58 protein-coding genes (2 of these 58 only partly in view) are annotated in these 55,527 nt (G+C 59.3%); 47 read left to right on the forward strand and 11 right to left on the reverse strand.

The features are described from left to right. A protein-coding gene (locus ACR0CG_RS12305; RefSeq protein ID WP_170615308.1) for a peptide ABC transporter substrate-binding protein crosses the window boundary here: on the reverse strand, positions 1–1,407 show its 5' portion. 300 nt of this gene lie to the left of the window's left edge; 1,407 of the gene's 1,707 nt are visible here — the first part of the coding sequence; the start codon lies at positions 1,405–1,407; its stop codon lies beyond the left edge, outside the window. A 285-nt stretch (positions 1,408–1,692) separates the two neighbouring features. Between ACR0CG_RS12305 and ACR0CG_RS12310 the strand changes: the two genes are divergently transcribed. From ACR0CG_RS12310 to ACR0CG_RS12325, 4 genes are read left to right on the forward strand one after another with little or no spacing between them, the layout of a single operon-like run. Then, positions 1,693–3,513 carry an ABC transporter ATP-binding protein gene (locus ACR0CG_RS12310; RefSeq protein ID WP_170806571.1) on the forward strand — a complete coding sequence of 607 codons (1,821 nt, stop codon included), beginning with the start codon at positions 1,693–1,695 and terminating at the stop codon, positions 3,511–3,513. 5 nt (positions 3,514–3,518) lie between these two features. Further along, the gene (gene argE / locus ACR0CG_RS12315) at positions 3,519–4,685 is read left to right on the forward strand and encodes an acetylornithine deacetylase (protein WP_480525196.1); all 1,167 of its coding nucleotides are present in this window, start codon (positions 3,519–3,521) and stop codon (positions 4,683–4,685) included. A gap of 51 nt (positions 4,686–4,736) precedes the next feature. Next, positions 4,737–5,903 carry a M20 aminoacylase family protein gene (locus ACR0CG_RS12320; RefSeq protein ID WP_480525197.1) on the forward strand — a complete coding sequence of 389 codons (1,167 nt, stop codon included), beginning with the start codon at positions 4,737–4,739 and terminating at the stop codon, positions 5,901–5,903. Between the two features lie 18 nt (positions 5,904–5,921). Continuing rightward, positions 5,922–7,085, forward strand: a complete 1,164-nt coding sequence (locus ACR0CG_RS12325) for a M20 aminoacylase family protein (protein WP_480525199.1) — start codon at positions 5,922–5,924, stop codon at positions 7,083–7,085. Between the two features lie 94 nt (positions 7,086–7,179). Here ACR0CG_RS12325 and ACR0CG_RS12330 read toward each other — a convergent pair whose 3' ends face one another. Both ACR0CG_RS12330 and moaA read right to left on the reverse strand, forming a co-directional pair. Then, positions 7,180–8,475: a 3-deoxy-D-manno-octulosonic acid transferase gene (locus ACR0CG_RS12330; protein ID WP_480525200.1), complete on the reverse strand. Its 1,296-nt coding sequence runs from the start codon at positions 8,473–8,475 to the stop codon at positions 7,180–7,182. 1 nt (position 8,476) lies between these two features. Further along, positions 8,477–9,484 carry a GTP 3',8-cyclase MoaA gene (gene moaA / locus ACR0CG_RS12335; RefSeq protein WP_480525202.1) on the reverse strand — a complete coding sequence of 336 codons (1,008 nt, stop codon included), beginning with the start codon at positions 9,482–9,484 and terminating at the stop codon, positions 8,477–8,479. A gap of 90 nt (positions 9,485–9,574) precedes the next feature. Here moaA and ACR0CG_RS12340 point away from each other — a divergent pair, with 90 nt between their 5' ends. Then, complete coding sequence (locus ACR0CG_RS12340; RefSeq protein ID WP_480525204.1) at positions 9,575–9,991, forward strand: hypothetical protein; 417 nt, start codon at positions 9,575–9,577, stop codon at positions 9,989–9,991. Here the strand turns inward: ACR0CG_RS12340 and ACR0CG_RS12345 are convergent. The 4 genes from ACR0CG_RS12345 to glmU are packed head-to-tail and all read right to left on the reverse strand — an operon-like array spanning position 9,979 to position 14,398. Continuing rightward, positions 9,979–10,665, reverse strand: a complete 687-nt coding sequence (locus tag ACR0CG_RS12345; RefSeq protein ID WP_480525286.1) for a DNA alkylation repair protein — start codon at positions 10,663–10,665, stop codon at positions 9,979–9,981. The genes ACR0CG_RS12340 and ACR0CG_RS12345 overlap by 13 nt on opposite strands. Continuing rightward, on the reverse strand, positions 10,655–11,215 hold the full coding sequence (locus tag ACR0CG_RS12350; RefSeq protein WP_480525206.1) for a pyridoxamine 5'-phosphate oxidase family protein: 561 nt from the start codon (positions 11,213–11,215) through the stop codon (positions 10,655–10,657). The genes ACR0CG_RS12345 and ACR0CG_RS12350 overlap by 11 nt, the downstream gene beginning before the upstream one ends. 3 nt (positions 11,216–11,218) lie before the next feature. After that, positions 11,219–13,042, reverse strand: a complete 1,824-nt coding sequence (glmS, locus tag ACR0CG_RS12355; RefSeq protein ID WP_480525208.1) for a glutamine--fructose-6-phosphate transaminase (isomerizing) — start codon at positions 13,040–13,042, stop codon at positions 11,219–11,221. Positions 13,043–13,045: 3 nt separating this feature from the next. Next, positions 13,046–14,398 (reverse strand): bifunctional UDP-N-acetylglucosamine diphosphorylase/glucosamine-1-phosphate N-acetyltransferase GlmU, encoded by a 1,353-nt coding sequence (gene glmU, locus ACR0CG_RS12360; protein WP_480525210.1) that lies wholly within the window; start codon positions 14,396–14,398, stop codon positions 13,046–13,048. A 134-nt stretch (positions 14,399–14,532) separates the two neighbouring features. On the opposite strand from glmU, the gene ACR0CG_RS12365 reads away from it, so the two are divergent. The 3 genes from ACR0CG_RS12365 (at position 14,533) to ACR0CG_RS12375 (ending at position 17,773) form a co-directional block, all read left to right on the forward strand. Then, positions 14,533–15,204: an HAD-IA family hydrolase gene (locus ACR0CG_RS12365; protein WP_480525212.1), complete on the forward strand. Its 672-nt coding sequence runs from the start codon at positions 14,533–14,535 to the stop codon at positions 15,202–15,204. Between the two features lie 39 nt (positions 15,205–15,243). Further along, entirely contained in the window at positions 15,244–16,443 is a 1,200-nt protein-coding gene (locus tag ACR0CG_RS12370; protein ID WP_480525214.1) for a DegT/DnrJ/EryC1/StrS family aminotransferase, read from the forward strand. Between the two features lie 166 nt (positions 16,444–16,609). Next, positions 16,610–17,773, forward strand: coding sequence for an isovaleryl-CoA dehydrogenase (locus ACR0CG_RS12375; RefSeq protein WP_480525216.1), 1,164 nt, complete (start codon positions 16,610–16,612; stop codon positions 17,771–17,773). A gap of 51 nt (positions 17,774–17,824) precedes the next feature. On the opposite strand, the gene ACR0CG_RS12380 is transcribed toward ACR0CG_RS12375, so the two are convergent. Further along, a complete protein-coding gene (locus ACR0CG_RS12380) occupies positions 17,825–18,427 on the reverse strand; it encodes an OmpW/AlkL family protein (protein ID WP_480525218.1) in 603 nt (200 codons plus the stop codon). A gap of 136 nt (positions 18,428–18,563) precedes the next feature. On the opposite strand from ACR0CG_RS12380, the gene ACR0CG_RS12385 reads away from it, so the two are divergent. From ACR0CG_RS12385 to ACR0CG_RS12535, 31 genes are all read left to right on the forward strand, one after another. Further along, complete coding sequence (locus ACR0CG_RS12385; protein ID WP_480525220.1) at positions 18,564–20,090, forward strand: AMP-binding protein; 1,527 nt, start codon at positions 18,564–18,566, stop codon at positions 20,088–20,090. Positions 20,091–20,469: 379 nt separating this feature from the next. Further along, a complete protein-coding gene (locus ACR0CG_RS12390; RefSeq protein ID WP_480525222.1) occupies positions 20,470–22,074 on the forward strand; it encodes a carboxyl transferase domain-containing protein in 1,605 nt (534 codons plus the stop codon). 78 nt (positions 22,075–22,152) lie between these two features. Next, the gene (locus ACR0CG_RS12395; RefSeq protein WP_480525224.1) at positions 22,153–24,084 is read left to right on the forward strand and encodes an acetyl/propionyl/methylcrotonyl-CoA carboxylase subunit alpha; all 1,932 of its coding nucleotides are present in this window, start codon (positions 22,153–22,155) and stop codon (positions 24,082–24,084) included. 79 nt (positions 24,085–24,163) lie between these two features. Further along, on the forward strand, positions 24,164–25,018 hold the full coding sequence (locus ACR0CG_RS12400; RefSeq protein WP_480525226.1) for a hydroxymethylglutaryl-CoA lyase: 855 nt from the start codon (positions 24,164–24,166) through the stop codon (positions 25,016–25,018). Continuing rightward, positions 25,019–25,549, forward strand: coding sequence for a P-loop nucleotide/nucleoside kinase family protein (locus ACR0CG_RS12405; RefSeq protein WP_480525228.1), 531 nt, complete (start codon positions 25,019–25,021; stop codon positions 25,547–25,549). Beyond that, entirely contained in the window at positions 25,542–26,330 is a 789-nt protein-coding gene (locus ACR0CG_RS12410) for a crotonase/enoyl-CoA hydratase family protein (RefSeq protein WP_480525229.1), read from the forward strand. The genes ACR0CG_RS12405 and ACR0CG_RS12410 overlap by 8 nt, the downstream gene beginning before the upstream one ends. A gap of 186 nt (positions 26,331–26,516) precedes the next feature. Beyond that, positions 26,517–26,882 carry an NADH-quinone oxidoreductase subunit A gene (locus ACR0CG_RS12415; protein WP_170615352.1) on the forward strand — a complete coding sequence of 122 codons (366 nt, stop codon included), beginning with the start codon at positions 26,517–26,519 and terminating at the stop codon, positions 26,880–26,882. Beyond that, positions 26,873–27,406 (forward strand): NuoB/complex I 20 kDa subunit family protein, encoded by a 534-nt coding sequence (locus tag ACR0CG_RS12420; RefSeq protein WP_480525231.1) that lies wholly within the window; start codon positions 26,873–26,875, stop codon positions 27,404–27,406. Before ACR0CG_RS12415 ends, ACR0CG_RS12420 begins: the two co-directional genes overlap by 10 nt. Positions 27,407–27,417: 11 nt before the next feature. Next, positions 27,418–28,020 (forward strand): NADH-quinone oxidoreductase subunit C, encoded by a 603-nt coding sequence (locus tag ACR0CG_RS12425; RefSeq protein WP_480525233.1) that lies wholly within the window; start codon positions 27,418–27,420, stop codon positions 28,018–28,020. Between the two features lie 2 nt (positions 28,021–28,022). Further along, positions 28,023–28,196: a hypothetical protein gene (locus ACR0CG_RS12430; RefSeq protein WP_170615358.1), complete on the forward strand. Its 174-nt coding sequence runs from the start codon at positions 28,023–28,025 to the stop codon at positions 28,194–28,196. Position 28,197: 1 nt separating this feature from the next. Next, the gene (locus ACR0CG_RS12435; RefSeq protein WP_475159136.1) at positions 28,198–28,323 is read left to right on the forward strand and encodes a hypothetical protein; all 126 of its coding nucleotides are present in this window, start codon (positions 28,198–28,200) and stop codon (positions 28,321–28,323) included. Further along, positions 28,323–29,546, forward strand: coding sequence for an NADH-quinone oxidoreductase subunit D (locus ACR0CG_RS12440; protein WP_170806549.1), 1,224 nt, complete (start codon positions 28,323–28,325; stop codon positions 29,544–29,546). The genes ACR0CG_RS12435 and ACR0CG_RS12440 overlap by 1 nt, the downstream gene beginning before the upstream one ends. Beyond that, positions 29,543–30,154 (forward strand): hypothetical protein, encoded by a 612-nt coding sequence (locus ACR0CG_RS12445; protein WP_480525236.1) that lies wholly within the window; start codon positions 29,543–29,545, stop codon positions 30,152–30,154. The genes ACR0CG_RS12440 and ACR0CG_RS12445 overlap by 4 nt, the downstream gene beginning before the upstream one ends. Next, complete coding sequence (gene nuoE, locus ACR0CG_RS12450; RefSeq protein WP_480525237.1) at positions 30,154–31,251, forward strand: NADH-quinone oxidoreductase subunit NuoE; 1,098 nt, start codon at positions 30,154–30,156, stop codon at positions 31,249–31,251. The genes ACR0CG_RS12445 and nuoE overlap by 1 nt, the downstream gene beginning before the upstream one ends. 32 nt (positions 31,252–31,283) lie before the next feature. After that, entirely contained in the window at positions 31,284–31,505 is a 222-nt protein-coding gene (locus tag ACR0CG_RS12455) for a DUF5337 domain-containing protein (protein WP_170806546.1), read from the forward strand. A 12-nt stretch (positions 31,506–31,517) separates the two neighbouring features. Beyond that, on the forward strand, positions 31,518–32,816 hold the full coding sequence (nuoF, locus tag ACR0CG_RS12460; protein WP_321254057.1) for an NADH-quinone oxidoreductase subunit NuoF: 1,299 nt from the start codon (positions 31,518–31,520) through the stop codon (positions 32,814–32,816). Positions 32,817–32,821: 5 nt separating this feature from the next. Then, on the forward strand, positions 32,822–33,238 hold the full coding sequence (locus ACR0CG_RS12465; protein WP_170806545.1) for an MAPEG family protein: 417 nt from the start codon (positions 32,822–32,824) through the stop codon (positions 33,236–33,238). Then, positions 33,238–33,627 (forward strand): hypothetical protein, encoded by a 390-nt coding sequence (locus tag ACR0CG_RS12470; protein WP_480489563.1) that lies wholly within the window; start codon positions 33,238–33,240, stop codon positions 33,625–33,627. Before ACR0CG_RS12465 ends, ACR0CG_RS12470 begins: the two co-directional genes overlap by 1 nt. A 170-nt stretch (positions 33,628–33,797) precedes the next feature. Next, on the forward strand, positions 33,798–34,130 hold the full coding sequence (locus ACR0CG_RS12475; protein WP_480525239.1) for a DUF5333 domain-containing protein: 333 nt from the start codon (positions 33,798–33,800) through the stop codon (positions 34,128–34,130). Positions 34,131–34,133: 3 nt separating this feature from the next. Continuing rightward, positions 34,134–36,155 (forward strand): NADH-quinone oxidoreductase subunit NuoG, encoded by a 2,022-nt coding sequence (nuoG, locus tag ACR0CG_RS12480; RefSeq protein ID WP_480525241.1) that lies wholly within the window; start codon positions 34,134–34,136, stop codon positions 36,153–36,155. Positions 36,156–36,359: 204 nt separating this feature from the next. Further along, the gene (gene nuoH, locus ACR0CG_RS12485) at positions 36,360–37,397 is read left to right on the forward strand and encodes an NADH-quinone oxidoreductase subunit NuoH (RefSeq protein ID WP_480525243.1); all 1,038 of its coding nucleotides are present in this window, start codon (positions 36,360–36,362) and stop codon (positions 37,395–37,397) included. A 1-nt stretch (position 37,398) separates the two neighbouring features. Then, positions 37,399–37,893, forward strand: a complete 495-nt coding sequence (gene nuoI / locus ACR0CG_RS12490; protein ID WP_170615374.1) for an NADH-quinone oxidoreductase subunit NuoI — start codon at positions 37,399–37,401, stop codon at positions 37,891–37,893. Next, complete coding sequence (locus tag ACR0CG_RS12495) at positions 37,890–38,300, forward strand: carboxymuconolactone decarboxylase family protein (protein ID WP_010442761.1); 411 nt, start codon at positions 37,890–37,892, stop codon at positions 38,298–38,300. The genes nuoI and ACR0CG_RS12495 overlap by 4 nt, the downstream gene beginning before the upstream one ends. Further along, positions 38,297–38,899, forward strand: coding sequence for an NADH-quinone oxidoreductase subunit J (locus tag ACR0CG_RS12500; RefSeq protein WP_170558473.1), 603 nt, complete (start codon positions 38,297–38,299; stop codon positions 38,897–38,899). The genes ACR0CG_RS12495 and ACR0CG_RS12500 overlap by 4 nt, the downstream gene beginning before the upstream one ends. 4 nt (positions 38,900–38,903) lie before the next feature. Then, positions 38,904–39,209 (forward strand): NADH-quinone oxidoreductase subunit NuoK, encoded by a 306-nt coding sequence (gene nuoK / locus ACR0CG_RS12505; protein WP_005984024.1) that lies wholly within the window; start codon positions 38,904–38,906, stop codon positions 39,207–39,209. 6 nt (positions 39,210–39,215) lie between these two features. Further along, positions 39,216–41,405, forward strand: a complete 2,190-nt coding sequence (gene nuoL / locus ACR0CG_RS12510) for an NADH-quinone oxidoreductase subunit L (RefSeq protein ID WP_480525246.1) — start codon at positions 39,216–39,218, stop codon at positions 41,403–41,405. Beyond that, positions 41,405–42,949, forward strand: a complete 1,545-nt coding sequence (locus tag ACR0CG_RS12515) for an NADH-quinone oxidoreductase subunit M (RefSeq protein ID WP_170615380.1) — start codon at positions 41,405–41,407, stop codon at positions 42,947–42,949. The genes nuoL and ACR0CG_RS12515 overlap by 1 nt, the downstream gene beginning before the upstream one ends. 15 nt (positions 42,950–42,964) lie before the next feature. After that, on the forward strand, positions 42,965–44,407 hold the full coding sequence (nuoN, locus tag ACR0CG_RS12520; RefSeq protein ID WP_480525248.1) for an NADH-quinone oxidoreductase subunit NuoN: 1,443 nt from the start codon (positions 42,965–42,967) through the stop codon (positions 44,405–44,407). Positions 44,408–44,461: 54 nt separating this feature from the next. Continuing rightward, a complete protein-coding gene (locus tag ACR0CG_RS12525) occupies positions 44,462–45,211 on the forward strand; it encodes a biotin--[acetyl-CoA-carboxylase] ligase (RefSeq protein WP_480525250.1) in 750 nt (249 codons plus the stop codon). Between the two features lie 11 nt (positions 45,212–45,222). After that, complete coding sequence (locus tag ACR0CG_RS12530) at positions 45,223–46,002, forward strand: type III pantothenate kinase (protein ID WP_170615386.1); 780 nt, start codon at positions 45,223–45,225, stop codon at positions 46,000–46,002. Beyond that, positions 45,999–47,666, forward strand: a complete 1,668-nt coding sequence (locus ACR0CG_RS12535) for a ribonuclease J (RefSeq protein WP_480525251.1) — start codon at positions 45,999–46,001, stop codon at positions 47,664–47,666. Before ACR0CG_RS12530 ends, ACR0CG_RS12535 begins: the two co-directional genes overlap by 4 nt. 9 nt (positions 47,667–47,675) lie before the next feature. Here the strand turns inward: ACR0CG_RS12535 and ACR0CG_RS12540 are convergent, their stop codons facing one another. Then, on the reverse strand, positions 47,676–48,377 hold the full coding sequence (locus ACR0CG_RS12540) for an NUDIX hydrolase (protein ID WP_170615390.1): 702 nt from the start codon (positions 48,375–48,377) through the stop codon (positions 47,676–47,678). 9 nt (positions 48,378–48,386) lie between these two features. Then, on the reverse strand, positions 48,387–48,785 hold the full coding sequence (locus ACR0CG_RS12545; protein ID WP_170806534.1) for a DUF983 domain-containing protein: 399 nt from the start codon (positions 48,783–48,785) through the stop codon (positions 48,387–48,389). Positions 48,786–48,983: 198 nt separating this feature from the next. Between ACR0CG_RS12545 and ACR0CG_RS12550 the strand changes: the two genes are divergently transcribed. The 4 genes from ACR0CG_RS12550 to ACR0CG_RS12565 are packed head-to-tail and all read left to right on the forward strand — an operon-like array spanning position 48,984 to position 50,882. After that, on the forward strand, positions 48,984–49,451 hold the full coding sequence (locus tag ACR0CG_RS12550; protein WP_170806533.1) for an EF-hand domain-containing protein: 468 nt from the start codon (positions 48,984–48,986) through the stop codon (positions 49,449–49,451). Between the two features lie 6 nt (positions 49,452–49,457). Continuing rightward, positions 49,458–50,072, forward strand: a complete 615-nt coding sequence (locus tag ACR0CG_RS12555; protein ID WP_480525254.1) for an RNA polymerase sigma factor — start codon at positions 49,458–49,460, stop codon at positions 50,070–50,072. Beyond that, entirely contained in the window at positions 50,065–50,412 is a 348-nt protein-coding gene (locus ACR0CG_RS12560) for a hypothetical protein (protein ID WP_480525256.1), read from the forward strand. Before ACR0CG_RS12555 ends, ACR0CG_RS12560 begins: the two co-directional genes overlap by 8 nt. Continuing rightward, positions 50,409–50,882, forward strand: a complete 474-nt coding sequence (locus tag ACR0CG_RS12565; RefSeq protein WP_480525258.1) for a periplasmic heavy metal sensor — start codon at positions 50,409–50,411, stop codon at positions 50,880–50,882. The genes ACR0CG_RS12560 and ACR0CG_RS12565 overlap by 4 nt, the downstream gene beginning before the upstream one ends. 18 nt (positions 50,883–50,900) lie before the next feature. On the opposite strand, the gene ACR0CG_RS12570 is transcribed toward ACR0CG_RS12565, so the two are convergent. After that, positions 50,901–52,301: a diguanylate cyclase gene (locus ACR0CG_RS12570; protein ID WP_480525260.1), complete on the reverse strand. Its 1,401-nt coding sequence runs from the start codon at positions 52,299–52,301 to the stop codon at positions 50,901–50,903. 88 nt (positions 52,302–52,389) lie between these two features. On the opposite strand from ACR0CG_RS12570, the gene ACR0CG_RS12575 reads away from it, so the two are divergent. The 4 genes from ACR0CG_RS12575 to ACR0CG_RS12590 form a co-directional block, all read left to right on the forward strand. Further along, positions 52,390–52,674 (forward strand): DUF3572 domain-containing protein, encoded by a 285-nt coding sequence (locus ACR0CG_RS12575; RefSeq protein WP_170615403.1) that lies wholly within the window; start codon positions 52,390–52,392, stop codon positions 52,672–52,674. A 24-nt stretch (positions 52,675–52,698) separates the two neighbouring features. Further along, entirely contained in the window at positions 52,699–53,400 is a 702-nt protein-coding gene (locus ACR0CG_RS12580; protein WP_480525262.1) for an HAD family hydrolase, read from the forward strand. A gap of 105 nt (positions 53,401–53,505) precedes the next feature. Then, on the forward strand, positions 53,506–55,065 hold the full coding sequence (locus ACR0CG_RS12585) for a trimethylamine methyltransferase family protein (RefSeq protein WP_170677788.1): 1,560 nt from the start codon (positions 53,506–53,508) through the stop codon (positions 55,063–55,065). Positions 55,066–55,166: 101 nt separating this feature from the next. Beyond that, positions 55,167–55,527 carry the 5' portion of a heme NO-binding domain-containing protein gene (locus ACR0CG_RS12590; RefSeq protein WP_480525264.1) on the forward strand. Its footprint extends 227 nt past the window's final position, so only the first 361 of its 588 coding nucleotides appear in the window; its start codon is at positions 55,167–55,169; its stop codon lies beyond the right edge, outside the window.

The following is a 55,527-nucleotide window of genomic DNA, read 5'->3' on the forward strand; positions in this document are numbered from 1 at the left end:
GTTGCCCAGATAGGACTGCGGGTCGGTGCCGTTGAAGGTGTTGGCGTACATTTCAACGTCCGCATAGAACTTCTGGAAGGTGTCGGGCGAACCCGGGTCACCGCCGAAGAAGACCGACGCGTTGATGTTGCGCAGCTCGGTTTCGATACCGATCTGGCTCCACCATTCCTTGATCAGCGCCTGGAAGTCCTGACGGACGGCGTTGGTCGAGGTCTGGTAGACGATCTTCAGCGGAACGCCGTCTTTTTCACGCACGCCGTCGCCATCAGAGTCTACGATACCCGCGTCATCCAGCAGTTTCTTCGCACCTTCGATGTCCTGCGTGTCACAGGAAAAGGTGTCCGAATTCACGGCAGCCGGGGCCGGAACCCAGTTACAGGTGACCTGACCGGCCTGGCCATAGCCGATTTCCACCAGCAGCGGACGGTCGATTGCCAGAGACATCGCCTTGTAAACCGCAGGATCCTGCAGGAACGGGTGCGGATGCGCAGCAGTCGAACGCTCGCCTTCCGGCAGATCGGGCGACGGGTTGGTCTGGTTCAGCATGATGCGCTCGACCAGCGGGCCGAAGCCTGCGACCGGAGTGCCCTTGCCGCCTTCCTGCATCTGCTGGATCACCTCGGGTGCCAGCTGCAGGTTCCAGGCATAGTCAAACTCGCCGGTTTCCATCACCGCGCGGCCCGCCGCAGTTGCGTCACCGCCACCTTTGAAAGTCAGCGTCGCAAAGGCAGGTTTTGCCGGATCACGGTAGTTGTCGTTGGCCTTCATGGTGATCACGTCGTTCGGCTTGAACTCAGTGACGACAAACGGGCCGGTGCCGATCGGGTTAAAGTTCTGCTCGGTGCATTCGGGGGCTTTCGCGCCCAGGCAGTCGGCAAACTGTGCGGCCTGAATGATCGGGCTTTCGCCGCCGACAAACGGACCATAGGGGAACGGGGTCGGTGCATCGAACGTGACCTTTACGGTCAGGTCGTCCACTGCTTCGACCGATGTGACACCTTCGAATTTGGTCACCTGCGCGCAGCCACCTTCGGGGTGCATGCAGTAGTCAGCGGTGAATTTCACGTCGGCAGAAGTAAACGGACTACCATCCGACCAGGTGATTCCCGGTGCGATTTTCCAGGTGATCGAGGTCAGATCTTCGCTGACACCGCCGTTTTCAACGGTTGGAATTTCGGATGCCAGATAAGGCACCATGTTGCCGTCCTGGTCGTAGCGGGCGAGCGGTTCGATCACCAGCGATGCCGATTCCACATCCTTGGTACCACCCGAAAGGAACGGGTTCAGGATCGACGGTGCCTGCCAGTAAATGATGCTGACATTGCCGTCCGATCCGCGCTCGGCAAAGGCCATCGGGGCCATCGCCGTGCTTGCAATCGCACCAAGCAAAAGGGTTTTGATTTTCATCATACACTCCATGTTGGACACATTCGTGTCTCGATTATCTCCGCAAGGCCTGCGGGTTTGGCGTTGCCGTGTGGGATTGTAAGGCGCTGAAAAGAAACATGTATGCAAGCCACGCTTCGCGAATTCCGCCATCTCCCAAAAACGGTTACGCGGCGTATCGAAACAGAGTTTTGGAAAATTGCAAGCCTTGCCTTAAGGAAAACCTGCAATGGGTTTGACTTTTCCCTTCCTGCCGCCTTAGCGTTTGGCATTCAAAAATAACAAGCCGCCAAGGGGAGCGTGCGCGTGCTGGATCAGCCTATTGCCCAGATCAAGAATCTCAGGGTCGAATTTCAGACCAAGGATGGTCCGGTGGTCGGGGTCGAAGATGTCTCGTTTTCGGTCAATCCCGGCGAAACCGTATGTATCGTTGGTGAATCGGGTTCAGGGAAATCGGTATCGTCTTTGTCGCTGATGCGGCTGGTGGAATTCGGCGGCGGTGAGATCGCGGGTGGGCAACTGCTGTTTGACCGGCGCGACAAGACCGAAATGGACCTGTCTGGGGCCGATCAGAATCTGATGAAACAGATTCGCGGCAACGAGATCGGAATGATCTTTCAAGAGCCGATGACAGCGCTGAACCCCGTTTTTACCGTCGGCCGGCAGTTGACCGAAGGGTTGCGGATCCACAAGAACCTGTCCAAGTCGCAGGCCGAGGACCGCGCGCTGGAACTGCTGCGTCAGGTCCGCATTCCAGAACCCGAACGGCGACTGAAGCAATACCCGCACGAGTTGTCCGGCGGCATGCGCCAGCGGGTGGTGATCGCCATGGCCATGGCCTGCGAGCCGCGCCTGCTGATTGCGGATGAACCCACCACAGCGCTGGATGTGACCATTCAGGCCGAGATTCTTGCGCTGATGGACCGGCTCAAGCGGGAAACCGGCACGGCGGTGATGTTCATCACGCATGACATGGCGGTTGTGGCGCAGATGGCCGACCGCGTCGTGGTCATGTTCCGCGGCAACAAGGTCGAAGAGGGCACGGTCAAGGAGATCTTTGAGAATCCGCAGCACGACTACACCAAGGCGCTGCTGGCCGCTGTTCCGAAACTGGGCGAAATGCAGGGAAAATCGGCCCCGGAACCGATGAAGCTGCTGGGTGTCGAAGGGCAGAACATCGCGCCAATCCCTGGCACTGAAGAAGTTCTGCTGTCCGTCAAGAACCTGACCACCCGGTTCCCCGTCAAGGGTGGGCTGCTGCGCCGCACGATTTCCAATGTGCACGCGGTCGAAGACGTTTCGTTCACCCTGAACAAGGGCCAGACGCTGAGCCTTGTGGGCGAATCAGGGTGCGGCAAATCTTCGGCGGGTCGGTCGATCCTGCGGCTGGTCGAGCCGATGGCAGGTGAGGTCAATCTGGATGGCCTTGATATCATGAAACTGGATTCTGCGGGTCTGCGCAAAGCGCGGCTGGATATGCAGATGATCTTTCAGGACCCGTTCGCCTCGCTCAATCCGCAGATGCAGCTGATCGATCAGGTGGCCGAACCGATGCGCAACTACGGTGTCGCGTCAGGCTCGGAGTTGCAGGACCGTGTGGCGCAACTGTTCGACAAGGTACAGTTGCCGCGCAGCTTCATGCGTCGTTTCCCGCACGAGATGTCGGGTGGTCAGCGGCAGCGGATCGCGATTGCCCGAGCGCTGGCGCTGAACCCCAAACTGATCGTCGCGGACGAGGCGGTATCGGCGCTTGACGTATCGGTCCAGGCGCAGGTTCTGAACCTGATGATGGAGCTTCAGTCGGAACTTGGCCTCAGCTATCTGTTCATCAGCCACGATATGGCCGTGGTCGAGCGGGTCAGCCACCATGTCGGCGTCATGTATCTGGGCCGCATTGTCGAACTTGGCCCGCGTGCCCGGGTGTTCGAGAACCCGCAGCACGCCTATACTCAGGCGCTGATGAAGGCTGTTCCGATTGCCGATCCGAACCAGCGGAAATCGGAAAAGGATCTGAATTTCAAGCCGATCCCGTCGCCAATTCATCCAATCGGCTATAAACCCGAACCTTCGGAATACCGCGAGGTCGAGCCGGGTCACTTCGTCCTAACCACGGATAGCGGTTACTGATCCTCATGCCGCACCGCCTGACGCCGCTTGAGATCATGACGCACCTGATCTCGTTCCCGACGGTGAGCCGTGAGACCAACCTGCCTCTGGTGGACTGGGTCGAAGCCTACCTGGCCAGCCACGGCATCACGTCGCATCGCTGGCCCGATCCGAACCAGCCTCACAAAGCCGCCCTGCTGGCCCATGTTGGCCCCTGGCAGGAAGGGGCGGTTGTCCTGTCCGGCCATACCGATGTCGTGCCCGTTGACGGGCAGCCATGGGACAGCGACCCTTTCACTGTTTTTGAAAGAGACGGCAAATATTTCGGACGCGGAACCTGCGACATGAAGGGCTTTGACGCACTGGCCATCTGGGCATTGGTCGAGGCGCAATACGCGGATCTCAAACGACCTCTGCAACTGGCGCTGAGCTTTGATGAGGAGGTTGGCTGCACCGGAGCCCCGCCGATGATCGAAGCCATGCAGGAGGTTCTGCCCAAAGGATCCGCGGTGATCGTGGGCGAGCCGTCGATGATGCAGGCCGTCACGGGCCACAAGGGCAGCTTCGGGTATGATACACATGTTGTCGGGTTTGAGGTCCACAGCTCGATCATGCATACCGGGGTCAACGCGATCATGTCGGCGGCGCCGCTGATCGATTGGGCCAACGATCGTAATGCCGAGAATATGGCAGCCGAACCGAGTGATGTCGCCGCGATATTCGACCCGCCCTGGACCACCTGCCATGTCGGGATGATCGAAGGGGGCACGGCGCACAATATCACTGCCAAGGACTGCCGGTTCATGATGGATTTCCGAGTGGTGCCCGGTGAACAGGCATCGCACTGGAGAACGGACTATCTGAAGCAGGTGCGGCAGATCGAAGCCCGGATGCAGCAGGTCCACCCGGAAGCGCGCATCGACGTGGCCGAGGATTTTGCAGTACCGGCGCTGGTGCCCGAACCTGATGGAGAGGCCGAGGCCTTGGTGCGATCCCTGACGGGGGACAATGCCTCGCATGTTGTCAGCTACGGGACTGAAGCGGGACAGTTTCAGGAAGCGGGCTATTCAGCGGTTATTTGCGGCCCCGGCGATATTGCACAGGCCCATCAGCCGAACGAGTTCATAACGATTGCACAGTTCAATGAAGGTCACAGATTTATGGAGCGGCTGGTAAACAAGCTCGGGGCCTGAGATTTGTGGCCACTTGGTCGATATTGAAACTCTTGTCACAGGAGGATGAAAATGCCCGTCAAAAACAGGCTAGCCGAAATGCATGGCGAGATCACCAAATGGCGCCGCCACCTGCATGCCAACCCAGAATTGATGTATGACGTCCATGAAACGGCCGCCTTTGTAACAGAGCGCCTGAAAGCGTTTGGCGTGGATGAGATTACGCCCGGTATCGGTAAAACAGGCGTTGTTGGCGTGATCCGGGGGCGGACCGACACGAAGGGTCGTGTCGTGGGTCTGCGCGCCGATATGGATGCGCTGCCCATCGAAGAGGCAACCGGGCTCGACTATGCCTCGACCGTGCCGGGTAAGATGCATGCCTGCGGGCATGACGGCCATACCTCGATGCTGCTGGGGGCGGCACAGTATCTGGCTGAGACCCGGAATTTTGATGGCACCGTTGTTCTGATTTTCCAGCCCGCCGAAGAAGGCGGCGCGGGCGGATTGGCGATGTGTCAGGATGGCCTGATGGAACGATGGGGCATTCAGGAAGTATACGGCATGCACAATATGCCGGGTCTTCCGGTGGGAGAGTTCGCCATTCGACCTGGTGCCTTGCTGGCCTCGTCCGACGAGTTCGAGATTGTTGTGACGGGCAAGGGCGGGCACGCCGCCGCGCCGCATGATGCGGTGGATACAACACTTGTCGCATCTCATATTGTCGTGGCTTTGCAGTCGGTTGTGTCGCGCACCGTCGATCCGATCAAGCGTGTGGTGCTGACGGTCGGCACCTTCGTGACTGATAGCGTTGCGTCGAACGTGATCGCGCATACGGTGCGGTTGCAAGGCACGGTGCGAACGCTGGATCCCGAGTATCGCGCCATCGCGGAAGAGCGGGTGCGCCGGATCGCCGAGGACACGGCCTCGGCCTTTGGTGCAACGGCAAAAGTGATCTGGACGCCGGGGTACCCGGCGACTGTCAATACCGATGCGGAAACAGGCTATGCGGCCGAAGCTGCGGCAGCTGTTGCCGGCAAGGTGAATGATAGCGTCGATCCGATCATGCCGTCGGAAGATTTTGCCTACATGCTTGAAGAACGGCCGGGCGCCTACATCTTTGTTGGCAATGGGGACACCGCCATGTGCCACCATCCTGAATATAACTTTGATGACGAAGCCATACCCGCGGGCTGCAGTTGGTACGCGGAAGTGGTGGAACGACGAATGCCTGTCGCATGACACACAGGGGAGAATGACATGCCTATCAAGAACCGCCTTGCCGAGATGCAGGAAGAAATCACCGCTTGGCGACGGGATCTTCATGAAAATCCGGAAATACTGTTCGAAACGCATCGCACCAGCGCGGTGGTCGCCGACAAGCTGAAGGAATTCGGCTGTGACGAGATTGTAACCGGCATCGGGCGAACCGGCGTTGTCGGCGTAATCAAGGGCAAGTCGGATACCAAAGGCAAGGTCATCGGGCTGCGCGCGGATATGGATGCGCTGCCGATCCATGAGGCGACCGGTCTGGACTATGCATCGAAAACTCCGGGTGCCATGCATGCCTGTGGCCATGACGGGCATACGGCGATGTTGTTGGGGGCCGCAAAATATCTGGCTGAAACCCGCAATTTCGATGGAACGGTTGTGGTCATCTTCCAACCTGCCGAAGAAGGCGGCGGCGGCGGGCGCGAGATGTGCGAAGATGGCATTATGGATCGCTGGAATATTCAGGAAGTCTATGGAATGCACAACTGGCCGGGTAAGCCTGTAGGGTCGTTTGCGATCCGTCCGGGTGCGTTCTTTGCAGCTACTGACCAGTTCGACATCACGTTCGAAGGCCTTGGCGGCCATGCGGCCAAACCACATGAAACTGTTGATACGACCGTCCTGGCCGCCAATGCTGTTTTGGCGCTGCAGACCATCGCTTCGCGTAATGCCGATCCGGTCGATCAGATTGTGGTATCCGTAACCTCGTTCGAAACCTCTTCCAAGGCTTTCAACGTCATCCCTCAGACGGTTCAGATCAAGGGAACCGTGCGCACCATGAGCAATGCTATGCGGGATCTGGCTGAGCGCCGGATCAACGAAATCTGCAACGGCGTTGCCGCGACTTACGGTGGGACCGCTGATGTGACCTATATCCGGGGCTATCCGGTCATGGTGAACAGCGACGAGCAGACCGATTTTGCGGCAGACGTGGCGCGTTCAGTCTCAGGCGCTTGCGAGGAGGCGCCTCTGGTCATGGGCGGCGAGGATTTTGCGTTTATGCTGGAAGAACGTCCGGGTGCCTATATTCTGGTTGGCAACGGCGATACGGCGATGGTGCATCACCCGCAATACAACTTCAATGATGAGGCCATTCCGGCAGGATGCAGTTGGTGGGCCGAGATTGTCGAGCAAAGGATGCCGACCGCCTGACGGCAAAGGCGATGGGGGCTCCGCCCCCGTCGCGCCCATGGCGCGCCTCCCCCGGGATATTTTTAGCCAGATGAAGCGTGGACCCCACGGGCGATCACGTGAGAGAAAGATACTTGCAGAGTGTATCCGTGACGTCGTCCAGCGCCGATTTTTGAGTGTTCACGCAGGTTTTGACGGCGCTTTGGGCTTCCGCTAATGCCACTTTGTCGCTCAGCCAAGTGGTGACGGCGGTGGCAAGGTCTTGTGCTGTCCGCACCTCGATTGTGCCGCCACTTTCGATCAGAGGCGCAAATGTTTCGGCAAAGTTGAAATACCCCGGCCCGGTAATGACGGCCGCGCCGGCCTGTGCCGGTTCAAACGGATTGTGACCGCCGATTTCCTTAAGCGAGCCGCCCAAAAATACGATCGGACACAAGGCATACCATGTTCCGGTTTCGCCTAGGGTATCGGCGACGTAAACCTGCGTGTCTGCCGTGATCGGCATGTCGGCAGAGCGCAGCGACATGGAAAAGCCGGCCTGCTGGATCAATGCACCGACATCTTCGCGCCGTTCAGGATGGCGGGGGATCAGCAGGAGTAGCAGGTCGGGCCAGCTTTCCAGCAATTGCGCGTGGGCCGCCAGCACGATTTCCTCTTCCCCGGCGTGGGTGGAACTGGCGATCCAGACCGGCCGCCCGGCAATCTGGCTGCGGATGCTGGTCAGCGTTTCCTTGTTCACGGGCAGGGGGTCGGACATCGACTTGAGGTTGGTCCCGGGCTTGACCCGATCTGCCGGTGCCCCCATGGCCAGCAGGTTGGCCGCCGCCTTGTCGTTCTGGGTCAAAAACAAGCGAAACTGTTCAAGGATGAAGCGCGCTGTTTGCGGACGCTTTTTCCAGCCAGCGACTGATTTATCCGACAGTCGGGCATTGAGCAGGGCAAGCGGCGTTCCCAGGTGCGAGGCCTCGACAATCAGGTGCGGCCAGATTTCGCTTTCGACGAAGATCCCGGCATCGGGCTTCCAATGGGCGAGAAACTGTCCGACGGGGCCGCCGGTGTCCAGCGGCGGGTACTGGTGGCGCGTTCTGGGCGGAAGGCGCTTTTCGATAAGGGCCGCCGAGGTCGGAGTGCCGGATGTGATCAGGAAATGCGCATCTGGCAACTTTTCCGCAAGCCGATTGATCAGGCTGAGAACGGACAGGCTTTCCCCGACGCTGGCGGCATGAAACCAGATCAGGCGGCCATCTGGACGGGGCTGGCTTGCGTGGCCGAGGCGTTCCTGTTGCCGTGCCTGGGGAACCCCTGCGGCCTGCAGTTTGTTGCGCACGGTACGCCAGACAAGCGGTGCGGCAATTGAGGTCAGGCCGCAATACAATCGATAAAGCAGCGTCTGGCCATTCCGGCGCGGCATGTCAGCCGCCTGTGTGGCTCATGTGGCGGCTCATCTGGCCATCTACCGCCTGACGGGAATAGTCGAAATCATGCCCCTTGGGTTTGAGGTTGATCGCAGCGCGGATCGCGTCTTCGAGCGGTTGTTCCGTATCCGGATGATCCCGCAGCGGATCGCGCAGATCGGCCATGTCTTCCTGGCCCAGGCACATGTACAGCTCGCCCGTGCAGGTCAGCCGCACGCGGTTGCAACTTTCACAGAAATTGTGGCTGAGCGGCGTGATGAAGCCGATCTTCTGCCCCGTTTCCTCGAGCCGGACATAGCGCGCAGGGCCGCCGGTCCGCTCGGCCAGATCGGTGACCCGGTAGTGGTTTTCGTATTCGGCCCGTACATCCTTGAGTGACCAGTACTGATCCAGACGATCTTCGTTGCCGATGTCCCCCATCGGCATGACCTCGATCCAGGTCAGGTCCATGTCACGCTCGGCGCACCATTGGGTGATCAGCGGCAGTTCTTCCTCGTTGAAGCTTTTCAGAGCCACGGCGTTGATCTTGATCCGCAATCCGGCTTTTTGTGCGGCATCAATGCCGTTCAGCACCTGTTTCAGGCGTCCCCAACGGGTGATGCGGGCGAATTTGTCGTCATCCAGCGTGTCCAGCGACACGTTGATCCTGCGCACGCCCGCGGCATACAGGTCCTCGGAAAAACGGTTTAGCTGTGATCCGTTGGTTGTCAGCGTCAGCTCTTTCAGCGCGCCGCTGTCCAGATGCCGGGTCATGGCGTTGAAAAAGCTCATGATGTTACGGCGTACCAGTGGTTCCCCGCCGGTTATGCGCAGCTTTTCGACGCCCAGCCGGACAAATGTCGAACACATGCGATCCAGCTCCTCGAGAGTCAGCAGGTCCTTCTTGGGCAGGAACGTCATGTTTTCGGACATGCAATAGACGCAGCGGAAATCGCAGCGATCCGTGACGGAAACACGGAGGTAGGTGATGGCGCGCGCAAACGGGTCGATAAGTGGAGCTGTCATGCGACATAGGTAAAGCTGCGGCCTGCCCACGACAAGGGTGAAGTTTCCTTTGCGCTGGCATAGATGGGCACAGGTCGATAGGTTGTGGCCATGAGATATGCGGTTTTGGTGTTTTGCGCTTTGTTGGCGGGATGTGACGCGGTTCGGTCAACGACGGACCAGGTCTTTGGCGGTGGCGGTGGCGCTGCCGAACCGGATGCTGCGACTGCCGGGGAAGCGATCGAACCGGAACCTGTTGCCGCCACTGCGGCTGGTTGGATCGGCGCGAGAACGACCGTCGCCGCGCTGGGTGATCCCACGACGCCGGGACGCTGGATGGAAACCCCTTTGGTCGAGACCGAGTTCACGGGGCGCGTTCTGGTCCCAAGTACAGGGGCACAGGCCTATATTGCGCTGGTCCCGGCGCCGGGACCTGAAAGCGGGGGCAGCCGCCTGTCGCTGGATGCAATGCGGGCACTTTTGTTGCCGCTCGACGCTCTGGTCGAACTTGAAGTCTATTCCAACTGATCTTTCAGGTATTTGCCGGCCTCGCGGCGGGCAAAGGGCTTCATCTGGCTGCCATGCGCGGACAGAAACGCAATCACGCGGGACGGATCGTGTTTGGACAGTTCACGCAGCCACCAGGCGACAGATTTCTGAATGAACCAGTCACGATCGGGAACATAACCCGCAGCCCAACCCAGAATACGGTCGCGGCGCTGCAGATCGTCGGGTTTGGGGTGGTTTTGCTTGGTCCAGGGCAGGGTGGCGACCAGCGCAGCCCTGCGCGTCCACATGTGAACTGAGGTGGTCCAGAGTTCCACCTGATCCAGCCGTTCGGGATCTGCTGTAAGGCGCTTTTGCATTGCCATGCAGGCGTGATCGGCCACCGCCCAGGCGTCAAAATCCGGCAACCAGCTATGCAGCAGTTCCCAGACCGCCTGATCTGGCCGGATACGGGCCTGCGTCAGCAGTTTGGCAGCAGCCAGACGGGCCTCGTGAATGTTGCTCTGCCACAGAGCGTCCGCCACTTTTACGCGATCAGAAACATCCAGCTCTTGCCGCCACGACTTGGTGAGGTCGTTCAAAACCGGATTGGCGACCCCCAGATAAGGACGCTCGACCTTGTGATAGGCCGCCATTTGGTCTGCGCGCTCTGGGTCGGCATGAGCCTTGATCTGGTTGAGATAGCTACCCGGCATCGCCGCTCTGATCCAGGGCACGGGTGGGGTGGCCGTCAATCGTGGAGTGGTTCTTGTCGACCCAATAGGCACGGATGTCCTCGTCGGATTTTCCGTCGACCCACTTTTGCATCGTGTCGCGGTCCGATTGGAATTCCATGAACGGGACCGCGTAGCCACAGGACGTCTGCACCATGTCGAGGCTGAGGTCATAGATCTGCCGGGCGCTGCGATGAGTGGGGAACAGGGCGGCCAGTTGGTCCCAGCCATCGTCGCCGACGTGCAGGGTATGTGCAGTGCCATAGGTGCGCAGGATCAGAGGGCGCGTGGTGAAGGAGCACCACATCAGCGTCATGCGATTGGTCTGCAGCAAATGACCGGCGGTTTCGTTGCCACTGCCGGTTAGGTTCAACCAAACGATCCGGTTGGGCCCAAGAACACGCAATGAATCCATGCCCTTGGGCGAGATATTGACGCGACCTTCAGGCCCTGCGGTGCCAACGAAGAACATGTGCTGGTCTTCGATGAACTTGCGTTGGGCGTCGTCCAGTTCCGGGAATTGTTTGGACATGGTTCACTCCACCGTTACGGATTTGGCCAGGTTGCGCGGCTGATCCACATCCGTGCCCTTTGCGACAGCGGTGTGATAGGCCAGCAACTGGGCCGGCACCGAATACAGGATTGGCGCCAGGCTTGTATGGACATGCGGCATGCGGATCGTGTTCCAGACGCCGTCTTCCGCGTCGGTAATGCCGTCATCGTCCGAGATGAGAATGACCTTGCCCTTGCGTGCCATGACCTCCTGCATGTTCGAAACCGTCTTGTCGAAAACGGCGTCGCGCGGGGCCATGACAACCACCGGCATATGCTTGTCGATCAGGGCGATGGGCCCGTGTTTCAATTCACCCGAGGCATAACCTTCCGCATGGATATAGCTGATTTCCTTGAGCTTCAGCGCCCCCTCCATGGCCAGTGGATACATCAGCCCCCGGCCCAGAAACAACACGTCGCGCGCCTCGGACAGGCGCTGGGCGGATTTGCGGATGGCGTGGCTTTGATCCAGCGCCGCGTTCAGGATTGTGGGCAGACCGCGCAGAGCTGCGGCGTGATCGGCCAGTTCTTCGTCGCTAAGCGTGCCCCGGTCGGCGGCAGCCTTGAGCGCAAGCATCAGCAACACGCTCAACTGACACGTGAACGCCTTCGTCGATGCCACGCCGATTTCCACGCCGGCGTGGATCGGCAGGGCGATGTCACTTTCGCGGGCAATCGAGCTTTCGGGGACATTGACGACCGAAACGATCTTGTCCGCCTTGCCCTCGCAATAGCGCAGCGCGGCCAATGTGTCCGCCGTTTCGCCCGACTGACTGACGAACAGGGCCAGTGTGCGATCAGTGATCGGTGGCTCGCGGTAGCGGAACTCGCTGGCGATATCGACTTCGACCGGCATTTTGGCCAGTTGTTCGAACCAGTATTTTGCGGTCAGGCAGGCATAGAAGGCTGTGCCGCAGGCCACCATGGTCAACCGATCCAGTTTCGTGAAATCCAGATCCGCATCGGGCAACACGACCCGGTCGCCACCGGTCGGCAGATAGGACCGGATCGCCTCGGCCACCACGATCGGCTGTTCGGCGATTTCCTTGGCCATATAATGTTTGTGCCCGCCCTTGTCGGTTCGGGTGTGATCCAGTTTGATCCGGCGCGTTTCCCGGTTGGCTAGGTCACCCTTTTCATTGCGGATTTCCAGCGACGTGCGGGTCAGGACGGCGCGGTCGCCTTCCTCGAGATATGTGATCCTGTCTGTCAGCGGGGCCAGCGCAATGGCGTCCGAGCCAACGAACATCTCGCCATCGCCATGACCAATCGCCAGCGGAGAGCCTTTGCGGGCTGCAATGATCAGGTCATCCTCTCCGTCGAACAGGAATGCCAGGGCAAAGGCACCTTCCAGCCGGTCGATCGTTTTAAAGGCGGCTTGAACCGCGTTCAGACCGGTTTTCATGTAGTGTTCGGTCATCAGGGCGACGGTTTCAGTATCGGTTTCGGTCTGGAAATCGATCCCGTTTTCTGCCAGCTCAGCACGCAATTCGCGGTAGTTTTCGACGATGCCGTTATGGACAACGGCCACCGGGCCCGCCCTGTGCGGGTGGGCGTTGGTGACCGAAGGCGCGCCATGCGTGGCCCAGCGGGTGTGGCCGATACCCGATTTTCCGGGCAATGGGTCGTGCACCAGCAGATCGCTTAGGTTGACCAGCTTGCCCACGGCCCGCCGACGCCCCAGCGCGCCGTTGTTGACCGTTGCAATTCCCGCACTGTCATAACCGCGATATTCCAGCCGCTTCAGCGCCTCGACCAGAATCGGGGCGGCCTCGTGCTGTCCCAGTACGCCAACAATACCACACATATTTTAGGCTCCTTTGTCGCGGCGAGCCTTCTTCGCCTTTAACATTTCAAACAATTTACGCGCATAACCCGGTTTGTTTTCCTGGCGTGAACGAGCCACGGCCAGTGCGTCGGGATCGACATTCCTAGTGACCACCGTGCCGGTCGCCGTCATTGCGCCGTCGCCCAGCGTGACCGGTGCCACCAACATAGTGTTGGAGCCGATGAAGACATCGTCACCAATCGTTGTTCGGTGCTTCATGACGCCGTCATAGTTGCAGGTGATGGTTCCGGCGCCGATATTGGTTCTGGCCCCGACCGAGGCATCGCCGACATAGCTGAGGTGATTGACCTTGGCACCTTCACCGATTTCGGCATTCTTGATTTCGACGAAATTACCGATCCGCGCATCTTCGGCCAATTCGGTGCCCGGACGCAGGCGGGCATAGGGGCCGACGATGGCACCGCGGCTGACATGGCATCCTTCAAGATGCGAAAAGGCGCGGATCGTTGCGCCGCTTTCCACGGTAACGCCGGGGCCAAAAACCACATTTGGTTCAATCACGGTATCGCGCCCGATCACGGTGTCAGCAGCCAGGTACACGGTCTGCGGGTCCATCAGCGTGACGCCCAGATCCATCAGTTCTGCACGAGCGCGGGTTTGATAAACGGCATCTGCCGCCGCCAGATCGGCGCGGGAATTGACACCCAGTGTCTGGGCCTCATCACAGGCAACAGCGGTGACTTTCAGTCCGCGACTTCCCGCGATTTCAACAACATCGGTTAGGTAGTACTCGCCGGATGCATTGCCATTCCCGACCGCGTCGATCAGTGAGAACAGTGTCTGAGCATCGCAGGCCAAAAGGCCCGAATTGCAGAAGGTGATCGCGCGCTCCTCCTCGGAGGCGTCCTTGAATTCAACGATCCGTTCCAGTGTGTCGCCCTTCATGACTAGTCGGCCATAACGGGCGGGATCGGCCGCCTCGAACCCCAGAATGACAAGATCGTTCTCGGCCCGCGCGGCTACCATCCGTTCCAGAGTGTCCGGTTGCAGAAAGGGTGTGTCGCCATACAGAACCACGATATCGCCGGAAAACCCGTCCAACGCGCCGCGTGCCTGCGCGACCGCGTGGGCGGTGCCCAGTTGCTCCTCCTGCACGGCGATATGCACGTCTTCATCCTCGGCTCGCGCGGCTTTGGCGACCGCCTCGGACCCGTGCCCGGTGACGATGACAGTGCGTTCGGGGGACAGAATTGCGCCTGCGCGCATGGCGTGAACCAGCATCGGGGCCTGCGCGATGGGATGCAGAACTTTTGGTATCTCCGAATTCATCCTGGTGCCTTTTCCGGCGGCGAGGATGACAAGGGCAGTGGTCATGAAATCGTTTTCTCTTTGTGTTTTGTTGTCGTCCGTTTTATCCGCTGGTTTCAAAGGCGCAAGCGGTTCGCCCATCAAACTAGATTGCCGTTTGCAACATCTCATGGCGGGTTTCTGCCGAGCAAGGAGGCAAAATGCGTACGGTGATCTTCGATCTGGACGGCACTTTGGCGGATACTTCAGGCGATTTACTGGCGGCGGCAAATCATTGTTTTCGTGAAATGGGGCACGGCGATGTTCTGACGCGGGAACAGGACGCCGGTGTTGCCTTGCGTGGCGGACGCATGATGCTGAGCCACGGGCTGAAACGGGTCGGAGCGTATGACGAGGCAACAGTGCTGGCGTGTTATCCAATTCTGCTCGAGGCCTATTCGGAAGCCATTGACATCCACACCAAATTCTACCCCGGCGCGCTTGAGGCAGTCGATACGTTGAAAACCACAGGGTACGGTGTGGGTATCTGCACCAACAAACCCGAGGCTCTGGCCGATCTGCTTTTGACGCGTCTTGGGGTGCGGGATCGTTTCGCCTCGCTGGTTGGGGCCGATACGCTGGCGGTGCGAAAGCCCGATCCTGAACCCCTGCGCGAGGCCGCGCGCCGTGCTGGCGGGCACCCCGACCAGTGCGTTCTGATTGGGGACTCGGATACCGACCACAACACGGCACGCGCCGCCGGGGTGCCGTCGGTCCTGGTGACGTTCGGGCCTTCCGGCGAAGATATGGCCGCGTTGGAACCGGACGCCCTGCTGCATCATTTCAATGATCTGCCCGACGTCGTGAATGACCTGATCGGCGTGACGGCGTAAGCTCTTGACCGGAACCTTTTGCAGGATCAGAACTGGCACATGACCGAAACATTCTCTGGCAGCTTCACGCAGCAGGAACCCATCCCCGAAGACGCAATCGAAGCCGCACTGGCCGTCCTCCGGCACGGTCGGCTGCATCGCTATAACGTGGTGCCCGGGGAACTGAGCGAGACTGCGTTGCTGGAACAGGAATTTGCCGCGCAGACCGGCGCGAAATACTGTCTCGCCGTGTCCTCGGGGGGGTATGCGCTGGCGACCGCCTTACGGGCCGTCGGGGTTCAGCCGGGTGATCCGGTTCTGACGAATGCCTTCACGCTGGCTCCGGTGCCGGGGTCAATCGCCTCGGTCGGTGCCCGCCCGGTGTTTGTCGGGGTGACGGAAAGCCTGACGATCGATCTGGACGATCTGGAAGGAAAGTTGGTTCAGGCACGCGTTCTGATGCTAAGCCATATGCGCGGACATCTGTGCGACATGGACCGGCTGATGCAGATGTGTGATGCGGCGGGTGTCACGGTGATCGAGGACTGCGCCCACACGATGGGCGCGGCATGGCGGGGGCAATTGTCGGGCCGTCAGGGCGCCATCGGGTGCTATTCCTGTCAGACCTACAAGCATGTCAATTCCGGTGAAGGCGGGCTGCTGATCACCAATGATGAGGAACTGGCCGCCAAGGCCACGATGCTGTCAGGATCCTACATGCTGTATGAACGGCATCTGGCCGCCCCCGGGCCGGAGGTTTTCGAGCGCATCAAATACACCACGCCTAACGTTTCTGGCCGCATGGATAATCTGCGGGCCGCGATTCTGCGCCCGCAACTGCGGGATCTCGACCGTCAGGTGCAGCGCTGGAACGAACGTTACAGAGAAGTTGAGGCAGGTTTGCGCCAAACGCCCGGGTTGACGATTGTCGAACGCCCGGAGGCCGAGACCTATGTCGGGTCTTCGATCCAGTTTCTGCTGCTGGACTGGCCCCCTGACCGCATCGCAGAGGTCATTGCCCGCTGTGCCGCGCGAGGGGTGGAGTTGAAGTGGTTTGGCGGGGCGGAACCGGCCGGTTTTACCTCGCGCTATGACAGCTGGCGCTATGCGGAAAGCACCCGGATGCCAGCGAGTGACCGTATCCTGGCCGGCATCATGGATATGCGGGTGCCTTTGACGTTTTCGCTTGAAGACTGTCGCGTCATTGCGCGGATTATCCGATCCGAAGTCGGTGCAGTCTATCAGGCGCAATCCGATTGAGTGCGCCTGCGGCGCACGCTTGATTTCTCAAAGAAACCGCCGCCTGCCAACGGGCGGCGGTTTTTTCGTTTTGGCAGATCGTGAAACCGTAACGTTGACCGGCCGGATGCAAGCTGGTATGTCGTTATTGAACAACTGTTCATTAAACCGGCAAGGGAGGCCCCGGATGTTCACCGCAACAATGCAATTTGATCTGGGCGAAGATGTGAATGCCCTGCGCGATATGGTGCATCGCTGGGCGCAGGAGCGGGTCAAACCGATGGCCGCCGAGATCGATTCCTCGAACGCGTTTCCGAATGATCTGTGGACGGAAATGGGGGAACTGGGCCTGCTGGGCATTACCGTACCCGAGGAATACGGCGGAGCCGGAATGTCCTATCTGGCGCACACGGTCGCGGTCGAGGAAATCGCTCGCGCGTCCGCTTCGGTGTCTTTGTCTTACGGCGCCCATTCGAACCTGTGTGTGAACCAGATCAAGCTGAACGGCAACGCCGAGCAGAAACAGAAATACCTGCCACGCCTGATTTCCGGTGAGCATGTCGGCGCGTTGGCGATGTCCGAACCTTCGGCCGGATCCGATGTAGTGTCGATGAAGCTGCGGGCCGAGAAACGGAACGATCATTATCGGCTGAATGGCAACAAATACTGGATCACCAACGGCCCGGATGCCGATACGCTGGTTGTCTACGCCAAGACTGATCCGGACGCAGGGTCCAAGGGCATCACCGCCTTTCTGATCGAAAAGGAGATGACCGGGTTTTCGACCTCACCCCATTTCGACAAGCTGGGGATGCGCGGGTCGAATACCGCCGAACTGATCTTCGAAGATGTCGAAGTGCCCTTCGAGAATGTTCTGGGCGAGGAGGGCAAAGGCGTTTCGGTGCTGATGTCCGGGTTGGATTACGAACGCGTCGTTCTTGCGGGGATTGGAACCGGTATCATGGCGGCCTGTCTGGATGAGGTCATGCCTTATCTGGCCGAGCGCAAGCAGTTTGGCAAACCAATCGGTACCTTTCAGCTGATGCAGGGCAAGATCGCCGATATGTACACCGCGATGAACTCGGCCAGAGCTTATATCTACGAGGTCGCAAAGGCCTGTGACCGGGGCGACGTGACCCGTCAGGACGCGGCGGCTTGCTGCCTCTATGCGTCGGAGCAGGCCATGACGCAGGCTCATCAGGCGGTTCAGGCAATGGGCGGGGCCGGGTTCCTGTCCGACGCTGCGGTCAGTCGCATCTTCCGGGATGCAAAGCTGATGGAGATTGGTGCCGGGACCAGCGAAATCCGTCGGATGCTGATCGGGCGCGAAATGATGAACAAGATGCTCTGAGATAATTCGCCCCGCAGGCCAGTGGACCAGCGGGGCGGGATTGCGAACGGATCAGAAGCGATGGACGTAGGACACACCGACCAGCCACGGATCGATTTCGGCTTTGCCGATTTTGGCGCCGTCCAGCGTGACGTCCGAGTCGATGTCGAACCAGCGCACGTTCAGCCGCACCGAGCCTTGTTCGGTGACCATGTAGTCCAGGCCGGCCTGCAGCGAGACGCCAAGGGAATTGTCGATGTCGAGATCGCCCAAGGCGGACTTTTCGTCAAAGAAGATCGTGTAGTTCAGACCGGCACCAACATAGGGCTTCCAGGCGCTGTTGGTCGGGAAGTGATAGTTCAAGGACAGGGTCGGCGGCAGTTGCTTGGTGCTGGCGGCATCAATGCCACCCAGCGTGATGGTGTGGCTGAACGGGGTTGCGGCCAGAAGTTCGATACCAAGATTGTCGCGGACGAAGTACTCGGCGGTAAAGATCGGGCGGGTGCTGGACCCGACTTCGGCATCCAGCGTGGCCAGAGTGCCATTGTCGGATTTCGGGTCGAGGTAGCCGACACCGATACCCACGGTCCAGTCCCCTTGCGATTGTGCAAAAGCCGGCGCGGCCAGCGCAACCAGTGCAGTAGACAAGGTCAAAGCGGCGAGTTTCTTGGTCATATTCATGCCTTTGGTTATGTTGATAAGGCTGTGGTGCCGGATCAAAGGCTGGCGGACTCTGATCTGAGTCAAATCCGTGTCGAAATGCCAAATGAGGTAGCGGCGGTAAAGCGCAGTAAAACAATGGAAAAAACCCATGCGTCCCACTGAGGTCATACCGGGTTTGCGCGCCGATCACAGCTGGGATTGTCCGGCGCAATTGAACATGGCCCGGCAGTGCTTGGCGCAGGCCCCGGACAAATTGGCGTTGCTGGATCTGACCGGTGAAGAACCCTCATCCGTGACATACGGGGAACTCAGCGCTCTGGCGGATGGTTTGGCACGGGCGCTGTTGCGCAGGGTGCGGACCGGGGACAGGGTTGGTGTGTTGCTGGGGCAGTCTGTCTGGTGCGCTGCGGCACATCTGGCAATCTGGAAAATCGGTGCCATTTCAGTGCCGCTGTTCAAGCTGTTCCGCCGCGATGCTCTGTCTTCGCGAGTCGGGGATTCCGGGGCGCGGATTGTGCTGACCGACGCCGAAGGGGCCGCGCTGCTGGGCGATCTGGCCGAACCTTTGCTGGCACACCAGATCGGAGAACCAGGTGATCCGGTGCCTTTTGCCGACACGGGCCCCGACGACCCTGCGGTTTTGATCTATACGTCTGGTACAACAGGGACTCCGAAAGGGGCTTTGCACGGGCATCGGGTGCTGACCGGCCATCTGCCGGGCGTGTCGATCAGCCACAACCATCTGCGGGACGGTGATTGCCTTTGGACACCTGCGGACTGGGCTTGGATTGGCGGACTGTTCGACGTGTTGATGCCGGGGTTGGCATTGGGAATTCCGGTGGTTGCCGCGCGGCTCGAGAAGTTTTCGCCCGAAGGGTGCGCCGACGTGATTTCGCGGGGTGGAGTACGGAACGTCTTCTTCCCGCCGACCGCGCTGCGGATGCTGAAAGCGGCAGATCAGAGCATTCCCGGCCTGCGCTCTGTCGCCTCGGGAGGAGAGCCTTTGGGCGCGGAAATGTTGGCCTGGGGGGAAAAGGCGTTTGGCCTGACCATCAACGAATTCTACGGTCAGACCGAATGCAACATGGTCGTGTCTTCCTGCGCCGAGGACTATCCGGTGCGTCCCGGATGCATCGGCAAACCGGTGCCGGGGCATGAGGTCGCGGTGATTGACGAGTATGGTGTTCCGACGGACGAGGAAGGCGACGTAGCGATCAGGCAGGGGTCTGCCTCAATGATGCTGGAGTATTGGAACCGGCCCCAGGCCACGACCGAGAAGTTTCGCGGCGATTGGCTGATCACTGGCGACCGCGGCGTGTGGGAGGGGGAATACCTGCGTTTTGTCGGCCGCGAAGATGACGTGATCACTTCGGCTGGCTACCGCATTGGCCCCGCCGAGATCGAAGACTGCCTGCTGACCCATCCGGCGGTAGCGACCGTGGGCGTAGTCGGCAAGCCTGACCCGCTGCGGACCGAGATCGTCAAGGCTTATGTCGTGCTGAAACCCGGCGCCGAGGCGTCGGGGGCCGAGTTGCAGGATTGGGTCAAAGACCGTCTGGCGCATTACTCCTATCCGCGCGAGGTGGCGTTTTTGGAAGAATTGCCAATGACGGTGACGGGGAAGGTTATTCGGAAAGAGTTGAAGCACTTGGCTGCAGAGGAAACAAACAATTGATTGGGCTTTTTCGACGACTGGCTGGCCTAAAGTGCCCGAATTGTTGTGAACCGCTTCCGCTATGGGTGTCTTGGATGCTTGCGGGGAGTGTTGATATTGTTGAAGGCCATATGCCCGCAGGTAAATGCGCGAAATGTAACAGCATTCTAAGAGTTAGGCTTGGTAACGCGCTGAGCTTTTTCTTGGTTTCACTTATCTTGATGTTTGTCCCGATTTTCTTCCTAATTTCGCAGGGAATACTAGACGTGCTAGCAGACAGTATAACGTCAATGGCACCTTTCGTTTCATCGGGCGTCGCCAAATTCATTCCCTTTCTGATTAATGTGTTCCTTGTTGCAATGCCGCTGAGTAATCAAATGCTGAAATTAGAGGTCAAGGTATGAAACTCACATCCAAAGCCATGCCCACCTCCGAGGGCTTCAAACAAAACCGCGCTGCTCATCTCGAGGCATTGGCACAAATCTCCGCTGCTGCGGAAGCGGCCCGTATGGGGGGCGGTGAAAAGTCCCGTGCACGCCATGAATCTCGGGGGAAGATGCTGCCGCGCCGCCGGGTGGCGAACTTGCTCGATCCGGGCTCTCCTTTCCTTGAAATCGGTGCAACGGCGGCCCATGGGATGTACGGAGATGCCGCGCCGTCTGCCGGGGCCATTGCGGGCATTGGCCGGGTGCAGAGGCGCGAGGTCATGGTGGTGTGTAACGACGCCACCGTGAAGGGCGGCACCTACTACCCGATGACGGTCAAGAAACACCTTCGCGCGCAGGAGATCGCCGAGGAAAATCATCTGCCCTGCATCTATCTGGTCGACAGTGGCGGCGCGAACCTGCCCAATCAGGATGAGGTCTTTCCCGACCGCGACCACTTTGGTCGCATCTTCTACAATCAGGCGCGGATGAGCGCGAAGGGGATCCCTCAGATTGCGGTGGTCATGGGGTCGTGCACGGCGGGTGGCGCCTATGTGCCTGCGATGTCGGACGTAACGATCATCGTGAAAGAGCAGGGGACAATCTTTCTGGCCGGACCGCCTCTGGTCAAGGCCGCAACGGGTGAGGTGGTCAGTTCCGAGGATCTGGGCGGTGGTGACGTTCATACCCGCCTGTCCGGCGTAGCCGACTATTTGGCCGAGGATGATGCCCATGCGCTGGCGCTGGCGCGCCGGGCCGTCGCATCGCTGAACCTGCGCAAGCCGCAGACCGTGGATTGGGCGAACCCGGAGGACCCCGCTTATGATCCTGAAGAGATTCTGGGGGTGGTCCCCGCCGATCTGCGCACGCCCTATGACATCCGCGAGGTAATCGCGCGGCTGGTGGATGGCTCGCGCTTTGACGAGTTCAAACCGCGGTTCGGGGAAACGCTGGTGACTGGGTTCGCCCATGTCAAAGGCTGCCCCGTCGGGATCATCGCCAATAACGGCGTGCTGTTTTCAGAGGCAGCCCAGAAGGGTGCGCATTTCGTTGAACTCTGTTCACAACGCAAAATCCCTCTGGTTTTCCTGCAAAACATCACCGGCTTCATGGTCGGGCGGAAATACGAGAACGAAGGCATCGCACGGCACGGGGCCAAGATGGTGACTGCCGTCGCGACGACCTCGGTGCCGAAGATCACGATGCTTGTCGGTGGCTCGTTCGGGGCAGGCAACTATGGCATGGCGGGCCGCGCCTACCAGCCACGCTTCCTTTGGACCTGGCCGAACTCGCGCATCTCGGTCATGGGTGGCGAACAGGCGGCGGGTGTTCTGGCCACGGTCAAGCGCGACGGGATCGAACGGCAGGGCGGCACATGGTCGGCTGAAGAAGAAGCGGAATTCAAGCGGCCCACGCTGGACATGTTCGAGGAGCAGTCGCATCCGCTCTATGCCTCGGCGCGGTTGTGGGACGACGGCATCATCGACCCGCGCAAAAGCCGCGATGTGCTGGCCCTCTCGCTGAGCGCTGCGTTGAATGCCCCGATCGAGGAGACGCGTTTCGGCGTGTTCAGGATGTGATGGCAGAGAAGTTTCTGCGAAAATTCTTGGGAAGAAATCCTTCGTCGAGGGATTTTTGTTCAGAGAGGAACTGGGCTTGTGTTCACTAAAATTCTGATTGCCAACCGGGGTGAGATTGCCTGTCGAGTGATGGAAACCGCGCAAAAGCTGGGGGTTTCTTGCGTTGCCGTCTATTCGGACGCCGATATCGGGTCCAAGCACGTCCAGATGGCCGATGAGGCTGTGCATATCGGTGGCGCGGCCCCTGCTGACAGCTACCTTAAAGGGAACGTGATCATCGAGGCGGCGTTAAAGACCGGCGCGCAAGCGATCCATCCCGGCTATGGGTTCTTGTCCGAAAACCCCGATTTCGTGGATGCAGTCGAAGCTGCCGGTCTGACGTTCATAGGACCGTCCGCCGATGCGATCCGCAAGATGGGATTGAAGGATGCCGCGAAGGTTCTGATGGAGGAGGCCGGTGTGCCGGTTGTTCCCGGCTATCACGGCGAAAACCAGGACCCGGAACACCTTGCCGGGGCTGCGGATACCATTGGCTACCCGGTTCTGATCAAAGCGGTTGCCGGCGGCGGCGGCAAAGGCATGCGGCTGGTCGAAAAGCCGCAGGATTTCGACGCCGCGCTGGACAGCGCGCGCAGCGAGGCGCGGACGGCGTTTGGCAATGACGCGGTTCTGGTCGAGAAATTCGTCGCCAAACCCCGCCATATCGAAGTGCAGGTGTTCGGTGACGGAACCCATGCCGTGCATTTGTTCGAAAGGGACTGCTCGTTACAGCGGCGCCATCAGAAGGTCATCGAGGAAGCGCCAGCGCCGGGGATGACGTCCGAGATGCGCGAGGCGATGGGGCTGGCAGGTGTCCGGGCCGCCGAGGCGATCGGCTACAAGGGCGCAGGGACCGTTGAGTTCATTGTAGATGCCTCGGAGGGGCTGCGCCCGGACCGGTTCTGGTTCATGGAAATGAACACACGGTTGCAGGTTGAACATCCCGTGACAGAAGCGATCACTGGCGTTGATCTGGTCGAATGGCAATTGCGGGTCGCGTCCGGGGAAAAGCTGCCCGCCGGTCAAGAAGATCTGTCGATCAGCGGGCATGCCTTCGAGGCGCGGCTTTACGCCGAAGACGTACCAAAAGGGTTTCTGCCCGCGACCGGACAGCTTTCTCATCTTCGGTTTCCAGATGATTGCCGCGCCGACAGTGGTGTGCGTGCCGGTGACATAATCAGCCCGTGGTACGATCCGATGATTGCCAAGGTCATCGTACATGGACCAACCCGATCGGCGGCGCTGGAGCAATTGCACCGTGCGTTGCAGCAAACCGAGGTCGCTGGAACGGTCACGAACCTTGCATTTCTGGGCGCGCTGACACGGCATGCAGGATTTGCAGCAGGAGACGTCGATACGGGGTTGATTGGCCGGGAGTTGCCGGGGCTGACTTCGGAAACAGAACCCTCTGCCGGACATTCCGTGGCCGCCGCTATGGCGGCCCTGGGCCTTGTAAACACGGATCACGAGACCGGTTTCACGCTGTGGGAGCCGCTGCGTCGTGCGGTTCACCTGCTGCACCGGGGCGATGTTATCGATCTGGACGTGCAGGTCGATGGGCGTGACCGGCAACTGTGGTATGTAAACCAGAAACAGATCGAGGCACGGCGGCGCGATGGCCTCTGGCGTCTGGACGGTCAGCCCATGCCTCGCGTTGCCATCAACGGAGCCGTTATCACGGTTTTTGACGATTACGGCCACGCGTTTGAACTGATCGATCCGCTGGATCGCGATACCACAGCATCCGGCAACACAAACGTGATCGAGGCGCCCATGCCCGGTCTGGTCAAGGCCGTGTTCGCCGAGGCTGGTCAGTCCGTATCGGAGGGCGACCGCTTGGCCATTCTGGAAGCGATGAAAATGGAGCACGCCTTGCTGGCCGCACGTGACGGCATCGTTGCCGAAGTTCTGGCCGCTCCCGGATCGCAGGTCGAAGCCGGCGCCGCGCTTGTTCGGCTGGAAGAGGAGTAGCCTATCCCTGTGATGCATCGCATGTCATTGTCGGGGCAGGTTCAGCCGTTGATCGGAACAACACAGGAGAGGCGCAGGAATGGGTGACAGAGTCGAAATCTTTGAGGTCGGGCCCCGGGACGGTCTGCAGAATGAACAGCGTCAGATCCCCGTGGCCGAGAAAGTGGCGCTGGTGAATCGCCTGAGCGATGCCGGCTTCAATCGCATCGAAGTTGCGAGTTTTGTATCACCGAAATGGGTGCCGCAAATGGCAGACAGTGCAGCGGTTTTGGCAGGCATTACCCGCGCGGCTGGCGTCCGCTACGCTGCCTTGACGCCGAATATGCGCGGCTATGAGGATGCTATTGCCGCACATGCTGACGAAATCGCCATATTCGCGTCGGCATCCGAAGGGTTTTCGAAGGCAAACATCAATGCGTCTATTGCGGAATCCATCGCGCGGTTCGAACCGATTCTGGAGGAAGCGCGCCATATCGACCTGCCGGTGCGCGGGTATATTTCCTGCGTGACCGACTGCCCCTATGACGGACCGACAGCGCCGGAGAAAGTCGCCGAAGTGGCAGATGTGCTGTTTTCGCACGGCTGCTATGAGATTTCATTGGGCGATACCATCGGGCAGGGCACGCCCGACAAGATCGCGCGCATGATCCTTGCTGTTCGCGAGCAGGTGCCGGTCACAAGATTGGCGGGGCATTTTCATGACACGAATGGCCGGGCGATGGATAATATCGATGCCGCTCTGGCACTCGGGGTGCGTGTCTTCGATACGGCGGTCGGCGGTTTGGGCGGCTGCCCATACGCGCCGGAGGCGGCGGGGAACGTGGCGACCGAGGCGGTTGCGGCGCATCTTGAACGGTTGGGCTATGACACGGGTCTGGACGCCGCGATCCTGCAAGAAGCGGCAGAGATGGCCCGTTCGATGCGGGGCACCTGAGTGCCGGTTTTGATGTGTCTGTCAGGTTTGCCGGGTGTTGGCAAAACGACAATTGCCCGAATGGTTGCGGAGCGGACAGGCGCGTTGTGGCTTTGGATTGATCAGATCGAAACCGCCATGCAGTCGTCGCATATGAAGGTCGATGATCTTGCAGATGGCGGCTATGCCGCAGCACAAGCCGTTGCCACTGGTGCCTTGCAGCAGGGGTTTGATGTGATAGCCGATTGTGTGAACCCGATCAGCCTGACGCGAAACGCTTGGCGCAGTGTTTCGGAGAGAGCCCGGGCGCGGCATCTTGATGTGGAATTCTGGTGCTCAGACAAGACCGAACATCGAAAACGTGTCGAAAAGCGCGTGGTCGAGTTGCGCAATTGGTCACCGCCGACCTGGCAGGCTGTTGAGATGCGCAGATACGACCCGTTTCCAAATCCCGATATCAGGATCGACACAGCGCAGACAGATCCGGCCGAGGCGGCGACCTTGTTGGCGGCTGCGATCCGTGAAGACCCACAGGAGAAAAACGATGTTTGAAACGATCGATATTGCAGTTGATCAGCGTGGTGTCGCCAGGTTGACCCTGAACCGACCCGAAAAGCACAACGCCATGTCGGCGCAAATGATTTCGGAACTGACCAACGCGGCAGCGGCGCTGGGCAAGGATGAAAACGTGCGCGTGGTTGTTCTGACCGGGGCAGGAAAGAGCTTTTGCGCCGGGGGCGACCTTGGTTGGATGCAGGACCAGATGGCAGCGGATCCCGCCACACGGTTCACCGAAGCACGCAAGCTGGCCGAAATGCTGAACGCCCTGAATACCCTGCCCAAGCCGTTGATTGGCGCCTTGCAAGGCAACGCGTTCGGGGGCGGTGTGGGCATGGCGGCCGTCTGCGACATTGCGATCGGTGTGAACAGCCTGAAGATGGGCCTGACGGAAACCCGCCTAGGTCTGATCCCGGCAACGATCGGGCCATACGTCGTTGCTCGCATGGGCGAAGCGCGAGCGCGCCGTGTCTTTATGTCCGCGCGCCTTTTTGATGCGAGCGAGGCGGTGGAGCTTGGGCTGCTGGCTGAGACTGTGCCCGCCGAAGGTTTGGAGGACGCGGTGGAAGCCCATGTGGAACCTTATCTGTCCTGCGCGCCCGGGGCCGTATCGTCCGCCAAAAGCCTTGTTCAGGCGTTGGGCCCGAAAATCGACGATGCCGTGATTGATCAAACGATCAACGCCCTGGTCCAAAGGTGGGAAACACAAGAGGCGCAAGAGGGAATCAGTGCGTTCTTCGAGAAACGAAAACCTGCATGGAATAGTAAGGTTTAGCAGCATCTTCCCGTTTGTTGGATAAAGCGAAATCCGGGCGGTGTATCGGGGTCAGGCATGCAGATTAATACGGCATTCGCCGCCTGTGCTTGGTTGACCCTCTGACCCCGCGCGGATAGAGAATGTCCAGTCAACACGCCAATTGACGGCGCGCCCGGGACCGGACGCGCAGGAAAGGAGCCACTCGTGGAAGAGCTGTTGCGGGAGTATCTCCCGATCCTGGTGTTTCTGGCCGTCGCCGTAGGCCTTGGAATAGTCCTTATTCTTGCGGCTGTGGTGCTTGCTGTTCGCAATCCTGATCCTGAAAAAGTCAGCGCATATGAATGTGGCTTCAATGCCTTCGACGATGCGCGGATGAAATTCGACGTCCGATTCTACCTGGTCTCGATTCTCTTCATCATCTTCGATCTGGAAATCGCCTTCCTGTTCCCCTGGGCCGTGGGCTTCCGCGACATTAGCGATGTGGGTTTCTGGTCCATGATGGTATTCTTGGCGGTGCTGACGATCGGCTTTGCCTATGAATGGAAGAAGGGGGCCCTGGAATGGGAGTGATGACGGGCTCAAACACCGCTGGCGTCGACAAGGAAGTCGCCACCCAGGCCCTGAATGCCGAGCTGCAGGACAAGGGCTTCCTGCTGACCTCGAGCGAAGACATCATCAACTGGGCGCGTACCGGGTCGCTGCACTGGATGACATTCGGTCTGGCCTGCTGCGCGGTTGAGATGATGCACACCTCGATGCCGCGCTACGATGCCGAACGGTTTGGCATTGCTCCGCGCGCCTCTCCGCGTCAGTCCGACGTGATGATCGTCGCGGGGACGCTGACCAACAAGATGGCACCGGCGCTGCGCAAGGTGTATGACCAGATGCCGGAACCGCGTTACGTTATCTCGATGGGGTCCTGCGCCAATGGCGGTGGGTACTATCACTATTCCTATTCTGTTGTTCGCGGCTGTGACCGGATTGTTCCTGTGGACATCTACGTACCGGGCTGCCCTCCGACGGCTGAGGCCCTGCTTTACGGTCTGATGCAGTTGCAGCGCAAAATCCGCCGCACCGGCACCATCGTACGCTGAGGAGAGAGCTGATGAGCGAAGCACTCAAAGAACTCGGCGCACAGTTGGAACTGAAGCGGGCCGATTGCGTTTTGTCCTGGGATGTCACCCACGGCGAGCTGAACGTTGATGTGGCCCCGTCGAACCTTGTGGAATTTGTCGAATTCCTGACGTCCGATCCGAACTGCAAGTTTTCGACGTTGGTGGACATCACCGGTGTGGACTACCCGGAACGGGCCAAGCGCTTCGACGTGGTGTACCACTTCCTGTCGATGTACCAGAATCAGCGCATCCGCCTGCGGGTCTCGATCCGCGAGGAAGACATGGTGCCCTCGATCGTGGGCGTTCACCCCTCGGCCAATTGGTTCGAGCGCGAGGTGTTCGACATGTTCGGCATCCTGTTCTCGGGCCACCCGGACCTGCGGCGTATCCTGACCGACTATGGCTTCCGCGGCTATCCGCTGCGCAAGGATTTTCCGACCACCGGCTATACCGAGGTACGGTACGACGAGGCGCAGAAGCGCGTGGTCTACGAACCCGTGTCGCTGGTTCAGGAATATCGTCAATTCGATTTCATGTCCCCATGGGAAGGTGCGAACTACATTCTGCCAGGGGACGAAAAACAGGAGACGTAATCATGGAGTTCTTGATCTGGATTATCGTGGTGGTTGCAACGGTCATTCCGATGACCAAGCTGTTGCCGCATTTCGGGATCAACAAGAACTGGGCGTTTGCTTGCGTGATTTCGCCAGTGGTCATTGTCCTTTTGTGGATGATGGCCATGAAGCTGCAAGAGATGGAGCGACGCTGACATGATGGGCGAACTGATCGTTTTGGGCGCCTTGGGCGTCTTGCTTGCAGGGGCCGCGGCGAAAGCGGCCGAAGCCGAAAAGGTCCGGGTCCGGGCTGAGGCGAAAAAGAAGAAACGAGGGCGTTGATGGACGGCTCAAGATACGATGACGGCAGCACGGACGCGCTGAGCGGAGAACAAAAGATCCGCAACTTCAACATCAACTTCGGCCCGCAACACCCTGCGGCTCACGGGGTTTTGCGTTTGGTGCTTGAGCTCGACGGCGAGATCGTCGAACGCTGCGACCCGCATATCGGCCTGCTGCACCGTGGCACAGAAAAGCTGATGGAAAGCCGGACGTATCTGCAGAACCTACCGTATTTCGACCGTCTGGACTATGTGGCCCCGATGAACCAGGAGCACGCCTGGTGTCTGGCCATCGAAAAGCTGACCGGTGTGGAAGTGCCACGTCGCGGCTCGCTTATCCGGGTTCTGTATTCCGAGATCGGGCGCATCCTGAACCACCTGCTGAACGTGACCACGCAGGCAATGGATGTTGGCGCGCTGACCCCGCCGCTGTGGGGCTTTGAAGAGCGCGAAAAGCTGATGGTGTTTTATGAGCGCGCCTGCGGGGCCCGCCTGCACGCCGCCTATTTCCGCCCCGGCGGTGTACATCAGGATCTGCCGCCGGAATTGCTGGACGATATCGAGGCGTGGAGCCATGAGTTCCCCTCAGTTCTCGATGACATTGATGGCCTGCTGACCGAAAACCGCATCTTCAAACAGCGCAACGCCGATATTGGTGTTGTGACCGAGGATGACATCCAGAAATACGGCTTTTCGGGCGTGATGGTGCGCGGATCGGGCCTCGCTTGGGACCTGCGCCGCGCGCAGCCCTATGAGTGCTATGACGAGTTCGAATTCCAGATCCCCGTTGGCAAGAACGGCGACTGCTATGACCGTTATCTCTGCCGCATGGAAGAGATGCGCCAGTCGCTGCACATCATCCGTCAGGCCATCTCGAAAATCCGTGATTGCCCCGGCGATGTTCTGGCGCGCGGCAAGATCACCCCGCCGAAACGCTCGGACATGAAGACCTCGATGGAGAGCCTGATCCATCACTTCAAACTGTATACCGAAGGTTTCCACGTCCCCGCCGGTGAGGTCTACGCTGCAGTCGAAGCCCCCAAGGGTGAGTTCGGCGTCTATCTGGTCGCCGATGGCACCAACAAACCCTACCGCGCCAAACTGCGCGCACCGGGGTTCCTGCATCTGCAAGCCATGGACCACGTTGCCAAAGGTCACCAACTGGCCGACGTTGCCGCGATTATCGGGACCATGGACGTGGTGTTCGGGGAGATTGACCGGTGACGTGGTCTAAATTCTACGAGGCTCTAAAGGCGATAGCCGCTCTCTCGGGTTTGATGGCGTTCATCGGCTTTGCATTCAGCTATTACAAGGATGTTCAAATCAGGCAAAGCGCGTTGGATCAGGGGTGGCAAGAGACCGAGATCTACCGTGTTGTTGTTGATGCGGGTGTTGATGGAATCAAGTTCGAAGAAATAGTCTCGGAAGTACAATCTGCGTACTTTGCCTCTGGTAGTGACAAGTCCGTCAGCACAAGTGCTGCTAAACAAGATAGCGTGAGGCGCGGGTTGATTGGTCTGGCGGCCAAAAACTCAATCGTCCGTGACACTGAAGGCAATTATCTTGTGCCTGCTGTGGCGCGAAACTATCTCACGCAGGACTTGCTGTTCTCGCGACGCCAAGAACTGGACGAGCGCGCTTTCAATCTAGTGATCGAAAATCCAGGCCGTTACGACAGCCATGAGTTGCGCAAGTTGTTGGAAAATTCCGGCGCCACACCTCGAGAAGCCTGGCAAACTATTGGTTCGGCCTTGTTCATGAGTCCGCCGGCGTTTGTCCCCGTTGAGGGCCTGCAATACAAACCCGATAGCAAACTGAAGGTTCTGGAATAGTGCTCCGCCGTCTTTACCCCGAACAACCCGAAAGCTTTGCCTTCACTGCTGCGAACCAGCAATGGGCCGAAGCGCAGATCACAAAATACCCCGAGGGGCGTCAGGCCAGCGCGGTCATCCCGCTGCTGTGGCGTGCGCAGGAACAAGAGGGCTGGCTGAGCCGCCCGGCGATTGAATCCGTCGCCGACATGCTGGGAATGGCCTATATCCGCGTGCTTGAGGTTGCGTCTTTCTACTTCATGTTCCAGCTGCAACCGGTTGGATCTGTTGCGCATATCCAGGTCTGCGGCACGACGTCGTGCATGATCTGCGGGGCCGAGGATCTGATTGCGGTCTGCAAAGAAAAGATCGCCGCCAAGCCGCATGAACTGTCCGCCGATGGCAAGCTGAGCTGGGAAGAGGTCGAATGCCTCGGCTCCTGCACCAATGCTCCGATGGCGCAGATCGGCAAGGATTACTATGAGGATCTGACCGCCGAGAGCTTTGGCCAGATCATTGACGATCTGGCGGCGGGCAAGGTTCCGACGCCGGGTCCGCAGAACGGGCGCTATGCGGCGGAACCGCTGAAAGGCCTGACCAGTCTGACCGAGTATGACAGTGGCAGAACGCAGTATAACGCCAGCGTCGCATTGGCGACGGATCTGGGTGATACGGTCAAGCGGATCGACGGAACCGAAATGCCGACCCTGACGCCCTGGCTGGGCAAGGATGGCAAGGCTGCCGCGACCAAGGCGGCTCCGATGCCTCCCAAAGCACCTGCGCCGGCTAAACCTGCAGTGAAACAGGCGGCTGAGGCGAAGGCCAAGGAAAATGCGCCTGAAACGCTGTCGGCTGCGCGGGATGGCAAGGCAGATGATCTCAAGCTGCTGAAAGGCGTTGGGCCGAAGCTGGAGCAAACGCTGAACGAGCTGGGACTCTACCACTTTGACCAGATCGCCGCCTGGACGCCTGATCAGGTGGCTTGGGTCGACGCGCGTTTGAAGTTCAAGGGCCGGATCGAACGGGATGGCTGGATCGAGCAGGCGGGCAAGCTGGCCGCTGGTGAAGAAACCGAGTTTGCGAAACGTGCCAAGAAAGACGGCACATACGAAGAGTGATAGCCGGTGCCCATCCGGGGCATCAATGTGTGATGGACAAGGACAAAGAACAGGCCATAGCCCGAAAGGGCCGACATATCGGTATCGTCATCGCAGTGACGATGACGATTTGGCTTGCGATGAACTTGTTTGTCGGCCCCGCGTTGGGATTGACGGCGCGACACGCGCTGCTGTTTGACTTTGCCGCGTTGGCGGCATTCATCTATGCGGGCGTGAACATTTTTCAACTCTGGCGCATGCGTCAGGACAGCTGAAGGTAACGAATGATGCTGAAGGATCAGGACAGGATCTTTACCAACATCTACGGGATGCATGAGCGCACGCTGAAAGGCGCGCAGGCCCGGGGGCATTGGGACGGCACCGCTGGCCTGATCGAAAAGGGGCGCGACTGGATCATCCAGACCATGAAGGACTCAGGCCTGCGTGGTCGTGGTGGTGCGGGCTTTCCGACCGGTCTGAAATGGTCGTTCATGCCAAAGGAAAGCGATGGGCGCCCGGCCTATCTGGTTGTGAATGCGGATGAATCCGAGCCCGGCACATGCAAGGACCGCGAGATCATGCGCCACGATCCGCATACACTGATCGAAGGCTGCCTGATCGCGTCCTTCGCAATGAACGCGCACACCTGCTACATCTACCTGCGTGGTGAATATATCCGCGAGCGTGAGGCGCTGCAGGCGGCGATTGATGAGGCCTATGACGCTGGCTTGCTGGGAAAGAACGCCGCTGGTTCGGGCTGGGATTTCGACCTGTTCCTGCATCACGGTGCCGGCGCCTATATCTGCGGCGAGGAAACCGCCCTGATCGAAAGCCTTGAGGGCAAGAAGGGTATGCCGCGGATGAAACCTCCGTTCCCGGCAGGTGCGGGTCTTTACGGCTGTCCGACCACGGTGAACAACGTGGAATCGATTGCTGTGGTGCCGACGATACTGCGCCGTGGGGCCGACTGGTTCGCGGGCTTCGGCCGCCAGAACAACGCGGGCACCAAGCTGTTTGCGATCTCTGGCCATGTGAACAACCCCTGCGTGGTTGAAGAGGCCATGTCGATCCCGTTCGAACAGCTGATCGAAACCCATTGCGGTGGTATTCGCGGCGGTTGGGACAATCTTCTGGCGGTGATCCCGGGCGGTTCGTCCGTTCCCTGTGTGCGCGGTGAGAACATGCGCGATGCGATCATGGATTTCGATCACCTGCGCAACGATCTGGGATCTGGCCTGGGCACGGCGGCCGTAATCGTGATGGACAAGTCCACCGACATCATCAAGGCGATCTGGCGTCTGTCGAAGTTTTACAAGCACGAAAGCTGCGGTCAGTGCACGCCTTGCCGCGAAGGTACCGGCTGGATGATGCGCGTCATGGACCGCCTGGTCCGAGGCGAGGCGGAACTGGAAGAGATCGATATGCTGTTCGACGTGACCAAACAGGTCGAAGGCCACACGATCTGCGCCCTTGGCGACGCGGCGGCCTGGCCGATCCAGGGCCTGATCCGCAACTTCCGTGAAGAAATCGAGGATCGCATCAAGGCTCAGAAATCGGGCCGCATGGGTGCGATGGCTGCGGAGTGAACTCAATGGAAATCTATGCCGAATATTCCCACGCAATCGCCGCATTGGTGATTTTCACCCTGGTTGTTCTGTTTCTGTCACCGTTCACCGCGCTGGCCAAACAGGGAAAAGGGCTGGCTCCGGGGGCGACACCGGATCAGGATTATTCGGACAAGGCTTACCGCCTGAACCGGGCCTATCTGAATGGTACCGAGACGCTGCCAGCGTTTCTGGCTGTTACAGTGGCCGCAATTTTGATGGGTGTAAGCCCGTTCTGGGTCAACCTTTTCGCATCGGTGGCGTTGGTTGCCAGACTGGTCATGTTGTTCGTCCATATTCGCGGCGTCGGCAAACCCAACAGCGGTTTGCGATCCGTGCTGTACGTCGTGGCATGGGCCTGCATGTTCCTTACCGGTCTCATGGCATTGGTGGCGGCGTTCTGATGTCGACAGGTGCACGCGAAAATACGACCCGCAAGCCAAGGGCTGCATCGATGCTGACAGTGGCGGTTGCGGCTTTGTCGCTTGTGACGGCATGCGGCCTTGTCAAACCTCCGGATGACCGGGTCACGTTCGATGGCAAATCCTTCCGGGCCAAGGCGAAAGCGGTAAACAAAAAGGCCATGCCGGCCGAGTTCACCGTGACCGTGAAAGGTGTTTCCGCGTCGTTGGACGGCGCGCTCGAAGCCGGCCGTTATGAAGGCACCAAGTTCTGTATTCAGAACTTCGGATCGTCCAGAATCGCCTGGAAAGTCGGACCTGATACGGAACCCCAGAATCTGCGCATCGCGGATGACAAACTGACATTTGCAGGAACCTGCCAGAGACCATGAAGCAGGGTTTTGCATATCGCGGCGGATTGACCGGGCAGCTATTGCATAGCGCCCGGAGAAAACTTCGTTGTGGACCTTCCAAACCGAACGGGAGGATCACGCCCGGCGCGAAGGCAGTTGCTCTGATTTCAGTATTAACCTTCCCGATAATGGCAGAGGCCAAGCCGCCTTTGAGGGATGTCAAAGAGATCGACAATGAACTCTACTACATCGCCATCGCAAACGAGATTTCGGAACAGTGCCCGTCGATCAGCGGGCGCCGGATGAAAGCGATCGGAGTGATGTGGGGATTGCGATCCAAAGCGAACAAACTGGGGTACTCGGATCAGGAAATCCGCGCCTATGTGGCCTCGGATTCCGAAAAGGACCGGATGCGCGCCAAGGGCGAGGCGTATCTGGCCCAGAACGGTGTGTCTTATGACAACCCCAAGTCCTTCTGCTCACTGGGGCAGACGGAAATCGAAAGAAACAGCGCCATTGGCGTGTATTTGAGGGCGAACTAGAGAATGTCTGACCTCCGCAAGATCAATATCGACGGGCAGGATATCGAAGTCGATGGTGCGATGACCCTGATCCAGGCCTGTGAACAGGCCGGAGTCGAAGTGCCGCGCTTCTGCTATCATGAGCGCCTGTCGATTGCCGGAAACTGCCGGATGTGTCTGGTCGAGGTTGTTGGCGGCCCGCCGAAACCGGCTGCCTCCTGCGCGATGCAGGTGCGCGATCTGCGCCCGGGGCCGGAAGGACAGCCGCCGGTGGTCAAGACCAACTCGCCCATGGTCAAGAAGGCCCGTGAAGGGGTGATGGAGTTCCTGCTGATCAACCACCCGCTGGATTGCCCGATCTGCGATCAGGGTGGCGAGTGCGACCTACAGGATCAGGCGATGGCTTATGGTCTGTCGGGCACGCGCTTCAAGGAAGCCAAGCGGGCGGTGGATGATCTGGATCTTGGACCGCTGGTCGGCACCGCGATGACGCGCTGCATCAGTTGTACCCGCTGCGTACGCTTCACCACCGAAGTCGCCGGGATCACCCAGATGGGCCAGACCGGGCGTGGTGAGGATGCCGAGATCACGTCGTACCTGAACCAGACGCTGAATTCGAACCTGCAGGGCAACATTATCGATCTGTGCCCGGTCGGGGCGCTGACGTCGAAGCCCTATGCCTTCACTGCGCGGCCGTGGGAGCTGACCAAGACCGAGAGCATCGACGTTATGGATGCATTGGGTTCGAACATCCGCGTGGATACCAAGGGCCGTGAAGTCATGCGCTTTCTGCCGCGCAACCATGACGCGGTGAACGAGGAATGGATCAGCGATAAGACCCGCTTCGTCTGGGACGGCCTGCGCCGTCAGCGTTTGGACAAGCCTTACGTGCGCGAGAACGGCAAGCTGCGCCCTGCCTCATGGTCTGAGGCGCTGACCATGGCCGCCGAGGCACTGAAAGGGGCCAAAAAACCAGCGGGCATCGTGGGTGATCTTGCCCCGGTTGAAGCTGCATTTGCGCTGAAACAGATGATCGAAGGGCAGGGTGGTGTTGTTGAATGCCGCACCGACGGGGCCAAACTGCCTGCCGGCAATCGTGCCGCCTATGCCGGGACTGCGGCGATCGAGGATATTGACGCTGCCGAACGCATTCTGCTGATCGGCACAAACCCGCGTGACGAGGCTCCGGTTCTGAACGCCCGGATCCGCAGGGCCTGGGCGCACGGGGCCGAGGTTGCACTAGTAGGTCACGCTGTGGACCTGACTTATGAGTATCACCATGTGGGTGATGACCGCGCGGCACTGCAAAAGGTCGTGGAATTGGGTGGCGACGATACGATCAAGGGCAAACGCTCGCTGGTCATTGTTGGCCCAGGTGCGTTGCAAGAGGCGGACGGCGCCGCCGTTCTGGCCGCCGCACAAACAATTGCTGCAAACACGGAAAGCGGTCTGATCGTTCTTCATACCGCCGCCTCGCGCGTCGGTGCGATGGACGTGGATGCGACCAACGAAAGTGGCATGGATTCCGTTTCAGCAGCGGACGTGATCTACAATCTCGGCGCGGACGAGATCGAGATCGGTGAGGGCGCCTTCGTGATCTATCAGGGCAGCCATGGTGATCGCGGCGCGCATCGCGCTGACGTGATCCTGCCGGGTGCCGCTTATACCGAGGAAAACGGCCTGTTCGTGAACACCGAAGGCCGCCCGCAACTGGCCATGCGCGCCGGGTTCGCGCCGGGTGAGGCGAAAGAGAACTGGGCGATCCTGCGGGCCTTGTCGGCTGAGTTGGGCGCAACTTTGCCCTACGACTCGCTGGCGCAACTGCGCACCGCGCTGATTGAAGCGGTTCCGCACCTGGCCCAGATCGATCAGGTGGCCGAAAATGAAGTTCAGCCGCTGGATGCCGGCCCGTTGGGCACGGCGACCTTCCGCAACGCGGTCAAGGATTTCTACCTGACCAACCCGATTGCGCGGGCCTCGCAGCTGATGGCCGAGCTTTCGGCGCAGGCGCAGGCACGCAAGGCCGAGAAGATCGCGGCGGAATGAGCCAGAGCTGTTTCATATCGCAGGCAAACGCGACTGCCGGGTGGCAGTACGCTGCGCCTGATTTGTGTGTGAAACCCAAGATTAAGGGTGGCGCATGGGCGGCGGATGCTGTTTACACCAACGCGCCGACCCAGCCGCAGTTTGCGCAGGCACGTGGCCTTTGCATCGTTCGCGGAAAACGGAATACCCACGGTGTGAGGACCAATGGCTGATTTCTTTAACACCCCAGGCGGAATAGCCATCATCATTCTGGCGCAAGTGCTTGCAGTCGTTGCGTTTGTGATGATTTCGCTGTTGTTCCTTGTTTATGGCGACCGCAAGATCTGGGCGGCCGTTCAGATGCGCCGCGGACCCAACGTGGTTGGCGTCTATGGCATTTTGCAATCGGTGGCGGATGCGCTGAAATATGTGGTCAAAGAGGTTGTGATCCCGGCCGGCGCCGACCGCACGGTCTTTATGCTGGCACCTCTGACCTCTTTCGTTTTGGCGATGATCGCCTGGGCGGTGATCCCGTTCAACGATGGCTGGGTGTTGTCGGATATCAACGTCGCAATCCTCTATGTCTTCGCCGTGTCCTCATTGGAAGTTTATGGCGTGATCATGGGCGGTTGGGCGTCGAACTCAAAGTACCCGTTCCTCGGCTCGCTGCGCTCGGCGGCACAGATGATTTCCTATGAGGTGTCGATCGGCCTGATCATCATTGGCGTGATCATTTCGACCGGGTCGATGAACTTCGGCGACATCGTCCGCGCGCAGGACGGCTCGTTCGGCTTCTTCAGCTGGTACTGGCTGCCGCATTTCCCGATGGTGTTCCTGTTCTTCATCTCGGCGCTGGCCGAGACCAACCGACCGCCGTTCGACCTGCCCGAAGCGGAGTCGGAACTGGTTGCCGGTTACCAGGTCGAATACTCGGCCACGCCCTTCCTGCTGTTCATGGCGGGCGAATATATCGCCATCTTCCTGATGTGCGCGCTGACTTCGCTGCTGTTCTTCGGCGGCTGGCTGTCCCCGATCCCGGGCCTGCCGGACGGCGTGTTGTGGATGGTCGCCAAGATGGCGTTCTTCTTCTTCATCTTCGCAATGGTCAAGGCGATCACGCCCCGCTACCGCTATGACCAGCTGATGCGGTTGGGCTGGAAAGTGTTCCTGCCGTTCTCGCTGGCCTGGGTGGTCTTCGTGGCTTTTGCGGCGAAATTCGACTGGTTCTGGGGTGCATTCGCCCGTTGGAGCGTAGGAGGCTGATATGGCAAACATCGACTACACCCGCGCTGCCAAGTATTTCCTGCTGCAGGATTTCTGGGTCGGTATGAAACTGGGGCTGAAGTACTTCTTCGCGCCCAAGGCCACCTTGAACTACCCGCATGAAAAGGGCCCTCTGTCGCCACGTTTCCGGGGGGAACACGCTCTGCGCCGCTATCCGAATGGCGAAGAACGCTGCATCGCCTGCAAACTGTGCGAGGCGATTTGTCCGGCGCAAGCCATCACCATCGACGCCGAACCGCGCGAAGACGGCAGCCGCCGCACCACGCGCTATGACATCGATATGACCAAGTGCATCTATTGCGGTTTCTGCCAAGAGGCCTGTCCGGTCGACGCCATCGTCGAAGGCCCGAACTTTGAATTCGCGACAGAGACTCGGGAAGAGCTGTTCTACGACAAGGAAAAACTCCTGTCGAACGGTGAACGCTGGGAAGCCGAGATTGCCCGCAATCTGGAAATGGACGCGCCGTACAGATGAGCGACAGCCCGACAAATCCGTTCGAGCTGATGATGAAGCAGGCTCAGGACATGGCCAAGGCGATGAACCCGGCGATGGAGAATTTCTCGCCCAAGGGGTTCGAGGCGCTTTGGCCGACCATGCCGAAAGAGGTCATGGAGATGATGTTCGGCAATACCGTCAACAAGGACGGTCTGGATGCCAAAACCCGCTTGCTGCTGACGCTGGCCGGTCTGACCTGTCAGGGCGCACAGGCGGATTCGGCCGTGCGCCAAACCGTACGCCACGCATTGGAAGCGGGCGCCAAGAAACAAGAGATCGTGGAAACGATCGGTCAGATGTCGGTCTTTGCCGGCATCCCGGCCATGACCCGCGCGCTGGATCTGGCGCAAGAGGTCATGGGCGATAACGAGGATGAGGATCAATGACCGTCTTTGCCTTCTATCTGTTTGCCATCAGCGCCATCACCGGCGGGCTGTTCACGGTGATCAGCCGCCAGCCGGTGCACTCGGTGCTGTGGCTGATCCTGTCCTTCCTGTCCTCGGCGGGGCTGTTCGTACTGCTGGGGGCCGAGTTCGTCGCGATGCTGTTGATCATCGTCTATGTCGGCGCGGTCGCGGTTTTGTTCCTGTTCGTGGTGATGATGCTGGACGTGGACTTTGCCGAGCTGAAGGCCGAGATGGCGCGCTATATGCCGCTGGCCCTGCTGATCGGTCTCGTCATTCTGATGCAGTTCGTCATGGCGTTCGGGGCCTGGGACAGCGCGCAAGGCGTTGAGGCCAATCTGGCGCAACCGGTCCCGACGGACCGCCATAACACCGAGGCGCTGGGCGTCATTCTTTACGATCAATACTTCCTTCTGTTCCAACTGGCGGGCCTGATCCTGCTGGTCGCGATGATCGGTGCAATCGTTCTGACGCTGCGCCACCGTCAGGACATCAAGCGTCAGGACATCGTCGGCCAGATGATGCGCGACCCGGCCAAGGCTATGGAGTTGAAGGACGTGAAACCGGGGCAGGGGCTTTAAGACGATGATCGGACTTGAACACTATCTTACGGTCGCGGCGACGCTTTTCGTCATCGGCATCTTCGGTCTCTTCCTGAACCGTAAGAACGTCATCATCCTGCTGATGAGCATCGAACTGATGCTGCTGGCGGTGAATATAAACCTCGTGGCGTTTTCCAGCTTCCTTGGCGATCTGGTCGGGCAGGTGTTTACGCTGTTCGTACTGACCGTTGCGGCGGCCGAGGCGGCGATCGGGCTGGCCATTCTGGTCTGCTTCTTCCGCAACCGCGGCACGATCGCGGTTGAAGACGTCAATATGATGAAGGGGTAAGGGAATATGGAAACCACCATCCTCTTTGCCCCGCTGGTGGGCGCTCTGCTCTGCGGGTTCGGCTGGAAGTTCATTGGCGAGAAGGCCGCCATGTGGACTGCAACAGGCCTGCTGTTTCTGGCCTGTCTGCTGTCGTGGATTGTTTTCTTCACCTTTGACGGTGTGACCCAGCAGATCGAGATCATGCGCTGGATCGAGAGCGGCTCTCTGTCGACAAGCTGGGCCATCCGTCTGGACCGGTTGACCGCGATCATGCTGATCGTGGTGACGACGGTCTCGGCGCTGGTTCACCTCTATTCCTTCGGCTACATGGATCACGATCCGCAATGGCGCGAGGGTGAAAGCTATAAGCCGCGCTTCTTTGCCTATCTGTCGTTCTTTACCTTCGCCATGCTGATGCTGGTGACGGCGGACAATCTGGTTCAGATGTTCTTTGGCTGGGAAGGCGTGGGTGTCGCGTCCTATCTGCTGATCGGGTTCTACTATCGCAAATCCTCGGCGAATGCGGCGGCGATGAAAGCGTTTATCGTCAACCGTGTGGGTGACTTTGGCTTTGCGCTGGGGATTTTCGCGCTGTTTTTCCTGACGGACAGCATCAACTTCTCGGACATCTTTGCATCAGCTCCGGCTTTGGCCGAAGAAAAACTGCATTTCCTGTGGGGTGAGTGGACTGCGATCGAAGTGATCTGTGTCCTGCTGTTTATTGGTGCGATGGGTAAATCGGCGCAGTTGATCCTGCACACCTGGTTGCCGGACGCGATGGAAGGCCCGACGCCTGTGTCGGCGCTGATCCATGCCGCGACCATGGTGACGGCCGGTGTGTTCCTTGTCTGCCGTATGTCGCCGCTGATGGAGTTCGCGCCGGGTGCGACCGGGTTTATCACCTTCCTTGGGGCCTCGACCGCATTCTTCGCGGCGACCGTGGGTCTGGTGCAGACTGACATCAAACGCGTTATCGCCTATTCGACCTGTTCGCAGCTGGGCTATATGTTCGTGGCCGCTGGTGTCGGCATGTATTCCGCTGCGATGTTCCACCTGCTGACGCACGCGTTCTTCAAGGCGCTGCTGTTCCTTGGGGCCGGTTCGGTGATCCACGCCATGCATCACGAGCAGGAGATGACCGAATACGGCGGGCTGCGGAAAAAGATTCCCTATACCTTCTGGGCGATGATGATTGGTACGCTGGCCATTACCGGCGTGGGCATCCCGCTGACGACATTCGGCTTTGCCGGCTTCCTGTCCAAGGATGCCATCATCGAAAGCGCCTACGCGGGCGGTACGGGTTATGCCTTCTGGATGTTGGTTATTGCGGCGATGTTCACCTCGTTCTACAGCTGGCGTCTGATCTTCCTGACCTTCTATGGCGACCCGCGCGGCGACAAGCATACTCATGATCACGCGCATGAAAGCCCGATGACAATGCTGGTGCCGCTTGGTGTTTTGTCACTTGGTGCGGTTTTTGCCGGGATGCTCTGGTACAGCCCCTTCTTTGGGCATACCGACAAGGTCGGCAAGTTCTACGGCATCCCCGTGGCCGAAGCCTCGGAACATGCGGAAGGTCACGACGCCGAAACGCATTCCGAGCATGTGGCCGATGGTACCGCCGAGGAGCATCACGGCGACGAAGCTGAAGAAGCTCATGCGGACACAGCGCACGCGGATGAAGGGCGTGGCGAGGATGCCGTTCATGGTGACAAGGACGCAAAAGGCGGCGATCACCACTATGTCTTTGCCGGAGAACCAGGTGAGGGCGCATTGTATATCGCACCGGACAACCATGTGCTGGACGATGCACATGCGGCGCCGAAATGGGTCAAGGTTTCGCCCTTCGTTGCGATGTTGCTGGGCTTTGTCGTCGCGTACTGGTTCTACATCGTGAACACCTCGCTGCCCGCGCGGCTGGCTGCGAACCAGCGTCCGCTGTACCTGTTCCTGCTGAACAAATGGTACTTTGACGAGATCTACGACGCGATCTTCGTCAAGCCCACCGTGGCTTTGGGGCGGTTCCTGTGGAAACGCGGTGACGGCAACACGATTGACGGCTTCCTGAATGGGGTTGCCATGGGCGTAGTTCCCTTCTTTACCCGCCTCGCAGGCAAGGCGCAGACGGGGTACATCTTTACTTACGCCTTCTGGATGGTACTGGGTATCGCAGCCCTGATCACCTGGATGTCGATTGGCGGGGGCGCACACTAATGGACAATATCCTCTCCATTGTCACCTTCATCCCCGCAGCGGCGGCCGGTATTCTGGCACTGTTCCTGCAAGGCGATGATGCCGCGGCACAGCGCAATGCGAAATGGATCGCACTGCTGGCGACCACTGTCACCTTCCTGGTGTCGATCGGCATCTATACCGGCTTTGATCCGTCCAACACCGGCTTCCAGATGGTGGAAGAGGGTGAATGGCTGATGGGCCTGAAATACAAGATGGGCGTGGATGGCATCAGCGTGTTGTTCGTGCTGCTGACCACCTTCATCATGCCGCTGACCATTCTGGCCAGCTGGAATGTGACGACCCGCGTCAAAGAATACATGGTTGCCTTCCTGATGCTGGAAACCCTGATGCTGGGCGTGTTCATGGCGCTGGATCTGGTGTTGTTCTACCTGTTCTTCGAGGCGGGTCTGATCCCGATGTTCCTGATCATCGGCATCTGGGGCGGCAAGGATCGCATCTACGCCAGCTTCAAATTCTTCCTCTACACCTTCCTCGGCTCTGTACTGATGCTGGTGGCGATGGTCGCGATGTATTCGGACGCGGGAACCACGGATATCGAGGCGCTGATGACGCATCAGTTCTCGTCCGAAGGGTTCAGCGTTCTGGGCATCTACATTGTCGGCGGTATGCAGACGCTGATGTTTCTGGCGTTCTTTGCATCATTTGCCGTGAAGATGCCGATGTGGCCGGTCCACACCTGGCTGCCGGACGCGCACGTGCAGGCCCCGACTGCGGGCTCGGTCGTGCTGGCGGCGATCCTGCTGAAGATGGGCGGCTACGGTTTCCTGCGGTTCAGCCTGCCGATGTTCCCCGTGGGCTCGGCGGTGATGACCGATCTGGTGCTGTGGATGTCGGCCATCGCGGTTGTCTACACCTCGCTGGTTGCGCTGGTGCAGGAGGATATGAAGAAGCTGATCGCCTATTCATCCGTTGCGCACATGGGCTTTGTGACTATGGGGATTTTCGCGGCGAACCAGCAGGGTATTGACGGCGCGATCTTCCAGATGCTCAGCCACGGGTTCATCTCGGCGGCGCTCTTCCTGTGCGTTGGTGTGATCTATGACCGGATGCACACCCGCGACATCGAAGCGTACGGAGGTCTGGTGATCCGGATGCCCGCCTATGCGCTGGTCTTCATGCTGTTCACCATGGCCAATGTCGGCTTGCCGGGCACCTCTGGGTTCATTGGCGAATTCCTGACCCTGATGGGTGCATTCCAAGTCAACACCTGGGTGACTGCGGTCGCCGCAAGCGGTGTAATCTTCTCGGCCGGATATGCGCTGTGGCTGTATCGCCGTGTTGTCTTTGGCGACCTGATCAAGGAAAGCCTGAAGGCAATGACAGACATGAGCTCGCGCGAGCGGCTGATCTTTGCGCCGCTGATCGTGATGACCATCCTGCTGGGTGTCTACCCGTCGCTGGTGACAGATGTGATCGGCCAATCGACCGCTGCATTGATTTCGAACTATGACACGGCTCTGGCCGCGGCTGAGGCCGCGACCCAGACGGCCGCCTCGCATTAAGGGAGCTTTGGAGACATGATCCAGGCTGATCTGACAACAATCCTGCCGGAAATCGTTCTGGCCGTGTATGCGATGGCTGCTCTGATCGGGGCTGTCTATACGACGAAAGACGGGCTGGCGCCGGTTCTGGTCTGGGCGACGGCAGGTCTGATGGCGCTGCTGTCCTTCTGGATTGCCACAAATGGCGACGGCACCAATGTCGCGTTCAACGGCATGTTCGTGGATGACGGGTTCTCGCGCTTTGCCAAGGTTGCAATCCTGTTGTCGGCCGCCGCCGTTCTGGTGATGAGCCAGGATTACATGACCCGCCGCGGTCTGCTGCGGTTTGAATACCCCTTGCTGGTGGCCTTGGCCGCTGTTGGCATGATGATGATGGTCAGTGCCGGCGACCTGATGTCCCTTTACATGGGATTGGAACTGCAATCGCTGTCGCTTTATGTGGTGGCCGCCCTGCGTCGTGACAGTGCAAAGTCGACCGAAGCCGGTCTGAAATACTTCGTTCTGGGCGCGCTGAGTTCGGGCTTGCTGCTCTACGGTGCGTCGCTGGTCTATGGTTTCACCGGCACCACGCTGTTCTCGGGCATTATCCAGACGGTTCACCACGGCGACGTCTCGATTGGCCTTCTGTTTGGTCTGATCTTCCTGATCTCGGGGCTTGCGTTCAAAGTGTCGGCCGTGCCGTTCCACATGTGGACACCGGACGTTTACGAAGGGTCGCCCACGCCGATCACGGCCTTCTTTGCCACCGCGCCGAAAGTGGCCGCTATGGCGCTGTTTGCCCGACTGATGCACGACGCCTTTGGTGGTGTGGTGAAAGACTGGCAGCAGGTGATCGTGCTGCTTTCGGTCCTGTCGATGCTGTTGGGTGCGGTTGCCGCGATTGGTCAACGCAACATCAAGCGACTGATGGCGTTTTCATCAATCGCTCATATGGGTTACGCGATGATCGGCCTAGCTGCAGGCACGGAAATGGGCGTCAAGGCGATGCTGATGTATCTGGCAATCTATGTGACCATGAACATCGGCACGTTTGCCTTCATCCTGATGATGGAGCGTGACGGCAAACCGGTCACTGACATTGACGCTCTGAGGCAATACTCCAAGCGTGATCCGGGCAAGGCACTGGCCGTTCTGATCCTGATGTTCAGCCTGGCCGGGGTGCCGCCGATGCTGGGCTTCTTCGCCAAGTTCGGCGTCTGGCAGGCCGGTGTCGGCGCGGGGTTGACCGGGTTGGTCATTGTGTCGGCCATCGCTTCGGTCATTGGTGCCTTCTATTATCTGCGGATCGTGTTCTACATGTACTTCGGTGAAGAGAATGAAGAACCGATCGAGACACATTCCACACCGGTTCTGTGGGTCGCTCTGATGGGGTCGGCGGCACTCATGCTGATCGGCGTGTTCTACCAGTTCGGGATCGAGGGGGCGGCTGCGGCTGCGGCGGCGACACTTGTCAACTGATCTTCCCTTTCGCAACATTCAGGAGGCTCGGTCTTGTGACCGGGCCTTTTTGACATGAGCGGTTGGCCCGCCGGATACGGCCTGCATGTTGTGCAGGAGGTGGACAGCACCCTGAACGAAGCGGCCCGGATCGCTCCGACTGCGCAGGGACCTGTCTGGATCATGGCCCATCGCCAGACGGCGGCGCGGGGCAGACGTGGACGGGTTTGGGCCAATCCGAAAGGTAATCTGGCGGCGACCTTGCTGATGCGCCCACAGGGCAACCCGGAACAATCCGCCCTGCGAAGCTTTGTGGCTGCTCTGGCCCTGTTCGATGCATGCGTCGCTGTTTCAGGCCGGGCGACCGGTTTGTCGTTGAAATGGCCCAATGACGTTCTGCTGAACGGCGGTAAACTGGCCGGCATATTGCTGGAAAGCACCGGCCACGGGCGTGAGGTATCGCATCTGGCGATCGGCATCGGCGTCAACCTGACCGAAGCTCCGGGAGCGGATATGGTCGAACCGGGCGCTGTTCGGCCCGTTTCGTTGTTGTCGGAAACAGGGGCGCAGGTGTCGCCCGAAGATTTCCTGACGGAAATGGCCGCGGCCTATGCACGGTACGAGACGCAGTTTGTCACATTTGGGTTTGATCCGATCCGAAAGGCATGGCTGTCCCGTGCGGCCCGGTTGGGCGAGGTTATTACCGCCCGGACCGCAGCGTCAGAAACGGTTGGAACATTCGAAACAGTAGACGCGACAGGAAACCTTGTCTTAAACACCGCGAAAGGCCGGGTGAGCATTCCTGCGGCCGATGTGTTTTTCTGAGGGAGGCGTACATGCTTCTGGCTATCGACTGCGGCAACACGAATACCGTTTTCTCGATCTGGGATGGCGAGAAGTTCCTGTGCACCCTGCGCACATCGACCCATCACGCCCGTACGGCTGATGCGTATTTCACCTGGTACTCGACCTTGGTGAAACACTATGGGATCGAAGCGGAAATCACTGATGTCATCATCGCTTCGACCGTGCCGCGCGTGGTTTTCAACCTGCGGGTTTTTGCGGACCGTTTCTTTGATTGTCGCCCGCTGGTCGTGGGCCGGCCGGACTGTCTGCTGCCCGTGCCCCCGCGCGTGGATGAGGGGACGGTTCCTGGGCCGGACAGGCTGGCCAATGCCGTCGGTGCCTTTGACCGGCATGGCGGCAATGTCGTGGTGGTGGACTTCGGCACTGCGACCAATTTCGACGTGGTGGCCGCAGATGGTGCCTATGTCGGCGGCATCATCGCCCCCGGCGTGAACCTGAGTCTTGAGGCATTGCATCAGGGCGCGGCGGCATTGCCACATATCGACATAACCCGCCCGGAAAAAGTGATCGGGACAAATACGGTTGGCTGTATCCAGTCCGGCGTGTATTGGGGCTATTCCGGATTGATCGAAGGACTGATTTCCCGGATCAAGGCTGAATACGGAATGCCGATGAAAGTCGTTGGAACCGGTGGGCTTGCGCCTCTGTTCGATCAGGCCGACGTGGGGTTCGACGCAATCGAGGATGATCTGACGATGCACGGTCTGACCGTGATACATCGCTACAACAAGGAAAACGGCTCGGCATGAGCAGCGAAAGATTGATCTATTTGCCGCTGGGCGGCGCGGGCGAGATTGGCATGAACGCCTATGTCTACGGGTATGGCAAACCGGGACAGGAACGGCTGATCCTTGTGGATCTGGGTGTGACGTTTCCGGATATGGATACCACCCCGGGCGTTGACCTGATCCATGCCGATATCTCGTGGCTGCGGGAACGTGCAGACCGGCTGGACGCGGTATTCGTGACCCACGCGCACGAAGACCATGTCGGCGCGGTTGCGCATTGTTATGACGCGCTGAACGCGCCGATCTACGCGCGGGCCTTCACCGCCAATATCGCACGCCGCAAGATGGAGGAATACGGCCATCCGGAGGACGCGGTGCGCACAGCGTCTGCCTGGCCCGAACAGATTCAGGTGGGTCCGTTTACGGTCGGGTTTTTGCCGGTCTCACACTCCATCCCCGAAAGTGCGGCGCTGGTGATCGACACCCCGGCTGGCCGGATCGTGCATACGGGCGATTTCAAACTGGATGCCAGTCCTGTTGTCGGCGAAGCCTTCGATCCAGATCTGTGGGCCGAGGTTGCCAAGCCCGGCGTCAAGGCGCTGGTCTGTGACAGTACAAACGTGTTCTCCGCCCATCCCGGACGCTCGGAAAGTGAAGTCGGGCCCGAAATCACACGACTAGTCGAAGAGGCCGACGGAATGGTCGTCGCGACCACATTCGCCTCAAACGTCGCGCGGGTCAAAACCCTGGCCGAGGCCGGTCAACGGGCCGGCCGGTCCGTTGTTCTGCTGGGGCGCGCCATGCGCCGCATGATTGAGGCCGCGACGGAAACCGGCATCCTTTCGGACTTCCCTCGCGTCGTCAGCGCCGAAGAGGCGGTGGATATGCCGCGTCAGAACCTCATGCTGATCGTGACCGGCAGCCAGGGTGAACGCCGCGCCGCAAGCGCACAGCTGGCGCGTGGAAAGTATCGCGGACTTGAGTTGAAGGACGGCGACCTGTTTCTGTTTTCCTCCAAAACCATTCCCGGCAACGAGCGGGGGGTGATTTTCATCATGAACCAGCTGAGCGAAAAGGGCGTGGACGTGGTGGACGACAGTTCGGGTCTGTATCACGTTTCAGGCCACGCCAACCGCCCTGACCTTGAGCGGGTGCACGAGTTGATGAACCCAAAGATGGTCATCCCTATGCACGGTGAACACCGGCATCTGCGCGAACATGCGAAGCTGGCCGAGGCGGGCGGCCGAACCGGTATGCTGGCCGTGAACGGGACCTTACTGGACTTGACCGGGGATACGCCCGAGGTTGCGGACTACGTGGAAACTGGTCGCACCTATCTGGACGGAACCGTCAAGATTGGCGCGCTGGATGGGGTTGTGCGGGACCGGATACGCATGGCGCTGAACGGCCACGTGACTGTGACGGTTATTCTGGATGAAGAAGATGAACCGCTGGGCGAGCCCTGGTGTGACACCATGGGCCTGCCGGAGCTTGGGTCGTCACGCGCGGCGCTGGTCGAGGTGCTGGAGGAGGATCTGAACCAGTTCCTGATGCGGGCCGAGGCCAAAACCCTGCGCGATGATGACAAGCTGGAAGAAGCGATGCGACGGATCGTACGTCAGAGCACAAAAACGGAGATCGGGAAAAAGCCCGAAGTTACCGTTGTCATCAGCCGGATGAAATAAGCGGACGGGTCAGTCTGCTTCGGGCATGGGATAGCCCTTGAGACGCAGAAACAGGCTGGCCTCTTCATTGTTCAGGAAAAACGGCACAGAGGCCGGGGGTGATGTGTCCGCGACCCGTGCAGCGATCTCGGCCAGAACAACTTCGGTGATGAAGGGCAGGTCAAAATCACGCGCCTGATCCAGCCTGACCCATTGCAGGTGCGACAGCTCGTCCGAGGCATGGCTGAAATCGTCCAGATCGCCTTGTACCTCATCGGCATCAACCAGAAAGAACCGCGCATCAAAGCGACGGGGGCGGCCCGGCGGCGTCAGTGCGCGAAACACGAACTGCAGGCCTTGCGCAGAGGGCCGAAAACCCATCTCGGCAAAGCCCTGCCAGTCTTCGGGGATGTCTCCCGGCCAGGTGCCCGGTTGCCCCAGGATCAGGCCGGTTTCTTCCCACAGCTCGCGGATCGCGGCCGAAGCCAGCGCATTCTGCAAATTTGTCTCTGCCCGCTCGGCCAGACGGCCGTGGCACTTTGAAGTCAACGGCGTGGCAAGCGGAACATCACCATCCGCGGCATCGACTGCACCGCCAGGAAAAACGAACTTGTTCGGCATGAAAGCCGCTTTGGCCCCACGCTGGCCCATCAGAATTGACGGCTCGGTCATTCTGTCCCGCAGGACAATTACGGTTGCCGCGTTGCGAATTGCAGTTTTGTCTGTGGTCATGCCTGTCCGTCACCGGGCCCGTTCGAACCCATGCATCCGCCGCGCCCACTGATAGGCCACGACGGCCCCCTTCATCCTGGGCAGCAAGGCAAGGGTCAGAACCGTACAGCCAATGGCGAAAACCAGGGCCATCGTTAGCGGATCAGGGCGCCAGTGCACATATGAGACGTGCAGCGCGGGCGCGAGCAAGTGGCCTACAATCAGAATGGTCAGGTATGCAGGGCCGTCATCCGCCCGGTGGTGGTGCAGTTCCTGCCCGCAATTGCTGCAGTTGTCGTTGACCTTGAGGTAGCTGTGCAGCAGCTTGCCTTCTCCGCATTTCGGGCAACGGCAACGAAAGCCTTTGACCAGTGCGGGCCAGGTCTCACGATCCTGAGGAGTTGTGGTGTCGATCGTATGATCCGTCATGATGAAAACTCGCGCATTCGAATGTCGCATATATTGCGCATCTTTGGGTCTGCTTGAAAGGGGGGTGCGTCGCAATGACCGCATCCGGCGAAAAATGGTCTGAAATAAATTTGGTTTCCAGCGACGGAAATCTGCGGCTGTCCCGTATTAACACCATAAGCAGCGGCAATGGGGTCGCGCGAAAAAAGGAAACACGACATGCACAGCGCAAAGTTCATTTCGGCAATTGTAGTTGCGGCAGTTGCGATTACAGGCACAACGGCTTTGGCCGCAGGGTCGAAAAACCGGGAACCGGTGTCGTTTCAGGAACTGGATGCGAATGGCGACGGGCAGGTTACGAAAGACGAAATGCTGGCCCATCGCAATCAGCGATTTACCGATGCGGATGCCAACGGGGACGGCCAGTTGAGCGTCGAAGAGATGCAGGCCGCAGCGCAGAAAAAGACCAGCGACCGCATTGCAAGTATGTTTGAAGAACACGACGCCAATAACGATGGTTTCCTGACCACGGATGAGTTGCCGAAACCGCGCCGGGCTGACAAGATGTTTGACCGGATCGATGCGAATGATGACGGAACGATCTCGGAGCAGGAATTTGCGGATGCAAAAGACAGAATGGGTCGGCACCACAAGAAGCGTGGCAAGGCAGACTCTGACGACAGCTGATGCGGGATGGAGGATCTGACCTCCTCAACGCAAGACGTTCGCGGCGGGACTTGCGCCGCGGACGCAATCGGTGACGATGCGTTGCTGGAGCGGTTTGCCGCCGGCGACGCGGCGGCGGCGCGTGTTTTGACCGACCGGCTTGGCCCGCGCTGTTTTTCCGTCGCCCTGCGGATGCTGGGCAACCGAGCCGAAGCCGAAGATGTCACGCAGGACGCGATGATGCGCCTTTGGCAGATGGCGCCGGATTGGATGCCGGGACAGGCAAAGGTTTCAACCTGGCTGTATCGCGTGGTGCTGAACCTGTGCGTTGACTTGCGCCGCAAGAAACAGCCTGACAGGCTGGCCGAAGGTGTCGATCCCGAGGATGACAGCGCAAGCGTGGTTGAACGCATGCAGGACGAGGCCCGAAAAGACGCGCTGCAATCCGCCCTGTCTCATCTGCCCGAACGGCAGCGACAGGCAGTTGTATTGCGGCATATCGAAGAGCTGCCCAACCCCGAGATTGCCGGGATCATGGGCATATCTGTAGAAGCGGTCGAAAGCCTGACGGCACGCGGAAAACGCGCCTTGGCGGGATATCTTGCCGGGCGTCGGGACGAACTGGGGTATGACGATGGCTGATGATGATACCGAGCTGAATCAACTGTTTGCGCAGGCCAGAGCCGGGCGTCGACACCTGCCGGACGATCTGGCGGTTCGGATTATGACGGACGCAGAACAAGTTCGACTGGATCGGCTGGCCAAGCGTTTCCCGCCGGGGCGCAGAACGTGGCAACGCCTTCTGGACGGTATCGGTGGTTGGCAGGGCCTTGGCGGGCTGGTCGCGGCCAGTGCGGCGGGTGTCTGGATCGGGTTCTCGGCTCCGGCCTTTCTACCGGACCCGGCGACGTATCTGTTCTCGCAGGACGCAACCTATGAAGTGGCGGACCTGGATGCAGTGTTCCTGGAGGATACGGAATGAGCGAAACACCCAAGCCAAAACGCCGTTGGATGCCGATACTTTTGGCTGTGTCCCTGGCCCTTAACTTGCTGATTATCGGTATCGCTTTGGGGACTTTCATGAGGGTCAAGGGCAGCGATCATGCCAAGGCGCCGCCGGGGTTCGGGTCGGCTCTATACCGGGCATTGCCCAAACCGGACCGAACCGCGATGCGGTCAGATCTGTCCGGTTTGCGCAAAGAGGGATCGCGGCACAGGTCCAAGGATTTCGCAGTTCTCAGCCAGGCCTTGCGGACCGTGCCATTTGATCCGGCCGCCGTCGAAGTTTTGCTGACGCAGCAGGCGCGGGCTTCGGCGGAATTGCAGGGTGCCCTGCAAGGGCAGTGGCTGGCGCGTGTCATCGCAATGAGCGATGCAGAACGGGCAGTGTATGCCGACCGGCTGGACGAGGTGACAAAACGCGGTCGGCATTGGCACAAGAAAAAGGACTAAAACGCGCTGAAACCGGTGTTACGCCGCGTTTTGCCGGGTGCTGATCTGGTTGCGACCGGCTTTTTTTGCAGCATAAAGAGCTTGGTCTGTGGATTTGATCAAACTGTCCAGAAGCGCGTGTTCGGTTTGATATTGCGGGTAAGGGGGCCGAAACACGTTCAGGCCTATGCTGGTCGTGACTTGGGTGAACCCGTTCCGGTCCGGCAGCGAAAAGGGCCTTTCGCGGATTGATCTGCACATCGCATCTGCCAGTTTCAATGCCTGCGCATTGGTTGCGTCAGGCACCCCGATCATAAACTCCTCACCTCCGAAACGGGCGACAAAACCGCGGGGGCCAAGCGCGTTACGCATGCGTCTGGCCGCTTCGGTCAGAACATGGTCTCCGGCGGCATGACCATACCGGTCATTGATTGCCTTGAAGTGATCAAGGTCGGCCAGCATCAGAGCGCACCCACGGCCGGTGTGCCGGGATCGCCGGACGATATGGCCAACGGCCTGCATCGCAAACCGGCGGTTGTTTAGACCTGTCAGCGGGTCGACCCATGAGTCAGCAAGTCCGCGACGCAATGAGGCGCGCATCTGATCGGTGCGGGACTTGCGGGCAATCAGACTGTCCAGTCGCAGCGCAATCTCACGTGCGCAGAAGTCGCCCAGGCAAACTGCGTCAGCCCCACGATCCAGCGCTTCGGCTGCATTGGGCGCGTGTTCTTTGTCCAGAACGCCGATCAGGACGGTGTGTCGTGTAGCGCTGCGCGATCTCAGGTCTGCCAGAACGTTGAGGGAAGAGGGCGCGGTGTTCAGGTCCACCACAATTGCATCCGGAACAGGGCCTGACACGATGTCTTTCAGGTTCGATTGGGTGTGCTTGGAAAGGTAATGATGCGTCTGCTGCTGCAGAGCCCGGCACCACGACGCACCTGTGCGGTAGGACGGGGCCAGAATTGCGACCCGCGATGGCGCGGTTGGTGCGATCAATGTGGCGGGAGGTTCGGCAAAGCCGATGGGAAGCGTATCTTCCTTGAACTGAAGGTCCTGCACGTCCGCGCGCATGCGCAGCAGGCTGCGAACCCGCGCCATCAGCAAATTGTCCTTGAACGGATGGGCCAGAACGTCGTCCAGCCCGGCAGACAGCGCCTCAAGCCGGGCCGCTTTGTCATTCTGCGGGGCGATGGCAACCACGGGGATGTCTCCAAGATCCGGAATGTTCTGAATCAACCGCTTTACATCTGCGGCGGTTCCATCTGCCAGCGCGAGCGCCGTCAGCACCAGATCCGGCCGCACACGGCGCAACAGGGGTGTCAGCCCCTCAAGCTTCTCACCCTGAACGACGTGATACCATGCCGCAGTCAGCTGAACCTTCAGCATGATGCGATTGGTCGAGGCCCCGTCTAGGACAAGGATAGTTCCTTGCACGGACATTTTCGTTCACCGTTGATTGCATGTGCTGCCAAAGTGTTTATGAGTCTGGTTAACAAACCCTTTCCAAGTTCTGATCCGAGGCTTGAATATGGCAATCTCCGGCAATTCGGCGGAAACTCTGGCGCTGAATGTGCTGACCTGGCTTGTCGGTAACGAGGAACTTCTACCGGTGTTTCTGGGTTCGACCGGTGCATCGGTCGGCGATCTGCGCGCCCGCGCTGGCGAGCCGGATTTCATGGCGTCGGTTCTTGAGTTTCTGATGCTTGACGATTCGTGGGTGATCGCCTTTTGTGATGCCAATTCGGTCCCTTATGACCTGCCGGGTCAGGCGCGCGCCGCGTTGTCTGGCGAAGCCGATGTTCACTGGACCTGAGACGACTTTTTTGCAGGAGCCCCAATGCCAATAAACGCCATCGTGTTCGACAAGGACGGTACCTTGTTTGACTTTGCAAACACCTGGGGTACATTTGGGCGCAGTCTGCTGCTGCGTCTGTCATCGGGTGACCAGGCAAAGGCGCAGGAACTTGCGCTGGTGATCGGGTTTGATCCCGAGAAGGGGACCTATTCGCATGACAGCATCGTAATTGCCGCTAGCGTTGTGGAAATTGCAGAAGCGCTTCTTCCCTATTTACCCGAGATGACCTGCGAGGCCCTGATCGAGTTGATCGACGAGGAATCCGCCGCGGCCCCACAGGCGCCGGCCGTTCCGCTTGTGCCTTTTCTGGAACAGCTACGGGAAGCCGGCTTTAAGCTGGGCGTTGCCACCAATGACAGTGAAAGACCCGCGCTGGAGCATCTGTCATCCGTTGGAATCCGGGATCATTTCGACTTTGTCGCGGGATATGACAGCGGCCACGGCTGCAAACCGGGACCGGGCCAGTTGCTGGCTTTTGCCGCACAAGTGTGTGTGGACCCTGCGAATGTGGTCATGGTTGGCGACAGCCTGCATGACCTGCAGGCAGGCCGCGCCGCCGGCATGACCACCATCGGGGTTTTGACCGGTCTTGCAGGCCCTGAAACGCTCGCACCGATGGCCGATGTTGTATTGCCGGATATCGGACACATTCCTGCTTGGCTGGCGGAAAATCGGTCGATCTGAGCGGATTTCGGCGGTTTGGAATAAGAAACCGACAAAACCTGTCGCAGACAGAGCGGCCATAATCCAGACTTCCGGGCTTTTTGATTAAAAGCCTCGGAGGAACAAATGGCCGACAGCAATACGCGCAGACGCAGAAGTGGTGGACGTTCGGGAGCCGCAGCTCGCCGGGGCAGCGCAGTCATCGATCAGATGCCGTGGAACCCACCCGTCAATATCGACAGACCCACCGAGCCGCTGGATCAGGCCGGGATCGAGGCGATCCACGAGGGCGCGATGCGAATACTCGAAGAGATCGGCATCGAGTTCTACAACAAGGAGGCGCTGGGCATTCTGCGCGAAGCAGGATGTACCATCAACGGCGACAATGTGCGCATGGGGCGCGACTTTGTCATGGAGATGATCGCCAAAGCGCCGTCAAGCTTTACCATCACGCCGAGAAACCCGGACAAAACGATCGAAGTCGGCGGCAAGACCATGCTGTTCGGGAATGTCTCTTCGCCGCCGAATTACTGGGATATGGAGATCGGCACCAAGGTTTCGGGAAATCGCGAGATGTGCCGGAACCTGCTGAAGCTGACGCAGTACTTCAACTGTATCCATTTTGCTGGCGGCTATCCGGTCGAGCCGGTGGATATTCACGCCAGTGTGCGACATCTGGACGTGCTGTATGACAAGCTGACCCTGACCGACAAGGCCATGCACGCCTATTCGCTGGGTAAGGAGCGTGTGGAAGATGTCATGGAAATGGTGCGCATCGCCAGCGGCCTCAGCCATGAGGAGTTCGAGTCGAAGCCGCGGATGTACACCAACATCAACTCGACATCACCTCTCAAGCACGATTTCCCGATGATTGATGGCTGTCTGCGACTGGCCCGTCGGGGGCAGGCGATTGTGGTGACGCCATTTACCCTGGCCGGGGCCATGGCACCCGTGACCATGGCCGGGGCAGTCGCGCAGTCGCTGGCCGAAGCACTGTGTGCCATTGCGTTGTTTCAGTATGTACGTCCTGGTATTCCCTGTGTGATCGGAACCTTCACCTCAAATGTAGACATGAAGTCCGGCGCTCCGGCCTTCGGGACGCCGGAGTACATGCGGTCGACGCAAATGACAGGGCAGATGGCACGTTTCTACGGACTGCCGATGCGCTCATCAGGTGTTTGTGCTGCAAACGTCCCGGATGGGCAGGCGATATGGGAGACATCGAACTCGCTGTGGGCAGCGGTGCAGTCGGGGACGAACATGGTCTACCATGCTGCAGGCTGGCTTGAGGGCGGCCTTATCGCGAGCCCTGAAAAATTCATCATGGATTGCGAGATTCTGCAGCAGATCCAAAGATATATGCAGCCAGAAATCTGCGCCACAGGGCCGGACGAGATCGCGCTGGATGCGATCAGAGCGGTTGGTAACGACGGGCATTTCTTTGGTATCCAGCACACTCAAGACCGGTACTCAACCGCGTTCTACCAGCCGTTTCTGAGTGACTGGAAGAACTATGAAGGCTGGGCGGCGGCCGGAGGCATCTGGACAGCCGAGCGGGCGCATCACATGTTCAAGGAAATTATCACAAGCTTTGAACCACCTGCATTGGATGAGGGCATTCGCGAAGAATTGGCCGACTTTGTCGCGCGGCGCAAATCTGAAGGTGGCGCGCCCACGGATTTCTAGGAATTCGAATGGCTGCAATATTTCCGGTTTCGCAGCGGGTATTGGGTATTTGTTAAGGATTGTCCGGCCAGATTGAACGCGAAGTCAATCCGGGGCAATTGATGCATGGTCTGATCAACCGGGCGGTACAGTCCTTCGTATGCGCGACCTATGGGCAGGCATGCTGGCTGCGCGTTGCCGCGGCGGCTGAACTCGGGTTTGTCGAGTTCGAAGCGATGCTTGTCTATGATGCGGACACCTCGTTGCGGGTATTGGATGCGCTATGTGCCGACCGGAACCGCGCACGGGCCGAAATGCTTGAAGACCTTGGGACATATCTAGTCTCGCATCCGAATACCGAAGGGTTGCGGCGCCTGCTGCGTTTTGGCGGCGTGACTTACGTGGAGTTTCTGCATTCCCTGGACGACTTGTCCGACCGGGTCAGGCTGGCGGTATCCGACCTGTCTCTGCCCGCGCTTGAAT

The organism is Ruegeria sp. AB8 (assembly GCF_056542605.1).

What these genes read in the sequence shown, in the direction of transcription:
- argE (WP_480525196.1), top strand. Translation starts at nt 3,519, where the DNA reads ATGCCGCACCGCCTGACGCCGCTTGAGATCATGACGCACCTGATCTCG.
- ACR0CG_RS12320 (WP_480525197.1), top strand. Translation starts at nt 4,737, where the DNA reads ATGCCCGTCAAAAACAGGCTAGCCGAAATGCATGGCGAGATCACCAAA.
- ACR0CG_RS12325 (WP_480525199.1), top strand. Translation starts at nt 5,922, where the DNA reads ATGCCTATCAAGAACCGCCTTGCCGAGATGCAGGAAGAAATCACCGCT.
- ACR0CG_RS12330 (WP_480525200.1), bottom strand. Translation starts at nt 8,475, where the DNA reads ATGCCGCGCCGGAATGGCCAGACGCTGCTTTATCGATTGTATTGCGGC.
- moaA (WP_480525202.1), bottom strand. Translation starts at nt 9,484, where the DNA reads ATGACAGCTCCACTTATCGACCCGTTTGCGCGCGCCATCACCTACCTC.
- ACR0CG_RS12340 (WP_480525204.1), top strand. Translation starts at nt 9,575, where the DNA reads ATGAGATATGCGGTTTTGGTGTTTTGCGCTTTGTTGGCGGGATGTGAC.
- ACR0CG_RS12345 (WP_480525286.1), bottom strand. Translation starts at nt 10,665, where the DNA reads ATGCCGGGTAGCTATCTCAACCAGATCAAGGCTCATGCCGACCCAGAG.
- ACR0CG_RS12350 (WP_480525206.1), bottom strand. Translation starts at nt 11,215, where the DNA reads ATGTCCAAACAATTCCCGGAACTGGACGACGCCCAACGCAAGTTCATC.
- glmS (WP_480525208.1), bottom strand. Translation starts at nt 13,042, where the DNA reads ATGTGTGGTATTGTTGGCGTACTGGGACAGCACGAGGCCGCCCCGATT.
- glmU (WP_480525210.1), bottom strand. Translation starts at nt 14,398, where the DNA reads ATGACCACTGCCCTTGTCATCCTCGCCGCCGGAAAAGGCACCAGGATG.
- ACR0CG_RS12365 (WP_480525212.1), top strand. Translation starts at nt 14,533, where the DNA reads ATGCGTACGGTGATCTTCGATCTGGACGGCACTTTGGCGGATACTTCA.
- ACR0CG_RS12370 (WP_480525214.1), top strand. Translation starts at nt 15,244, where the DNA reads ATGACCGAAACATTCTCTGGCAGCTTCACGCAGCAGGAACCCATCCCC.
- ACR0CG_RS12375 (WP_480525216.1), top strand. Translation starts at nt 16,610, where the DNA reads ATGTTCACCGCAACAATGCAATTTGATCTGGGCGAAGATGTGAATGCC.
- ACR0CG_RS12380 (WP_480525218.1), bottom strand. Translation starts at nt 18,427, where the DNA reads ATGACCAAGAAACTCGCCGCTTTGACCTTGTCTACTGCACTGGTTGCG.
- ACR0CG_RS12385 (WP_480525220.1), top strand. Translation starts at nt 18,564, where the DNA reads ATGCGTCCCACTGAGGTCATACCGGGTTTGCGCGCCGATCACAGCTGG.
- ACR0CG_RS12390 (WP_480525222.1), top strand. Translation starts at nt 20,470, where the DNA reads ATGAAACTCACATCCAAAGCCATGCCCACCTCCGAGGGCTTCAAACAA.
- ACR0CG_RS12400 (WP_480525226.1), top strand. Translation starts at nt 24,164, where the DNA reads ATGGGTGACAGAGTCGAAATCTTTGAGGTCGGGCCCCGGGACGGTCTG.
- ACR0CG_RS12410 (WP_480525229.1), top strand. Translation starts at nt 25,542, where the DNA reads ATGTTTGAAACGATCGATATTGCAGTTGATCAGCGTGGTGTCGCCAGG.
- ACR0CG_RS12420 (WP_480525231.1), top strand. Translation starts at nt 26,873, where the DNA reads ATGGGAGTGATGACGGGCTCAAACACCGCTGGCGTCGACAAGGAAGTC.
- ACR0CG_RS12425 (WP_480525233.1), top strand. Translation starts at nt 27,418, where the DNA reads ATGAGCGAAGCACTCAAAGAACTCGGCGCACAGTTGGAACTGAAGCGG.
- ACR0CG_RS12430 (WP_170615358.1), top strand. Translation starts at nt 28,023, where the DNA reads ATGGAGTTCTTGATCTGGATTATCGTGGTGGTTGCAACGGTCATTCCG.
- ACR0CG_RS12435 (WP_475159136.1), top strand. Translation starts at nt 28,198, where the DNA reads ATGATGGGCGAACTGATCGTTTTGGGCGCCTTGGGCGTCTTGCTTGCA.
- ACR0CG_RS12440 (WP_170806549.1), top strand. Translation starts at nt 28,323, where the DNA reads ATGGACGGCTCAAGATACGATGACGGCAGCACGGACGCGCTGAGCGGA.
- ACR0CG_RS12455 (WP_170806546.1), top strand. Translation starts at nt 31,284, where the DNA reads ATGGACAAGGACAAAGAACAGGCCATAGCCCGAAAGGGCCGACATATC.
- nuoF (WP_321254057.1), top strand. Translation starts at nt 31,518, where the DNA reads ATGCTGAAGGATCAGGACAGGATCTTTACCAACATCTACGGGATGCAT.
- ACR0CG_RS12465 (WP_170806545.1), top strand. Translation starts at nt 32,822, where the DNA reads ATGGAAATCTATGCCGAATATTCCCACGCAATCGCCGCATTGGTGATT.
- ACR0CG_RS12470 (WP_480489563.1), top strand. Translation starts at nt 33,238, where the DNA reads ATGTCGACAGGTGCACGCGAAAATACGACCCGCAAGCCAAGGGCTGCA.
- nuoG (WP_480525241.1), top strand. Translation starts at nt 34,134, where the DNA reads ATGTCTGACCTCCGCAAGATCAATATCGACGGGCAGGATATCGAAGTC.
- nuoH (WP_480525243.1), top strand. Translation starts at nt 36,360, where the DNA reads ATGGCTGATTTCTTTAACACCCCAGGCGGAATAGCCATCATCATTCTG.
- nuoI (WP_170615374.1), top strand. Translation starts at nt 37,399, where the DNA reads ATGGCAAACATCGACTACACCCGCGCTGCCAAGTATTTCCTGCTGCAG.
- ACR0CG_RS12495 (WP_010442761.1), top strand. Translation starts at nt 37,890, where the DNA reads ATGAGCGACAGCCCGACAAATCCGTTCGAGCTGATGATGAAGCAGGCT.
- ACR0CG_RS12500 (WP_170558473.1), top strand. Translation starts at nt 38,297, where the DNA reads ATGACCGTCTTTGCCTTCTATCTGTTTGCCATCAGCGCCATCACCGGC.
- nuoK (WP_005984024.1), top strand. Translation starts at nt 38,904, where the DNA reads ATGATCGGACTTGAACACTATCTTACGGTCGCGGCGACGCTTTTCGTC.
- nuoL (WP_480525246.1), top strand. Translation starts at nt 39,216, where the DNA reads ATGGAAACCACCATCCTCTTTGCCCCGCTGGTGGGCGCTCTGCTCTGC.
- ACR0CG_RS12515 (WP_170615380.1), top strand. Translation starts at nt 41,405, where the DNA reads ATGGACAATATCCTCTCCATTGTCACCTTCATCCCCGCAGCGGCGGCC.
- nuoN (WP_480525248.1), top strand. Translation starts at nt 42,965, where the DNA reads ATGATCCAGGCTGATCTGACAACAATCCTGCCGGAAATCGTTCTGGCC.
- ACR0CG_RS12525 (WP_480525250.1), top strand. Translation starts at nt 44,462, where the DNA reads ATGAGCGGTTGGCCCGCCGGATACGGCCTGCATGTTGTGCAGGAGGTG.
- ACR0CG_RS12530 (WP_170615386.1), top strand. Translation starts at nt 45,223, where the DNA reads ATGCTTCTGGCTATCGACTGCGGCAACACGAATACCGTTTTCTCGATC.
- ACR0CG_RS12535 (WP_480525251.1), top strand. Translation starts at nt 45,999, where the DNA reads ATGAGCAGCGAAAGATTGATCTATTTGCCGCTGGGCGGCGCGGGCGAG.
- ACR0CG_RS12540 (WP_170615390.1), bottom strand. Translation starts at nt 48,377, where the DNA reads ATGACCACAGACAAAACTGCAATTCGCAACGCGGCAACCGTAATTGTC.
- ACR0CG_RS12545 (WP_170806534.1), bottom strand. Translation starts at nt 48,785, where the DNA reads ATGACGGATCATACGATCGACACCACAACTCCTCAGGATCGTGAGACC.
- ACR0CG_RS12550 (WP_170806533.1), top strand. Translation starts at nt 48,984, where the DNA reads ATGCACAGCGCAAAGTTCATTTCGGCAATTGTAGTTGCGGCAGTTGCG.
- ACR0CG_RS12555 (WP_480525254.1), top strand. Translation starts at nt 49,458, where the DNA reads ATGGAGGATCTGACCTCCTCAACGCAAGACGTTCGCGGCGGGACTTGC.
- ACR0CG_RS12560 (WP_480525256.1), top strand. Translation starts at nt 50,065, where the DNA reads ATGGCTGATGATGATACCGAGCTGAATCAACTGTTTGCGCAGGCCAGA.
- ACR0CG_RS12565 (WP_480525258.1), top strand. Translation starts at nt 50,409, where the DNA reads ATGAGCGAAACACCCAAGCCAAAACGCCGTTGGATGCCGATACTTTTG.
- ACR0CG_RS12570 (WP_480525260.1), bottom strand. Translation starts at nt 52,301, where the DNA reads ATGTCCGTGCAAGGAACTATCCTTGTCCTAGACGGGGCCTCGACCAAT.
- ACR0CG_RS12575 (WP_170615403.1), top strand. Translation starts at nt 52,390, where the DNA reads ATGGCAATCTCCGGCAATTCGGCGGAAACTCTGGCGCTGAATGTGCTG.
- ACR0CG_RS12580 (WP_480525262.1), top strand. Translation starts at nt 52,699, where the DNA reads ATGCCAATAAACGCCATCGTGTTCGACAAGGACGGTACCTTGTTTGAC.
- ACR0CG_RS12585 (WP_170677788.1), top strand. Translation starts at nt 53,506, where the DNA reads ATGGCCGACAGCAATACGCGCAGACGCAGAAGTGGTGGACGTTCGGGA.